We start from the raw sequence: 57,671 nt of genomic DNA, 5'->3' as shown, positions 1-57,671 counted from the left end.
GAAATTGCCGGAAATCGCTGGATGAATGGCGTTATCGCAGATCTACGTAAAGTGTTAAAACTTCACCGCAGAGACTCTCTAACCAGCACAGGTAGACTGCAAAACTCATTAGTGGAGCATCGAGAGATTCTCAGGGCAATATTGAAACGAGATGAACATGCTGCTGAGCTAACCATGCGCAAGCACCTAGAGCGAGGGCTTGAAGCACTTCGTTAAACTTTATAAAGAATATAAAAAACAAAGGCTTAGATAATTAATCTAAGCCTTTTTTGTATGAAGCCTTGCTTACTAGGATTTACTTTTTAACTACAAAGTTTCCAGGTAAAGAAGAAATGTAAGCAGCCATATCTTGCAAGTCAGCATCGCTAAAGTTTTGAACTTGTGAGCCCATTACAGCATTGTTGCGACCAAACTGAGCATTGCCATTACCTACCTTATAAGCCTTTAAAGCGTAGTAAAGGTAATCAGCATACTGGCCAGCTAATTTTGGATAAGCAGGCAGGATTGGAGCATTTAGACCGGCACCATGACAAGAAGCGCAATTAGCCTTCTCAACTAAAGCCTGACCTTTTTCTTTATTGGCAGCGTTTGCTACATTTATCAAACCAATGCTGGATAGCAAAACTGCGGTAATTAGGGCGAATTTCATAAAAGTATCTCTATGTATCTTTATTAATGAATCACTTCAATGGGTTGTTAGGTGAGCTGGCAGTTTGCGCAGCATAGTATTCACCGATATCAGCCATGTCTTGGTCAGACAAGCTGGCAGCAATAGAGCGCATTGTTGGATGCTTCCTTTCGCCTTTTTTGTAAGCGGCTAGTGCGCAAGCAATGTAAGCGGCATTTTGACCGCCAATCATAGGTACCTTGTATACCAATGGGTAGTCTGCGCGATATTCGGGAATTGAGTGGCAACCAACGCACAGCCAAACCTTGCCGTTACCTGCTGCAGCATTACCTTTAACTTCATCAGCCTGAGCAGCAGAGCCAGCAAAAACCAAAGCTGCGGTTACGGCCAATTGAGGAAGAATGGAGAGTTTTTTCATAGAAATCATTATTAATGAGTTTGATTTAGATCAATTTGGGAAGAGTATAGCGGACAGACGCCATTCCCGCCATTCTGGAGGCCAAAATCAGTAGAAACACTGAAAAATTTGGCTCATTTACCTATACTGGAACGCTTAACCCAGCACTAATTAGGTCAGCATATGAGCAAATCCAACCCCTCTACTCAAACCCGCTTCTCAGGTAGCCAAAGCTATGTCGCTACCGAAGATCTCAAATTGGCTGTAAATGCGGCAATCGCACTACAACGCCCTCTTTTGATTAAAGGCGAGCCAGGCACTGGCAAAACGATGTTGGCCGAGGAAGTTGCCGCCGCCCTCAACATGCCGCTCTTACAGTGGCACATTAAATCCACCACCAAAGCTCAACAAGGGCTGTATGAATACGACGCCGTTAGCCGCTTGCGCGATTCGCAATTGGGTGATGAGAAGGTAAAAGACATTCGCAACTACATTGTTAAGGGCGTACTTTGGCAAGCTTTTGAGGCAGATGAACCTACGGTCTTGCTCATTGATGAAATCGATAAAGCAGATATTGAGTTTCCAAATGACTTACTGCGCGAAATTGATCGCATGGAATTTTATGTTTATGAAACGCGTGAACTCATTAAAGCAAAGCATCGCCCGCTAGTCATCATCACTTCCAATAATGAGAAAGAGCTCCCCGATGCATTCTTGCGCCGCTGCTTTTTTCATTACATTACCTTTCCCGATGCAACAACAATGCAAAGCATCGTGGATGTTCACCACCCCAATATCAAACAAGATCTCCTGGATGCAGCTCTCAAGGCCTTTTATCAAATACGCTCATTACCAGGACTTAAGAAAAAGCCCTCTACCTCCGAGTTGATTGATTGGCTTAAGCTTCTATTGGCTGAAGATATCCCGCCAGAGGCCTTGTATAGCAATGATGAGAAGATTTCCGTACCACCACTGCATGGCGCTTTACTCAAGAATGAACAAGATATCCACTTGTTTGAGCGCTTGGTCATGATGAATCGCAATCATCGTTAATGTATTAATCAACATCACCCTGTATTTATGTTGATTCAATTCTTCCTTAACCTGAAAGAGGCTAAAGTGCCTGTTTCAGTACGAGAGTTTTTAACCCTCCTGGAGGCTTTGAAATCAGGCGTTATCAATCCATCGATTGATGAGTTTTATCAGCTGGCTCGCATGACCCTGGTTAAAGATGAACAACACTTTGATCGTTTTGATCAAGTCTTTGGCAGCTACTTCAACGGCATTGAGCAAATCATCGCACTCTCCCCAGATATTCCCTTAGGCTGGCTAGAGAAAAAACTTCAACGCGTACTAAGCGATGAAGAAAAAGCAGCACTCAAAAAATTAGGTGGGCCTGATGCACTGAAAAAGCGTCTTGAGGAGCTCCTAAAAGAACAAAAAGAGTGGCATGGTGGCGGGAACAAATGGATTGGCGCTGGCGGATCCTCCCCGTTTGGTCATAGCGGCTACCATCCTGAAGGTATTCGCATTGGCGGTGAGAGCGCTGGCAATAGAACCGCGATCAAGGTTTGGGAAGCGCGAGAGTTTAAAGACTATGACAGTGATTTAGCACTGGGCACCCGCAACATTAAGGTTGCTTTGCGTCGTTTGCGTCGGTTTGCTAGAGAAGGGTCTACCTTAGAGCTCGACCTAGATCAAACGATTCATTCGACAGCAGCTAACGCAGGAATGCTCGATATCAAAATGCGTCCTGAGCGCCACAATCAGGTGAAAGTGCTGCTACTCATGGATGTTGGTGGTTCAATGGACGATCATATTCAGCGTATTGCTGAATTGTTCTCTGCTGCTAAAGCAGAATTTAAGCATCTTGAGCACTACTATTTTCATAACTGTGTTTATGAAAACCTTTGGCAGAGCAATCGTCGCAGACGCGACCAAGCTACGCCAACCCAAGACATCATCAATAAATATGGCCCAGACTACAAGCTGATATTCGTTGGTGATGCAACCATGTCTCCTTATGAGATTCTGAGTCCGAATGGTTCAGTTGAATACAACAATAAGGAAGCTGGAGCTGTTTGGATCAACCGTTTAATTGACCACTTCCCGCATTTTGCTTGGCTTAATCCAGAACCTGAATCTATCTGGCAATATCGTCAGTCAATTGACATCATGCAAAACCTCATGAAAGATCGCATGTATCCAATGACCTTAAATGGCCTTGAGAGTGCCATGCGTCAACTTTCCAAGTAAGATTCTGATATTCCCTTTTTGAACTTATTTCTTTTTTAAATTAATCCTATTTAGCATGACTACAAACATTAGCGATCGCCTCAAAACCCTTGGAATTGATTTGCCACCACCAGGACCTCCTGCTGCGGCCTATGTCATGGCAGCCACTACCGGGAATACTGTTTTTCTCTCTGGTCATATTGCTAAACGCGATGGCAAACCTTGGGTAGGAAAGCTTGGTAAAGACATGGATACCGATACTGGCAAAGCGGCAGCACGCTCTATTGCAATAGATTTGATCTCCACCTTACAGAGTCACTTGGGCTCTTTGGATAAAGTAAAGCGCATTGTTAAGGTAATGGGTTTGGTGAACTCTGCCGATACATATACGGAGCAGCACCTAGTTGTTAATGGCTGTTCAGAATTACTTTTTGAAGTTTTTGGTGATGCTGGCAAACATGCTCGTAGCGCTTTTGGTGTTGCGCAAATTCCGCTGGGTGCTTGCGTTGAAATTGAATTGATCGCTGAGATTTAATTTAATTACATTAATTTAAATAGTATCAAGCCCTAGTTTTTGGATGTCGGCCTGGGTGTCGACATCCAATAAATAAGCCTGATTATTCGTCTCAAATAGTTTCACTAGCTCTGGATGCTTATCCATAAAGGGCCTGCAGACCATCCCGGGTGTCGCCATGATTTCTTCAATCACTTTTTTCGAAAATAATACTGGGTTACCACGATTTCCGTTCACCATTGGTAAGACGATTTCCTTATTGAATCCTAGTTGATTGAATTGCTCTAACAGAGCCTCAATCTCCGAGACGCCAATATTAGGTTGATCACACAAAGCAACCAATAAAACGTCATAGTCAGATTTGAGCGACTCTAAGCCAAGTCGGACCGAAGATGACTGACCTTCTTGTGGATTTTGGTTTTTTACTATGGCAATAGGGTTACGAGTCTTTTGCCTTATTGAGTTGATTTCCACCTCAATTGCATCTGCATAAAAGCCTGTGACAACCAACGTTTCTACTGGGTTGAATTTTTGAATAGATTGTAGAAAGCGGCTTAATAAGCTTTCACCCTCCTTCTTCAGCAATGCTTTAGGAAATCCACCTAAACGACTCCCCTCACCTGCTGCCAAGAGGAGTACGGCTAGGCGTAATTTTGGGTTTTTGAAGGATTCACCAGAAATTGTCATTAGAGTGATAATAATTAGTTATTCATCAAAGCATTAGCAAAAGAAGAAATAGCATGAACAGTACCGACCTCAGCGTTCTTAAATCTGCCGTGGAATGGCTCCAATCGGGCCAATCTGTGGCGATTGCAACCGTGGTTCAAACCTGGGGCTCCGCTCCACGTCCTGTTGGCTCTTGGCTAGCAATACGCGCTGATGGTCAGGTAGCTGGCTCAGTTTCGGGCGGTTGCGTTGAAGATGATCTGATTCGTCGTGTGCAGACAGAAATTTTGACGCGCAATACCCCTGAAATGGTGGTGTATGGCGTGACCCAACAAGAGGCGGCTCGTTTTGGATTGCCATGTGGTGGCACCCTGCGTTTGCTGGTGGAGCCAAAGCCGGAGTTAGCTGTTTTAGAAAAGCTACTTGAGAATATTTCTTCGCATCAAATTACCCGCCGCTCAGTAAGCTTAAGCACTGGAAAATCGACACTCACCCTAGGTGATCGTAGTGATGAATTTATTTGCACCGATCAAGAAATGCATACGACTTACGGTCCACGCTGGCGCATGGTCATCATTGGCGCCGGCCAACTCTCCCTATATACCGCTGATTTTGCTTTAGCTTCTGACTTTGAAGTCATTGTGATTGATCCTCGCGAAGAATATGCCGAAGGCCTCAATCGTACGGATATTACTTTTTCTAAGGGCATGCCAGACGATGTATTACTTGAGATTGGCGTCGACTCTCACACTGCAGTTGTAGCCCTTACGCATGATCCCAAATTGGATGACATGGCTTTGATGGAGGCTCTTAAGTCACCAGCTTTTTATGTAGGCGCACTAGGCAGCCGCAAGAACACTCAAAAACGCAAAGAGCGTTTATTAGAGTTCGATGTTAGCCAAGAGCAAGTAGAAAAATTACATGGCCCTGTAGGGCTTTATATTGGGGCTCTCACCCCACCAGAGATCGCAGTTTCGATCCTGGCAGAAGTGATTGCCGTCAAATACGGCATTAGCGTTCCGAAGAAAGTCTAAAAGCGGTACTTAGTTCGCTGTGAGCTTGCCGTCTTTTAAGCGTGGCTCTACAAAGTGGCCTTTACGTGCACGGTTGCCTCCAAACGACTTCAAAGTTTTTGCATCCAAACTGAGTTCAGTTGGCTTGCCAGCACGACCTGCACCTGAGTAAGTCGCTCCATCAGGACCTACAGCAATTGCTGAAGCCAAATACTCTTTATCGTCCAAGCCCATCAAGATCACGCCTTTGCCGCCAGTGGGCAAGCGCTTGAGCTCATCTAGAGGGAAGACCAATAACTTGGAAGCCTCGGACAAGCAGGCAACTTGTTTCATGCCGACTTTGACTTTTGCCGCACCTAAAGGTGCATCACCCGGTACCTTGGCATCCATGCTTAAGAATGATTTGCCCGCCTTATTGCGGGTACTCATATCCGATACATTAGCCAAGAATCCAAAGCCTGCTTTAGTAGATAGCAATACCAAATCGTCAGGCTGGCCAGCATAGTAAGCAACCATCTGTGACCCAGCAGCCAAATTAACAAAGCTGGTCAATGGCGAACCATCACCGCGGGCACCAGGCAATTCACTTACAGGAACGGTATAGACGCGACCATCACTGCCAAAGCCTTGAATAACGTCTACCGTTCTCACTTCGAAGGTGGCATATAAAGCATCGCCCGCCTTAAAACTAAATTGAGTTGCATCATGCTCGTGACCTTGGCGAACTCGGACCCAACCCTTTTGAGAAACAATCACTGTTACCGGCTCATCAATCACCTTAGTCTCAGCAACAGCGCGCTTATCTTCCTGAATTAAGGTGCGACGATCATCACCAAAATCCTTCATATCGGATTCGATTTCTTTGATGATGCGTTTACGCAAGACAGTATCGCTCTGCAATAAACCTTCTAGATCTTCACGCTCCGCTTTGAGTTCTTTAAGCTCCTGCTCAATCTTGATACCTTCTAAGCGAGCCAACTGACGCAAACGAATATCCAGAATGTCTTCAGCCTGACGATCTGACAACTTAAATTCTTTTATCAAATCTGCTTTGGGCTCATCGCTATTGCGAATGATCTTAATAACCTTATCAATATTGAGAAGAACGATTAAACGCCCTTCCAAAATATGCATGCGGTCTTTGACTTTGCCTAAGCGATGCTGAGTTCTACGGGTAACCGTGGCAACCCTGAAAGTAATCCACTCGGAAATAATTTCTTTTAAGCCCTTTTGACGCGGACGACCATCATTGCCAATCATCACCAAGTTCATTGGCGCATTGGACTCTAATGAGGTGTGAGCAAGTAATAGGTTTACAAACTCATTGACGTCAATATTCTTGCTCTTAGGCTCAAACACCAAGCGCACTGCTGCGTCCTTGCTAGACTCGTCGCGAACGCCATCAAGCACATTCAGAATGGTTGATTTGAGATTATTCTGCTCAGGAGTTAAGGTCTTTTTACCGACCTTTACCTTTGGATTCGTGATCTCTTCAATCTCTTGCAGTACACGCTGAGAAGAAGTGGCTGGTGGTAATTCATTTACAACAATCTGCCACTGGCCGCGAGCCAACTCTTCGATTGACCAACGTGCGCGTACCTTAATACTGCCGCGTCCTGCCTCATAAATCTGGGCAATTTCTGCAGCAGAGGAAATGATTTGGCCGCCACCTGGATAGTCAGGACCGGGCATGATCTCCAACAACTCTGCAGTAGTCATCTTTGGAGACTTCATTAAAGCAACTGCTGCGGAGGCTACTTCACGCAAGTTATGCGATGGAATCTCGGTAGCCATACCAACAGCAATACCCGAAGCGCCGTTGAGCAATACAAACGGTAGGCGCGCTGGTAATAACTTTGGCTCTTGGAATGAACCATCGTAGTTTGGTGCGAAATCAACCGTACCTTCATCAATTTCACTTAACAGCAGGCTAGCAATTTTAGTAAGGCGTGCTTCTGTGTAACGCATCGCTGCCGCGCCATCACCATCACGAGAACCGAAGTTACCTTGTCCATCAATTAATGGATAACGCAATGAGAAGCTTTGTGCCAAACGAACCAATGCATCGTATGCAGACTGATCCCCGTGAGGATGGAATTTACCCAACACATCACCAACAACACGAGCACTCTTTACCGGCTTCGCATCGGCGCGCAAGCCCATTTCACTCATCGAGAATAGGATTCGGCGCTGTACAGGCTTCTGTCCGTCTGAAACATCTGGAAGCGCACGACCTTTAACCACGCTAATGGCGTAATCCAAATAGGCACGCTCTGCATATACGGCTAAAGTTAGGCTGTCTTTACCGTCTTCGTTTAGATCAATAGTTTTAGGATTGTGGTTACCCACACCACCAGAAGAAGTGGTAACTGCTGGAGCCTCATCTACTTCAACAACATCCATCTCAATTGGATTGGAGAATAGATCCGCCTGATCAGCTGGATTATTTTTTCCAGGAGTCTTTTTAGTTGCCATTAGATATCCGCCTCCACTTCATTGCCGCGCTCTTCAAGCCAATCGCGACGCGCACCAGACTCTGATTTACCCATCAGCATATCCATTGTTTTAAATGTTTCGTCTTCGGTCCAAGTACCTAGTGTTACAGGAAGTAAACGGCGTGTATCTGGATTCAGAGTTGTATCCCATAGTTGCTCTGCGCTCATCTCGCCAAGACCTTTAAAGCGAGAAATCTGCCATGCAGTTTCTTTTACGCCATCTTTGCGCAATTTATCTTCGATCGCCTGCAACTCATTAGCATCCAATGCATAGATCTTTTGCGCCGGCTTCTTGCCGCGTGCTGGAGCATCTACCCTAAATAGAGGTGGCCTAGAGATGTGTACATGACCCAACTCAATCAATTTAGGGAAATGCTTGTAGAACAAAGTTAATAGCAATACTTGAATATGTGCCCCATCAACGTCCGCATCAGAAAGGATGCAAACCTTGCCATAACGCAAGTTTGACAAATCCGGATTGTCATTCGCTCCATGGGGATCAACGCCAATCGCTACAGCAATATCGTGCACTTCATTGTTTGCAAATAAGCGGTCACGCTCTGCTTCCCAAGTATTTAATACCTTGCCGCGTAATGGCAGAATGGCTTGATATTCTTTATTACGACCCATTTTGGCGGAACCACCGGCAGAGTCACCCTCAACCAGGAAGATTTCATTCATGCCGATATCTTGGCTCTCGCAATCCGTTAGCTTGCCTGGCAGAACAGCAACACCAGAGGATTTTTTCTTCTCAACTTTTTGTCCTGCGCGAGTTCTAGCCTGAGCTTGCTTAATAACTAAATCAGCTAACTTACGACCGTAGTCAACGTGCTGGTTTAGCCAAAGCTCAAGAGCAGATTTCACATAACCAGAAACTAAGCGCACTGCATCACGAGAATTGAGGCGCTCTTTAATCTGACCTTGAAATTGTGGATCCAATACTTTGGCAGACAAAATAAAGGATGCGCGTGCAAATACGTCTTCAGGCATGAGCTTCACACCCTTAGGCTGCAATGCGTGCATTTCAATAAAGCCTTTAACAGCATTAAATAAACCTTCACGCAAACCACTCTCATGCGTACCACCTGCAGGAGTTGGAATCAAGTTCACATAACTCTCGCGTACTGGTGGGCCATCTTCAGTCCAGCAAACTACCCAAGCAGCGCCCTCACCTTCAGCAAAGGAATCATCATCGCCTGTACCAGTAGCGTATTGCTCACCTTCGAATGGTGGAATGACTTCTGCGCCATGGCCTGCTTGTGCAATTGCTTCATTCAAATAGCCACGCAAGCCCTGTGCATATTGCCAAGTCTGGGTATCGCCGGTTTTTTCTTGAATCAGCGTTACCTTCACACCTGGCAGCAAAACTGCTTTGGAGCGCAATAAGCGGATGAGCTCAGGCATCGGAATAGCCGAGCTATCAAAGTACTTGCCATCCGGCCAAGCGCGTACGCGAGTACCGTGTGACTTATCTTCCTTTGAAGATGGGCTTAATTTGAGTTTTTCAATCACTTTGCCGTCAGCAAAGGTCAATGTCGACTTTTGGCCATCACGCCAAACGGTGACTTCTAATCTCTTGGATAAGGCATTAGTTACCGAAACACCAACACCATGCAAACCGCCTGAGAATGCGTAAGCCCCACCAGTGCCTTTTTCAAACTTACCACCAGCATGCAACTGGGTAAAAACAATTTCTACTACAGGCAACTTCTCCGTTGGATGCATTCCCACTGGAATTCCACGGCCATCATCTTCCACACTGACACTACCGTCGGTATGCATCGTGACGATGATTTGCTTACCAAACCCCCCTAAAGCCTCATCAGATGCGTTATCGAGCACCTCTTGAATGATGTGGAGGGGATTGTCTGTGCGGGTGTACATTCCAGGCCGCTGACGGACTGGTTCTAATCCTTTTAGGACCTGAATCGACGATTCGCTGTATTCGGAAGTTTTACGGGTAGCCATGCGCGCAAATTGTAGTCATGTCTGAGATCCAGACCGAATTTTTCAGGTATTACCCCGTCATCCATGCCAAAATTGGGGAATGGGAGCCTTAAGTCATATTCGCGTTTTAGACCTCAGCCGAGTCTTGGCTGGCCCTTGGTGCGCTCAGAATCTCGCAGATTTGGGTGCGGATGTCATTAAAGTTGAAAGACCTGGGGTTGGAGACGATACCCGTCATTGGGGCCCTCCATTTGCCAGAGACGCCAATGGCAAGGAAACCGAAGAATCTGCCTATTTTATTTGCATCAATCGTAATAAGCGTTCCATTACCGTTGATATTGCTAAACCTGAGGGCCAAGAACTCATCCGTCAGCTAGCTGCTGAATCGGATGTGGTGATTGAGAACTACAAAGTTGGAGACCTTGCCAAATACGGGCTTGATTATGAAAGCCTCAAAAAGGTGAAGCCCGACCTAGTCTATTGCTCTATCACTGGCTTTGGTCAAACTGGGCCGTATGCTCACCGTCCTGGATACGACTTCATCATTCAGGGTATGGGTGGCTTCATGAGTGTGACTGGTGAGGCCCATGACTTTGAGGGAGCTAGTCCACAAAAATCTGGTGTTGCTATCGCCGATATCTTCACAGGCATGTATGCCAGCACGGCAATACTTGCGGCCATCATCCATCGCGACCATACCGGTGAGGGTCAATACATCGACATGTCCTTGCTAGATACGCAAATAGCCGTAATGGCGAATGTATCAAGCGCCTACCTTACCTCGGGTGAAGTACCCAAACGCTGGGGCAATGCCTCTCCGATTATTGTTCCCTATCAAACCTTTCCCACCTCTGATGGCTGGATGATTGTTGCCGCAGGCAATGATGGTCAATTTAGGCATTTCGTGACGGCAGGCGGTGAAGCGCATTTAGCTGATAACCCGCTTTATGTGTCAAACCCCCTTCGCGTAGAACATCGCAAGCAACTTATTCCTCTCTTAGAGCAAATGACTCGCAAAAAAACTAAGGGCGAATGGATTGCACTATTAGAAAAAGCCAATGTCCCCTGCGGCCCCATCAACAACTTCAAAGAAGTTTTTGAAAATGAGCAAGTGATTCATCGTGGTGTACAAATTGAAGCCCCACACCCCACTGTGGGCAGTATGAAATTAGTAGCCAGCCCAATGCGTTTATCAAAGACGCCTACTGAAGTCCGTATGGCGCCACCAACCTTGGGTCAACATACAGACGAAATCCTGCACGAGCGTCTTAAGCTCGACGATAAGACTATTGAAGTGTTGCGCAGTAAAGGCATCATCTAAATCCCATGACTAAGCCATTCAGCAACGCTGGACTCTCGATGAAGGAAGTCCTCATTTATGGTGGACTGATGGTCACGCTGTCTATGGGCATTCGTCACGGCTTTGGACTATTTAATTTACCAATTACCTCAGCCAATGGCTGGGGACGTGAAACCTTTGCTTTAACAATTGCCCTACAAAACCTGATCTGGGGTGCAGTACAACCTGTTACAGGCGCTTTGGCCGATCGCTATGGCGCATTCAAAATCATGGTTGCCGGTGGCATTCTGTATGCACTAGGTTTAGCGGGCATGGCAGTATCAAGCGATGTCATGAATTTCACCTTAGCCGGTGGTTTATTGATTGGCTTGGCACAAACTGCAACAACCTATAGCGTGGTGTATGGCATTTTAGGTCGTAACGTACCTGCGGAAAAACGTGTTTGGGCAATGGGCATTACTGCAGCAGCCGGTTCATTTGGTCAGTTCCTGATGATTCCAGCCGAACAAGGATTGCTCAGTGCATTTGGCACCCAAGATGCGCTTCTCATGTTGGCCTTAATGGCCAGTCTCATGATTCCAACCGCTTTTATGTTGCGTGAAAAGAATTTTAGTCACTCGCATGCTTTAGGTGATCAAACAATCAAACAGGCTTTAAAAGAAGCGGTTAGCAATCCTAGCTTTCGTTACCTAACTTTAGGCTATTTTGTTTGCGGCTTTCAGGTGGTTTTTATTGCCGTGCACTTAGCACCCTACCTTAAAGACGTTTCTGAGAACTATCCTGCGGTAGGTGCCCCAGTAGTAGCCACAACAGCTCTAGCCTTGATTGGGCTCTTCAATATTTTTGGCACCTACAGCTCAGGAATCCTGGCTCAACACTTTCCAAAGCGCTATTTACTGTCCGCCATTTACATAGGCCGCTCGATTGCCATTACTGCTTTCTTATTGTTGCCACCATCACCAATGAGCACTTACATCTTCGCGGCGATCATGGGTTTCTTATGGCTATCGACTATTCCTCTTACCAACGGTATCGTTGCGCAAATTTTTGGCGTTAAATACTTAACGATGCTTTCAGGTTTGGTATTTTTCTCGCATCAACTAGGCAGTTTCTGTGGCGCATTCCTAGGTGGTTATTTGTTTGACCAAACAGGTTCGTATTTAATCGTTTGGGAAATCGCTATTGGATTGGGTGTCTTCGCCTTTTTAGTCAACCTTCCCGTAAAAGAACGCGCTGTTAAACGAGTTGCTAATGCTTAAGAAAAAACCTTCCGTTTGGAAAATCATTTCCTATGGGTTTGCTTTGTTTGTATTGTTGTTTGTTTTTTCAATGTACTTTGCACCAGATATGATGGTGGCGGTTACCAATCAAGTATGGGCCCTGTGTGGTTGGTAATTCATTAGAATCCGCCTATCACACTTTTAATATTTATACCGCCTCGCCGTAGCACAATGGATAGTGCACATGCCTCCTAAGCGTGGGATACAGGTTCGATTCCTGTCGGCGGGACCAAAAATTCCTCATACTTATCCACAGGCATTGTGGATAAATCCTCAAAAGTTTTCGTAAGTCACAGATTTGTATAGGCTGACCTAGTCTGCCTAAATTGTGTGCAGAAAGTATGCCCCCTTCTTTTGTAATTACTTACAAATATTTAAGCTAACGCAGCTGCAGTTATGTGTTATGGGCGCCAAGTTCCCTTACACTTAGGCCCATGACCAGCCTTTCAACCAGTACGCTAGCTGCCCTTGAGGAAATGCTCCAAAATACGGCGCGCTCTGCTCCGGCAGATTTTTTGCCAATCTATTTATCCCGCGGTGCAATAGGCGAGCAGCTCATTGGACATCTCAATCCAGACTTCACTACCTATTTACAAGAGTCATTACAAAAGGAATCCATTCCACTCATTGCAATTAGTCATGACAAGCTGACAATTCAATTGGGCAAACCAAAAGACTTATCAAACAGTCTTTACCAGTTAGCCAATCGCATGCGCGTAGGTGGATTTATTCCTGGCTGGCGAAACGAAGACTTTGCATGGGTAGATCAAAATGGTCACAAGTACTTTCGCATGGAACGTGCTGCATTTCGCACCTTTGGGTTTCGTAGCATGGCAACTCATATCAACGGCTACACACAAAGTAATACGATTTGGTTGGGTCGTCGCAGTGAAACCAAGCCTACTGATCCAGGCAAGTTAGATAACTTAGCAGCTGGCGGCATTACTGCCGATGAAACACCTTGGGTAAGCGCACGTCGTGAACTTTGGGAAGAGGCTGGCGTACCTGAGCAAATTGCAGAACAGATTGAGCCTGTTGGACGTATTCATATGCGCCGCCCAACCCTTAACCGGGGTTTTCATGATGAGCAGCTCTATATTTACGACCTAGAATTGTCTGATAACTTTGTGCCGATGAATCACGACGGCGAAGTCAGCGGTTTTATAGAAATTTCCCTAGCAGAGGCTGCCGCAAGGATTTTGGCGGATGAATTCACCTCTGACGCGGCTTTTGTAACAGCAGACTTCATATTGCGTCGCAACAAATAAGGGATTCGCCCTTATTTGCCTCTTATGACACCTGCTTGATGGTAGTCATGCATTGATCCCCCAATTCGTGGTTAAATCCTTATTAAGGATGAAACAGGGGTGCCCTTCAGAGGTTTTAGTCTAAGGTGCTGAGAAAGACCCTTTAACCCGATCCAGGTAATGCTGGCGTGGGGAGTTACATCAGACCGACACCCGGTTTCGTCCATCTAAAACAGCTAGGAGATGGACATGAGTACAGGCAATTCCACAACAAAAAACGCTAAACACGAGATTCCCAGTTTAAAAAGCTTGGAGCGCGACTTTGGGCAAAAGTTTGCCTATCCAGCTTCAACTAAAACTTACCTCCAAGGTTCACGTCCTGATATCAAAGCGCCAATCCGCATGATTGAGCAGCTACCTACACGAGTAGGTGAAGAATTATTAGCCAATCCCCCTGTTCCTGTTTACGACACCTCTGGACCATACAGCGATCCGGATGTTGTGATCAATCTTGAAAAAGGTTTACCAAGACTACGTGACGCGTGGATTGCTGAACGCAATGACACCATTCAATTGGCTGGCCCTAGTTCTGAATATGGCGTTGCTCGCTCTCAAGATGAAGCCACTCAAAATTTACGCTTCTCTCATATCAGTGCGCCGCGCGTTGCCAAACCTGGTCATAACGTCAGTCAAATGTACTACGCACGCAAAGGCATTGTTACCCCAGAAATGGAATATGTAGCACTGCGTGAATCAATGGGTCTTGAGCAACTCCGTAAGGACCCGGCTTATAAGCAACTTCTTAAGCAACATCCCGGCAAAAGCTATGGTGCCAATCTTCCAGACATCGTCACCGGTGAATTTGTCCGCTCAGAAATTGCTGCTGGCCGTGCGATTATTCCAGCCAACATTAATCACCCTGAACTAGAGCCAATGATTATTGGCCGTAACTTCCGTGTGAAGATCAACGGCAACTTGGGCAACTCTGCTGTTACCTCTTCCATCAATGAAGAAGTAGAAAAGATGGTTTGGTCCATTCGCTGGGGTGCAGATACCATCATGGATCTTTCAACCGGCAAACACATTCATGAAACCCGTGAGTGGATTATTCGTAACTCTCCAGTGCCGATTGGTACCGTTCCTATCTATCAGGCATTAGATAAAACTGGTGGTATTGCAGAAGACCTCACTTGGGAAATGTTCCGCGACACCTTGATTGAGCAAGCTGAACAAGGTGTGGATTACTTCACCATTCATGCGGGCGTATTACTGCGTTATGTTCCGTTAACAGCTGATCGTATTACCGGCATTGTGTCTCGTGGCGGTTCGATCATGGCTAAATGGTGCTTGGCTCATCATAAAGAGAACTTCCTCTATACGAAGTTTGATGAGATCTGCGAAATCATGAAAGCCTATGACGTCTCATTTAGCTTGGGTGATGGCTTACGTCCTGGCTGTATTGCTGACTCCAATGATGCTGCACAGTTTGGTGAGCTTCATACCTTAGGCGAGTTAACTGCTAAAGCATGGAAGCATGATGTGCAAGTCATGATCGAAGGTCCTGGTCACGTACCAATGCAGCGCATTGAAGAAAATATGACTGAAGAGCTCAAGCACTGCTTAGAAGCCCCCTTCTATACGCTTGGGCCATTGATTACGGATATTGCTCCTGGTTACGACCACATCACCAGCGGTATTGGCGCAGCCCAAATTGGTTGGTACGGCACAGCCATGCTTTGCTATGTCACGCCTAAAGAGCATTTAGGCTTGCCAGATAAGGAAGACGTCCGCGAAGGCATCATCACCTACAAGATTGCTGCTCATGGCGCTGATTTGGCCAAGGGCTTACCTGGCGCTCAAGTGCGCGATAACGCATTGTCTAAAGCACGCTTTGAATTCCGCTGGGAAGATCAGTTCAATCTTGGCTTGGATCCTGAGCGTGCGCGTGAATATCACGATGCTACTTTGCCGGCTGAAGGCGCAAAGATTGCTCACTTCTGCTCAATGTGCGGTCCAAAGTTCTGCTCCATGAAGATCACACAAGAAGTACGTGACTATGCGGCAACTTTAGATGCCGATGGCAATCCAAAAGCCAAAGTCATTCCGATTACCGAAGTAGCGGATGCATCCAAAGGCATGGAAGAGATGTCTGCGGAGTTCCGCAAACGCGGTAGTGAGATTTACCAGTAATCGTCAAGTTATTTATGGCAAATAGCTTGAACCTCTCTAACAGCAAGTATGCAATTGTTGGGGGCGGCCTAATGGGTCGCTTGCTAGCGCTTGCGCTTGCTAAAAGTGGGGCACAAGTTGATCTATTTGAAAAAGGCGGCTCAGACGCAGCTCATGCTGCAGCTCGTATTGCAGCTGCGATGTTGGCTCCTCTTGCTGAATCAGCTATTACCGAAGATTCTGTTGTGCGCATGGGCTTATATAGCTTGCCTCGCTGGAAAGAGTTGATTTCAGAACTATCTGAGTCGGTTTTCTTCCAGCAAGATGGCACTTTGATTCTTTGGCATCGACAAGATGCTAGTGATGCTGAGCGCTTTACCGCTCACCTCGAGAAAAACTGTCGTGCGAACTCTGAGCTGAGCTCACCGCAAAAGTTAAGTAATGAAACTTTGCGTGAGTTGGAGCCTAGTGTTGCTGATCGCTTTAATCAGGGGCTGTACTTACCCAACGAAGGACAGCTGGATAATCGTCAGCTATTAGATGCACTTGCTATTGAGCTTAAGCTATTGAAGGTGAATTGCCAGTGGCACACAGAAGTGGATCCACAAGAGTTGCGCAAGCAATCTGACTATCAAGCAGTAATTGATTGTCGTGGTACTGGTGCCAAAGAAACTTGGTCCACTGGTGACAAACCCAATACCTTGCGTGGTGTTCGCGGTGAAGTGATTCGACTCTATACTCCAGAGGTAAAGCTGCGCCGTCCAACAAGATTAATTCATCCACGCTACCCAATCTATATTGCCCCGAAAGAAAATGACGTCTATGTAGTAGGCGCCACTGAAATTGAGTCCGATGATCTATCTGAGATGAGTGTACGCTCAGCGATGGAGTTACTTAGTGCGGTCTATACCGTTCATAGTGGTTTTGCGGAAGCACGTATCTTGGAAATGGCAACACAATGCCGCCCTACTTTAAAAAATAATCTACCGGAAATACGGATGAATAAAGATAAAGGGCTGGTAGATTTGATATTGATCAATGGCCTATATCGCCATGGTTTTATGATTGCACCTGCTGTTTTAGATTGCGCCTTGCAGATACTTGAGCAAGGAAGCAGTAAGACTGCATTGGAACTAGGTTTGAGCGTTACGCACAACAGTAATCAAGCAGAGGCTGTATGCGCATAATCGTCAATCAAGTCGAATATGAAATGCCAAGCCATAGTTTGGTCAGCGATGCACTAGCATTGATTGATGCCAAGCCACCCTACGCTGTTGCTGTGAATCTGAATTTTGTACCCAAGACAAAGCATGCAGAGTTTGTCTTAAATGAGAATGACCAAATTGAAGTGATCGCCCCAGTTACTGGTGGTTGATGTAATAACAAACTGAAATTGATATGAACGCTCCCTTACCTAGTAATCTCAATACTGCCGATACCCTTGTTCTGTATGGTGAGAGTTTTGCTAGCCGTTTGTTACTGGGCACCTCACGATACCCCTCTCCACAGGTTTTAGAAAACGCCGTGCAAGCATCTAATCCTGCCATGATTACTGTGAGCCTACGTCGTCAAGGCACTTCAACTGCTGAAGCACATAGTGGCTTTTGGGATTTACTCAAAAAGATGGCTGTACCTGTATTACCTAACACTGCTGGCTGTCATAGTCCACAAGAGGCAATAACAACAGCGCAAATGGCACGTGAAGTTTTTGAAACTGATTGGATCAAATTAGAACTTATTGGTGATGACTACACCTTGCAGCCTGATGTTTTGCGTTTGGCACAAACTGCTGAGACTTTAATTAAAGATGGTTTCAAAGTTCTACCGTATTGCACTGAAGATCTCATTTTGTGTCAACGCCTTGTGGATGTCGGTTGCCAAGCAGTAATGCCATGGGCTGCTCCCATTGGCACTGGCCAGGGACCATTAAACCCATATGCCATGAAACTCTTGCGCGATCGCTTAAAAGTACCGCTCTTAGTTGATGCTGGCTTAGGACTTCCCTCTCATGCATGTACAGTCATGGAATGGGGTTTTGATGGAGTGCTACTCAATACTGCTGTTGCATTAGCCGATGATCCTGTAGTCATGGCTAAATCCTTTGCTATGGCCGTAGATGCTGGTCGTGCTGCCTACTTATCTGGCGCCATGAAACCACAAGAGTCTGCTCAGGCGAGCACGCCTTTGGTTGGTACTCCTTTTTGGCACCAATCGTAATTACCTAGTTACTTCAAGTTAAGTACACTGAACAAATGAGCCTGATTCGTGACCTTGCAGATCAAATCGTTGCAGCGCATCGCAATGATGACATATGCATTCCGATTCCAGTCTTTAGCTTAAATACACCGCCGCCACAAATTGATAATGAAGCGGCAGTTGATCATTACGAACTAGCTGGTGCTTTGGCTGCTATTGAAATGGGGTTTATTGAATCGGATGCCAAAACTCTTGGCAAAGCTTGGTCACGTATGACTTTGCAAGATGGTGGCTTTAACCCCTTTAAATGGCCTAATAGACCAGAACACTTTGATTTGCTGCCATGGACTCGTAATATGAACCCTAATGCGTTCAAAGAGTGTCCAAAACGCTTAGGATTGTATGGTGTGATGCCTGATGCTGATTGGGTAAAACGCATGGTTGATGCAGAGATTCCGACGGTGCAATTGCGTTTTAAATCAGAAGACAAGTCCAAGATTAGAAAACAAATCAAAGAATCTGTTGCTGCAGTGAAAGATAGCAAAACACTGCTATTTATTAACGACTATTGGCAAGAAGCAATTGATGCCGGTGCATATGGCGTGCATTTAGGTCAAGAAGACATGGAAGTCGCTGACTTAGATGAGATTCGTGCGGCAGGTTTGCGCTTAGGCTTAAGCACACATGGATATGCAGAGCTTGCATATGCCGATCGTATTTGCCCAAGCTATATTGCCATGGGTGCAGTTTTTCCGACTAACTTAAAGAAGATGCCTACTGCCCCCCAAGGGCTTGGTCGTCTTTACCAATACGCCAAACTCATGAGCCACTACCCCCTGGTAGCTATTGGCGGCATTGATCAAGATAGCATTCGTGCAGTCGCTAAGAGCGGCGTTGGTTCAGTGGCTGTAGTGAGAGCCATTACCCAAGCTAAGGATCCAAAGGCTGCGGTGAAACACTTGCAAGAGTTAATGCAAGCTTAAGAAAAAAATAGCTTTAACAAAATTTTTTAGTACTTATCTTTTTCATCCAGTAGCGCGGTTGGATAAAAGTCGTGCATATGCCATAAAGGTCCAGGACCTTCACCAATACTTAAGAAACGACCTGCCTCTAGGCCTGCCTCCACATAGGCAATTGCTTTAGCAACTGCGTGACTCAGGTCATGACCATCAGCAAGGTATGTCGCTATGGCAGAGGCCAATGAGCATCCCGTACCGTGAGTATTTATAGTATTGACACGGTAGTGTTTAAATTCTTTTGTCTGCACTACTTCCAAACCATCCTCGATGGTGCGCCACATTAGGTAATCCGTAATTTGAGTGTGCGTGCTATCAAGATGCCCACCTTTTATCAATACCGCTTGCGGTCCCATGTCGAGCAATTCTTCAGCCGCCAGTTTGAAATCATTAGCCCCGCGAATCTCACGACCCAGTAATAGTGATGCCTCATCTAAATTTGGCGTAATCAATGTTGCAATTGGAAATAATTCAGAGATCATGGCCTGCGCAGTATCGTCACCACCCAAGCTAGCTCCCGAAGTAGCTCGCAATACGGGATCAAGAACAATGCGTTTTACGCCGTGTTTGCGCAAAGATTTGGCAACCGTTTTCACTATTTCTGGGCTGGCTAACATGCCAATTTTGACAATATCAGTCCCAATGTCCAATAAAACAGCGTCAATCTGGGCCTCAACCACATCCAGATCTATATCTTGAATGCGCGTCACTCCCAAGGTATTTTGGGCGGTAATGGCTGTGATCACCGACATACCAAAGCCACCCAAGGCAGTAATGACCTTGAGATCGGCCTGGAGCCCCGCCCCGCCGCCACTATCGGACCCAGCAATAGTCAGTACTTTGGGGATCTGTACAGAAGTAGGAAGTAGTGATTTCATCTTGCTATAATATCGGCTTATTCCTCGATAGCTCAGTCGGTAGAGCGCCGGACTGTTAATCCGTAGGTCCCTGGTTCGAGCCCAGGTCGAGGAGCCAAGAAGTTCTTTAAAAGCAAGCCCTTACAGCTTGCTTTTAATTTAACTTCTTAATTACACGGTTATTACACGAATAATGTGTATGCTGCTGGTTGTTTGATAAGAAAATTACCTATATAATGTCAAAATGCGCATCCCAGCCCCTACCAGCATAGTTCTAAAACCAGAACAGCTTAGGCTTGTGAAACGTCCTGACAGTAAAAAATGGCAAGTGCATTACAAGATAGATGGCATAAAAAAGTGGTTTAGAAAGACCGTAGATACCGCTGAAATCAAGGAAGCTAAACGCCTTGCTGAGCGCTTGTGGATGAAAGCTACTTTTGATCATGAAGAAGGTCGCCCCGTCATCAGTAAAAGGTTCAAACCGGTCGCAGAGGTAGTGCTGGCAAGGCTTGAAGAGCAAATCAAGGCTGGAACAGCCAAACCAAGCACCCGTGACTACACTGCAGCTATTCGGATTTATCTTATCCCTTTTTATGGAAATTACAACGTAGATTCCATAAAGCCCTCCACTGTCTCTGAATTTCATGAATGGCGCCGTAACTTAGTAGGCAGAGAACTCTCAGGTAGCGCCCAAAATAACCATAACGCCGCATTTAATCTTGTTATTGATGAGGCTATAGAGCGTGGCTATACAACGGAATATCAACGCCCTGCCACTAAAAATACCGGTGGCGACAGTGACAGACGTGCCGAGTTTAGTCAGGAAGAATTGGAAACACTTATTCAGTTCTCCAATAAATTTATCGAAGATGGGCGCACAAAACGCACCAAGATGATTCGGGAATTATTGGGTATCTATATTGCGTTTATGGCCAGTACAGGCATGCGCCCTGGCACAGAATCCGAATTCATTGAATGGCGCCATATAGATGTAGAAATGCGCGATGGACAACCCATCTTGCATATTCGATTACAAAGAGGCAAACGAGGTCCACGCAATTTTGTAGCGCACTATAGCTGCTGGCTTTTACTAGAACGTTTGCGTCAGTTAAGTCCTGATTTAGCCAAGATGACGTTAGAGCAAGTGCTTAAGAAAAGAATTGCTAAACGCTTATTTCGTCTATCAGATGGCACCGTTCCTGATAACTTAAACAAGCCCTTTAGACAGATGTTAGAGGACTGCGGGCTTCTCAATTGCCCCGTAACCAATAAAGAACGTAGTCTTTATAGCCTTCGCCACTACTACGCTACGCAAAGGCTACTTGAAGGCATTCCCATCCATGATTTAGCAGAGCAAATGGGCACCTCGGTCAAAATGATTACCGATCACTACAGCCACTTAACGCCACTGATGAAAGCCAAACAATTTGCTGGCGTGGTTGATGGTGTAGCTGGTGGCGAAGCGGCCCAGATCCGCGAGATTATGCAAGCCCAGTCTGTTGTGAATAACAATATCCTTAGTCTTGTGCAAATGAGCACAGGACTATCTATGCCATTACTGGTGCAAAACTCAGAACTTACCAAAGAATTTGAGTCTCGTCTTAAAGCAAAAGCCAAAAGCGCCTAAGTAAAAAATATGAATACACAGCAAATCTATTCTCACGGCCAAAAGATCAGGAGTCATAATGAGCACTGAACTGACTCTTTACTTTGAGCAATACGCCCAAAATGCTTTAGATCAACTGATGAAAGACTTGGTAGCCAAGAGCTTTTATGAGCGTATTTTGACCAGGCTGCAAAATAAAGAAGATTTAAGCGTGGAATTGCCTATTATCAAAAAGGTAGGCATCAAGAACGCTACTACGGTGGTGAAAGCTGCTTTAACCGATTATCAAAAAGACAGTGGAACAGCCTGGAATTTACCCTCTAAGCTCCAAGAAGCGGCCAAAACTAAGGTATCGCAAGTAAAGCTGCACCAAGAACACCTACCCCGCTTTGACGTATTACATCAATTTGCGACCGATGCAGGCAACGTGAAGGTCCATATCACCACTGCTGGGCAAAACATCAAGGTGGAGCTGAATGCTGGCAGAAACAAAATGGCCGCACAAGCAGCCATTTATGAATTAGAGAAACAGGTGTCCTTTGCCAATCTTTCTCAAACCTAAATCAACCACTAAGTATTTGAGGCAAGCGCCTTAAATTGATACAAGTTGGTGAATTTTTTTTGCAATAAATATTCAATATCTTCAAAAAATTCATTTGCGGCATGATCCAGGTAATTATCTATATCAAACACCATATCATCAAAGTAATCACTCTTTGTGCAGATTTCACTCAAATCACTCATTTTTCGATCAATGTCGTTGCAGACATGAAAAAACTCTTCTCGCAAGTCAAGCTGGCTATACCCATCTGAAAGTAGCCTCCCTTCCTCAATCCAGGATTTAAGAGTATTTTGATCTAAATCTAATGCATATAAAGCCCGATCAGCCAGTCTAGCAGCCAAAGCATCACCACTTTCTTCTTCGTAAGCCACTAGTTGATACTCAGAGTATTCATGCTCAATTGCAACAGCAATTTCAATCGCCACTGCTTCAGGTGAATCTGGTTTTATAGTAACTGGAAAACGCTCATCTTTTTCGCACACAATATAGATTGTCATAATAGCCCCACATAAGAATTTGAATGATTAGTTTTCTTTGGAAAACGGCGCTGAGAAATAAATCCCAGCGCCTTTATTGCCTTGCCCATTTAGGAATTACTCTTCCGTTTCCTGGGGTTCATCCATCTCAATGACTTGATTCGGTTTGTAGCTATACGGACTTGCCAACTCCTTGCGCATAGTGTCACGTACGCTTTGCGGAAGGCTCTCATCCATCATGAGCTTTTTCTTTTGATTGCGAATGCCCCGCTCTAATGCGTGTAAATCATTTGGCATACCTTTGCCCAAGAATCGAATAATCGTATCTTCAAAGGTTTTGCCTAAATCATTTGCCGTAATAATGCGGTATTGATCGCCCCCATCGTAATGGGCCATGAAAAAGCAAAATGAAGAGGTTTCAGCGGCAGTATCTTTTTCTTCATTAAATACCAGCAGATCACCATCATAAGTTAATGGTGTTTTAGAGCCATAGCCCAGTAATTCGAAATATTCACGAATCAGCGCTAAGCGCTCTTTGGAGGTTTTGCTACCCTCCTTTTTGGCTATCGATTTTGCTTCTGTGTCTTGAATCTGTGAGACACCGCCGCGGCGTGCAATATAAGCTGGTAATTCCTCAGCAGAGAGGTTCTCTTGGCGGGCCACTTCTAACACTTTGCTATAGCGCGAGGCACTCATTTTGTCGGTACGTACTACATAGCGCACTAATGCAGAAATAGGACTGGCATTCTTATTAATCTTGATCTCAAACTTATCTTTGAGGTTCTTGCGCATCAAATCGAGAATCTGATCTTTAGCCACGTTATCCTCGATGCGTAGCGCTAAACTATAGATTGAAGCTAAAAGCTCATATAAGGCTTTATGCCCCCTAGCGACGACTTCAGTCTCATATTTAACACCCAGCTGATATAAGGTCTCGCTTTCACCTAAGAATTTCTCCGCCTCGGTGATTTTGGCTGCGCTATCAGATGGCCGTAGTTGATTATCTTTTTTGGTGGCGGCTGGCACCATAAAGGCAGATAAATCAAGCTCCTCATAGTCAGCTTCGCTTTCAAAAACGACATTACCTTTTTCACCCAAAGCTACCGCTTGATTAGCTAGGTGTTTTTTTAATGCTCCATTAGTTAATTGCATGATGTTTCCTTTCAGGTAGTTGGCGACTAGGAATGTCACCGAGAAATCAGGCTAAACACCAATGGGATTAAGTGACAAAGCGCAGTTAGATGGCTTAATAATTTATTGCTAATTTTTATAGCTATCTTGGAGGCGCTGATATGCAATCGTTGCCAGAAAATAATGCTGCACTTGCAGCAAATGCAATGCGAAGCACATTGTTTTTCTGGTGGATTGCGTACCTTAGACAAAGCAAAGATTACTGGTGGGTTTGCCAAGAAAAAGGCAATTGCCAAGACCCCAGGCTACATGCGGTTTGGCAGGATTTTGGTGATTTGTTTAGCTATGCAACGCTAGATGATTGGTTTGATAGTAAAGGCAAGGCTTTATTTGAAGTGATGAATCAAGCCATTGATCACAATCCAAATAATGGCCATTCTTTACAACTAATCACCAAAGAAAATCTACCAGGCATTTCTTTGGCGAATAACTTGGCATTAATCTGCGTACCAATTGAGATGGATTTAAAGAAAGCGCAGCGGGCTTTTCTTGAGGTTTTAAAACAAATACGAAAAGAGCGAGCCCAAGCGTATCTTCATAGCGACCCTCTCTTTGCCCCGCCCTACCAGCTTGCGTCCATTGACCTTAAGAGTAAAAAGGCTTTAGTTAATGGCTTTCGGGTGCACTTGCTAGGGCACTATCTTGATGGCATTGATTCAGAGCACATCATGAAAAAATGGGGTTGTTATGAAATGGGCTTTCACCTGGGCATTGCTAAGCAACAGCACCCCAAGTCGATTGATTCTTTAGCTACCGCCAAAAAGAAACAAAACTGTTTGCGAGCATTGGTTTGTCAGAACAAGGCATTAGCTAGAGCACTCATTGATAACGTGGAGATCGGCAAGTTTCCCTGCCGCGATCAAGTCAAACCCTTAGAGCGCTGGAGTCTACAACAAAATAAACGCAAGCTAGAGGCTATTGCTGATGGTGCTTGGCATCAAGCGAATTGGCTCAGCACTGAATTTGCATTTTTAAATCCAGCACAAAGCCGTCTTTTGTCTGTTGATTATCAATCGCCTAAAGAGGAAGTCATCTCCATATTAGAAGCCTTTAATAAGATGCCAATGCCCTTCTTATTGCCTAAACGAGCTCCACGGCGTTGCGCATCATCTCTGGATTAAGGTCGATATATTTTTGGGTAACGGCAATACTCTTATGGCCTGCCAGCCCTGCTAATACTCGCACCGAGATTCCCTTATTTGCAAGGCCAGAAATGAACGTCCTGCGACCACTGTGGCTCGAAGCGCCGGCGATGCCCGCATCACGGTAAAGCCAAAAGAACCATTGACACAGACTATTGGCTGAAAAGCCTAAGCGTGTGGATGTATGAAAAAACGGAATGTCAGCAAATCGTGCATGGCGTGTCTTTAAGTAATTAGCTAGTTCAACCCGCAGCTTTTGCGAGATAAAGACCGTTCTAGGTTGCCCGCCCTTGGTTTGATCTGCACCTAAGCGAATTTCATTGCGAATCGTGCCATCACTATTAACTACATCACCCATTTTTAATGCCGCGATTTCGGAGACGCGAAGCCCCGAGTAAAAGCTCGTAAGCACCATGGCGCGATCACGCTCGGGATAGCGTTTGGTTTTTACAAATTCGAGCACTTGTTCTAGTTCTTGGGGTGTTAAGGTTTTTGCTTGTGACATGGTGTTTTTCCTTTTTGGTTAATAAAAACGTACACATAGTGTGTTTTCTATAGTTTGTTGTCATTCATGCAAAAGGTCGACCTCAATTTGTAATGAGACGTTTTGAGAAGCCCAAATATTGTTATCTTGACTCCTGGTTTTTATGACTCTTTTAAGCATTCCATGATCTTCCAAGAATCAAGCACTTACAAACATGGGTAAAGATTTGTTGTATTTTCTTATGTACGCTTTTGCTACTGTATTTAGCGATTTTTTGACAAAGAATCGTGAGATCTACACAACGGATTGCGGTGATTTTTTGATGATTACACAAAACCCCCTCAAAAACCGTCTATGCGCGGCGCAATGTATTCTCAGCTACCCATGCTTATGAGGCGCAAAAAGCGCTTGTTACAGCGCTTTTTTGACAGGGTTTTGTGTCCGAATAGTTCTCGGGCTGACTAGCTTTGCTTTACTGCCAAACCGTTAAATCCACATTTGCCGCAATAAACACTGGCTTTTTAGGGCCTGCGTTTTTACAATGCTGGGTATCTAACGTCCATTCATCGCTAATACCCCGCTCTGGATCATCAATACTTAAATAGACTTCTTGGCTATCTTGCCCATAAACGCAAAAGCCATTGGCACTGGTTTTGACTCTGGCTACAGGATCCCAGTGATACAGCCAAGACATAAACACATTGGGCGCTTTAGCTAAATCGGTTTGATCCACTTTTTTGAGCACCTCAATTTGAGCATCGGATTTTGCGGAAAATTCCCAGTCGCGGTAGCTATAAAAATCAACTAAATACTTTTGCCGTGGATTGTGGAGTTCAACTGAACCTGTGTATGGTGCCCGTCTAAATAAGCCCTTGCCGTAGGTGCTGCCGAACTTCTCATTAATAAAACCTCTAATTGCTACTTCTCTCATGATGTTCTCCTTAATGTGATGAGATGCGAGCTGCCCAGTTACCTAGTTGCTTCATTGCTTGAGTTACTCAGGTAGCTTCCCAAAAGACGTTGCTTGGGTTGCTGTTGCTAGAGATCTCAAAAGAGAAGTTGCTACGCCTTGTTGCTAGTCAGAACTATTCATTTGTAACAACAAGTAACTCATTAGCAACATCTTTTATCTCTAGCGACTTTTGAACTTAGAAACTAGCAACTCGCAAAAGTATTTAGCAATTGATAAGAAATAGCGTTATTTTTCAGCCCAAAATTAGCCTGTAATAACCCACTCTTTGCGCCAGAATTGCTGATTTCGAACAAATTGACCCAAAAATTTCGGTTGTCCAAACCGAAATCTCGGCTATACATTAAGTGTGCTCACCATTTTTTAAGGAGAACTTATGGGCACACCAAACGCATTAAAGAGCTTGAAGTTTGTTGATACAGCAAGGTCGCAATCTATGCCGCCTGTACAACAACGTCGTAATAAATTAAGCAATCAGTTATGGCAGCAAATCCAATTAGCTAAAAGCCAATTAGAGCGTACCCCGTTTGTAGTGAAGCGCAGGGTTACGGTTAAAGATAGTGAAGGCAACTACAAAAGCATTGAGCGCCCTAAGCGCATCAAGCCCTGGTGGTTTATGGCAGACAATGGTTCACTCTGCTTATCCATTTTTTACGGCAGCAAACGCTTAGAACTCGTTCCCGGTAAATCCTCTATCGCCACCAAGAATATGAATGACCTTATAAAGGTTCTGGAAATCCTAAAGATTGAGGCAGAAGCGGGAAGCTTTGATGATGTGGTTGAAGCAGCTAGTGGCGCACTGAAGATGAACTTTAGGGTTGGATCTAGCAAATGAATGCAAAAGAGCTTAATTCATCATTGCGTCAATTTACAGGTACCGAGCACTACTACCGCTTACACAAAGAAGTAGTTTTAACGGATGGGGCCAAGTATCTTGCTGATGAAGCTAAGTGCTATTGGCTGATGGATGCTATTGCTTCTTACCTACGCTTTTTTCAGCCCAAAGAGTGCTTTGCTTGCTGTAAGTTAAAAGTGACTAATGAGAGCGCTGTGCTGACTATTAATGATGGCAATGGCACTATCTTAGCCACACAGAATATCGAATACACCGACTTTCCATTACCTGAAATTGATTTGTACGGTATTTGGTCAGAAGAGTTCTGGGTGATCATGCTAACGAGCGAATATTGATGCACTTTTGATAAGAATGCTAAATATTTTTATGAAGAGATATAAGGCAACAGTTCATGCCGGTGGCATGTGGGTAGAGACCATTCTGTATGCCCAGAATCAAGCGCAAGCAATTGCGCTATTTAAAGCCATCTTTGGTGCCCCCAACGTGCCTTATATCCCTACGCAGATTGGCTAAGGATTAACTAATGAGATTAAATGAAATTGCCCCACAGAAGCCTTTGAACCCAGAGCAAGCTAGGCTTAAGTCAATGAAAGATCGCGTAAAGCGAGATCAAGAAGCAGTTAAGGCTGAACGTGCTAGGCAGAAGATCAAGGCCGGACAGCAAGATTTAATCAAAAGGAATTTGGTCGATACGACTAAACTATGAAGTGAAAACAGTCATCGATAACCATTCGGATTCATTGACTGCCACCGCCAAGCATCAAGCATCATTGTTTCAAGATTACGATTAGCTTTCCAACCCAGTTCAAGCTCGGCCTTAGCTGGGTCAGCGTAACAGATGGCAATATCACCTGGCCGACGGGAAGCATAATGAAAGGGGACGGATTTACCACTTGCAGCCTCAAAAGCGCGAATCAATTCAAGCACGCTATATCCATGACCCGTACCTAGGTTCCACACGTTAACACCGGTATATATTTGCAATGCCTGTAAGGCACGCAAATGGCCTTCCGCTAAGTCCATTACATGAATATAGTCACGTACACCAGTGCCGTCGTGGGTGGGATAATCATTGCCAAACACCTTGAGTTCCAACAGCTTTCCTATAGCTACCTGGGTTATGAAGGGTGGCAAGTTATTAGGAGTACCTTTAGGATCTTCACCTATAAGACCACTTTCATGCGCTCCTGCTGGGTTGAAGTAGCGCAAGATAGCTATACGCCAGCGTGAATCAGAGGTGGCCAAATCTCGTAACATGCGTTCCACAACCAGTTTACTGCTGCCATAAGGGTTAGAGGGTTGGCCCAATGGGTAAGTTTCAGAGATGGGCATCAATTCCTGCTCACCATACACAGTAGCTGACGAGCTAAACACGAATTCGAATACCCCTATATCAGCACAAGCCTGCAGCAACACTTGGCTTCCATGCACATTATTATCGTAATAGCGGAGTGGTTGACCCACACTTTCACTTACAGACTTCAAGCCAGCAAAATGAAGTACCGCATCAACTGAATATTCGGACAATGTCCGCTCAAGTAATACACGATCGCGAATATCCCCTTCTACAAAAATTGCCGACCGCCCAGCTAACTGCGACACCCGATTTAGGGATTTGGCAGAACTGTTAGATAGATTATCAAGGACGACTACATGATATCCAGCTTCCAGCAAAAGCAGAGCGGTGTGAGAACCAATATAACCAGCGCCGCCAGTAACAAGGTAAGTCTTCAAAACTTACTCGCTAAAATAAAGCAGCATATCATCATGTTTTTCGATAAACTCATGCAGTATTGTCTTTTCAAAAGCTTGAGCTAAGGGAACGGGTGGAATAAAGCCCGTCTCGTTTATGGCTGTATTATAGGCAGAATCAGCGCAAAACTTTTTAACCCGAATTGAGCTAACTGCTAATCTCTTACCGGTTACAGCTGCAACTAAGTCAAACCCTTTTCCAATAGCAAAACCTATAAAATAAGGTAGTCGAAAACCAATTTTTTCAGATCGCCCAAGGATTCGCCTCACAGAGGCAACAAATTCATTCATTGAAAAATCGGGCTTGTCAATGTAGTTGTAGGTGTGGATTCCTGGTCCAAATCTAATGCTGTGTTCGATAAAGGCTGCTACGTTCTCTACATACGCTATCGACTTGCGGTTTTTACCTGATCCAATCATCATGAAGTTGCCTGAGACAATTTGCCTAAGAAGATTGTAAACATTGCCACGATTACCTTCGCCAAATATCACTGTTGGGCGAATAATTACCAATGAGCGAGAGAGGGGATCCTCAGATTGCCATTGTTTAAAAACCATTTCAGCCTCAAACTTGGTTCTCCCATAGTCATTGAAAGGTGCGATCTTTCCACCCTCATCGGTATCAACTGGCGCGAACCCATAGACTGCAACCGAACTAGTAAAGATGATGGTGGAAACCATTTTTTTTCGCGCTACCTCGCAAATGTTCTTTGCACCTTGAACATTAACATCATCGTAAAGACTCAATGGCCTGACATCGTCACGATGCTCTGCAGCGAGATTGACGATAACAGAACCTTTTGGAATGGCTGCTAGCTGATTTAAATTGCGAACATCTGCCAGAGTGGTTAAATTAGAATGGGTCAAGCTAATATCTTTGTCAAGATTACTAGTGCAATACATGTAGTTACGCTGCAACAGCAGATTTATAAGGCGAGTTCCAACAAAACCGCTACCGCCTATTACGCAAATGTTCTTCATAATAAATAAATTAGTAAATTTTCCTAATACCTTTGACCTTGGAAAAAACTTTTTTAAAAGTAAAGATCCAACCTCCACTCCCAAATACATCATTGTAGGCACGCGATGATTCTCTCCAGCCTTTAACATAGCTTCTCAAGCTCTTAGTACTTGCCCCCCCAAGGCTCATTAATGTCAATGGGCGCTTGATATACCGTCCACGGGCACCAAGCTTATTTATTAGTATTAACTGCTGCTTTAAGTCCGCAGAAATTCGGTAACTAGGGTCAAATGCAGGTATCAAGGAGTCGAGAAGATGTCGCCTCACCCAGAATGCCGGGTGCGGAATCTGTGTATCACAAAAACCCCCTGCCGGGATAATCCCAGTTCGCCAGTGACGAACTACCTTGCCAGAATTATTCAACATCAGAATGTCGCCATATACATAGTCGACCGCACCCTCAGCGAAATTGCACGCCACCTCTGAAAGAACATTTTCATCTGCATAGACATCATCAGAATTTAAAAAGCCCACCAGCTCGCCGGTAGCAATTGCAAGCCCCTTGTTCATTGCGTCGTAAATTCCCTTATCAGGCTCTGAAACTACTCTAGCTAAGTGCTGTCCATTAAGTTGGATAATTGCTAAGGTTTCATCCTTTGAGCCGCCATCAATGACAATATGTTCATAATTACAATATTTTTGGCTTTTCACAGAACGTAGAGTATTGGCAATTGTCTCGGCACTGTTAAAGCTGACAGTAATTATGGAAATTTTCGGCGCCTTCATGCGATATTTAAAATGAATTATTAAGAAGCTTTTGGCTTTGTTATTTTCTAAGAAATGAATAATTTAAGGCTAACCACTCATGTAAGTTATTTATATCTTCAAAAGAAGACATGCCATTAGAGTTAAATGCAGATTTTGGCAACCAATATATTGACCACTTTGGAACAGGTGTAAAAACAAAAACTGGTTTTAGAAAAAATTCGCTTAGATGGGCAGGCAAACTATCTGCACTAATTACCAAATCTGCTGATTTTATCGAGTCAATCAGTGAAGAAAATTTTCGAGGAATTATTTCCACATTTACATGTTCAGGGGTTTTATAAGCCTCCCCTTCGAGCAATACAACCTTAGGATTAAAATTGAAGCTTAATAATTTTTCATATATTTTTTTGATTAAGCTTGATGAAATAACCCTCTCGATTGATCTGGCACCAGGTACAATAATAGCGGTATTACCCTTAGGTTGACTAGGAATCTCAATTAAATTGTCATAGCCCATTCCTTTAAATAATTTATCGTATGCAAAATAAATATTACTAGATTCAGGTAATTGAATTAATTTATGTCCAGCGCCAATCATACGCTCTCTAAAGCCCAATTTGTCAAATATTAGTTTTGATGAATTTGAGATCTTACTGATCTCAGAATGGAGTTGTTGTAGGCTTTTGAGGGCACACAACAGACCTTGCTCTTTGATATTGTAAATAGCTGGCACATCATTTAAGCCGGGAGCACCAACAAAAATTACACGCTCTTCAACACCCAAATCAACGGCAAAATTTGTGACATGTCGGCCAGCAATCAATTCAATATTTGAGCGACCCACTAATGTCTTAACCTTCCTAAGAGCATTGATAGCAATTATAAAATCACCAAATCCCTTCAGCGTTACCAAAGTATTGCCCATATCGCTACAATTAATTCCTCTCCACCAAACAAATAAACTTCAAAAACATTTTTGAGGTAATTTTTGCAAATTAAGAGTCTAAGTTACCGACTTCACTAAATTTCTAGGTAAGTCAGCATTTTTTTATAAAATTTTCATACCACTTAAAAGCTTAATAAAAGACTTTTCCTAAGATAATCTTAATCGATAGACAAACCCAGCTGCCCCAAGGCGGTCTGAGGGTGATGGCGCTCAGCCGGATCTATCCTGCTGGTGATATTTAATACGCAAAACTAATTATTTAAAAAGCTGCTACCTTTTCAAGCTTACATTCAATATCAGCAAGACAAATCTTTCACTCCGCGAATAAAACCCTGGAAGATTCCCATAAGCCTGCTCCAATATAAACGCATTAATCTAGATCGATGTAAATTCATTACAACTCCGCCAAACGAGCGAACTAAGACCAAACCAAGATAACCCATTATGCGCCATTCCCCATCCCGAATAATCAGACCATTTAGATACCCAAAACCAAGCCCATATTTGTAATACTTTGCTATGTCTGTCTGTTGATAAATTGGCACTGGATGAAAAACCTGTATAGTGCCAACATAATCCACTCTCCCTCCGTTTTTTAAAATTCGATAAATTAATTCTGTTTCTTCACCACTGCCGAGAGGTGTCCCAGCTCCCAGTTTTTCGTTGAAATTAAGGCCAACGGCATTAAATGCATCCTTTCGCACAAAAATACCAACTGAAATCGGAAGTTCAAATAGATTCCGATAGCCTACTTGGATGGTTATACCCGCCGGCCTACCACCATATGAACGTTTCGCAACAGGGTCATAAACATGTGTGCAAATCGCCGATGCGGCAGGATGCGTATGAAAGTAGTTGGCAATACTCTCCAAAACTTGCGGCGGGTACCAACAGTCATCATCAGGAAAACCAACTATATCTCCGGTGACATGACAAAGGCCGAGGTTCCTCGCACTAGAAAGCGACAGCTTTCCGCGCCTTAATTCTATGTGGTCAAGCGACTCAATTGAATTGATTGAACTCGGTGGATCAAAACTTCCTTGATTGATAAAAATGAGCTCTATTTTTGCGCTTGTTGATGCAGCGGCAACCTCAATACTAGAATAGAAACGCGCTAAATCTGCATGCCTATCCGAGCCGGTGAGTATTAGTGATATATGCATAAATTTAGAGGATGATCAGAAAAGTTTTATGGATTAAGATCGGATTCAAATTAATCCATCCCCCATAAAGCCAGAGAAAATTTTTTAAACAGCGCTCAATCTACGTTTTCATGCTTATTGAGTTTACCTACATCTAATCGCTTTATTGATATCCCGGAGAATTTAAACATCATTATTAGCAACACAACAAAATAGAATTCAACCCCTCTAAGCCACACTACACCAATACCAGTAAAATTATTTGTTGCCATAGGCAGGAGAAATGCATTGGCAATTCTATTTGCTGGGATACTTGATCTTATCTCAATATACGATCCTAGGGCCCCATAAAGAAACACAATAGGCAGAGTCATAATGCCGTAATCCATATAAAGATGTCCATAAAAATACTGGGCAGGATTCCATATATAATCATAATTTTTAATTGGTTGTGGAAAGAATGAAATTCTATCAAGTATAAAAAATATAGGATTAAATAGGGTCTGTGATCCCAAAGTTAATGGGGACTCATTATCGATCAGTAGCTGTAGATTTTCTAGGCCTAGGCGGGAATATAAAAACAAAGCGCCAAAAAAACCATCATCGTACCTGTCAATTCTTAACGCAGTTACAGAGATAAATATTATAAATATTATAAATAAAAAAATTTTGATTAGTAATTTTGTAGAATTTGAAAATTTATTTTTTATCATTAAAGTTCCAATGATTAAATAAATTATACTTAGCCTATCAATAGTAAATAATACTTTAAAAATAATTGCAAAAATTGAAGTAATGAAAATTAATAGATTCAATTTTTTTAATTTAAAATTCTGCCTTATTGCAATTACATATATACCAAAAATTGCCAATGGCATATATGTCGCCATTTTTAAAAACCCTGGTGCCCCTCCATCTACAGAAGCAACTTCCACCCCTCTAACTATAATTTCACCAGACATCAAAGACATAAGGTATTCCTCAGTGTTAACAACGTAAGATACTGTATACACAGAAGAAAATATCCCACACAACAACAATACCAAAAGAACAGACTGATGAAAAAAAGAAGGTTCAGTAATTTGATAAGAAGTCGTTTGGATGATTAAATTATTACTATTCGCATAATTTCTGTGCAATCTATACCCAGCTAAATATAATACAAATAGAAGGATATGTAAGATCACTGCATAACTTATCGAATGATTCAAACCTAAATTAGGGTATTCAAAAAAATAACCGCCAATTACAATTATATTCATTAATATTGCACATAATAGAATTGGATTACTTTCCCAAGTAACTGAATGTTTTTTTATTATCATTTAATAGTCTTATTATAAATATGATTGAGATTCAATTCTCCTAAGGGCAGCGCCAAAAGGAATTAAAAAAACATTCGACATTTTTGCGAATATAATGATAAGACTATTGTACCCATCAAGAAATTGAAAATGCAAGAATCGTGCCATAAAATCGCACTTCAAAATTCTCCGTCTTCACAAAACTAAGCCATTCACCAAAAACAGATTTAAGTTTAAAACTTAAAATTCTAAAAAACAGTTTCGTCAAAATAGAAATTGTTTCTAATTATATAAAATTAATACCCTAACCCATAAAGGTAATAGCATCATATAGACTCACATTTTGGATTAACAAGTATAAATACAATATATAACGACGGCTACGCCTGTGTTACCTTTGGTATAAAATGCGCCCATGACATTGCCCGTAGCCTACTTTCCGAACAAGCAATCCATTGATAATCTTCTGGTAGGTGGTTGAGTAAGTTAATAGAGGCTGGGTTGCGCCCATTATTTCGTAAGAATTTTACCTCATGAGTAGCATTGGAGTTTTGAATTAGAACATCAACCATATGAGTATTTGGATCTAAAAAGTCATGCAGCTCTACTATTATGTTAAATCTTGAGAAAACAGAGAAAAATTCAGGATTCATCAGTTCAAATTCTCCGCCTTCTATATCAATTAAGATAACGCCCGTAGAATTTTTTGCCTCAACCCAATCCTGGCTAACAGTGTTATTATCAAACTTACCACCAATCTTAATAAAGGGATCAACATCATTAAGCACTGCATTGATGCTTATTTCGCGCCTACCTTCTGCAGATAATTCATAAACGTAAACACTCGAAAAACTCAAGCATTTAGCAACTCCAACCGCATAAAACCCATTAGCTCCGCCAATATCAATAAAAACACCATTTGGCGAAGATAGCAGCGCAATCAAATCAACAATTTCGCGCTCATAAGTCCCCAAAATTTGGGTTGTCAAATCATTTGAGTTGCCCCAGTTGCGATCTTCGCTTAATTTTAAGCCTCGAAACGGACCATCAATTACCGTACATTTCGTTTCGGATTTTATATACTTGCAAACTTTGTCTTTGATGTGTTGCAAAGTTCGAGCCTCCGTAGTCAACTTGAGTTTTTTAATACGTTCAAGCATTGACATCCTCTATAAATGATTACAAAATATTACCTGTTTTATAGCATATAATTTGGTGACCAAAGAATAAATTCAGAAATCACATGCTAAATTAATATTAAAAATTTTCATAATCTTAATTTAAGATTTTTGAAAATAGCTATCAGAATATATTTGTTAATTGCTAGGAAAAATTTAATATGATTTTTTTTAGAATTCGGTAGATATATATGCCTAATTGCATGGTAATAAATCATAGAGTATGGGTTTGAATTTATCGTTTTAACATAATTAGCCGTCAAACCACTTGGCTCATAATTTTTTATAATTGACACTATATTAAAGTATGTAATCTTTAAATTTTGAGTAAAAACAAGAAACAAAGCATCTTCTGGACAAAATTTTTCAAGAAATAAGGGAGTGGGAAACCTGTAATTACGAACACCCGTATTTGGAATAAATATTAATTTATCGGTATTACAGAATTTTTTTCCGTCGACAGAAAACATATCATAAACACCGCATGGAATTTGCTCAACCACCCCACTGCCCGACTCGCTCTCAAATACTAAAATCTTTCCTTTAGATGAAGGCTTCTTCAGAATTTTTAAGACATGAGAGAAGTTATTTATAGACAATTGATCATCGTCATCAATAAAAGCGCAGTAGTCAAAAGAAGATGGCAAAGACTCCAGGAGAACATTAAGAGCTGAAGTCTTCCCGATATTTTCAATTGAACCAAAGATATTTAATGTAAATCCAAGATCAAATTTATCGTCAATAACGCCCCTTACGTACTCAAGCTCAGCTTGACCATTACAATAGACATTAACTACAATCTCGACATCATCCCATGATTTTGGGATTGATTTAATCAAATTTATGAACTGTGACTTTCTATTATAAGTTACAACTAAAAAATAAATTTTCATTTTCTGTCAAGATATTTTAATTCTAATTTGCTCATTATAGAATTGACGGGATATTCAGCATTCGGATCAACCGAAAAATTTCTCCAGCATTCATTGTAGCAATGCAGAAAATGGGCACTGGGTGGAATTTTAACATGTGGCTCCAGTAATATTTTAGGAATTTTCCAAAATGGAAATGGATTAGAAAATACTGGCTTTTTTAAAATAAATCCATGGTGTGGATTCATTTTTACTAGACCACTAAGAAGTTTGGGCCCTAATTCAGACCATTCAATTAAATCTTTTCTATAAACTTCTGAGTATGCACGCGCTAAATCAATTATATTCCCAGCCTCAGGATTTGGCAAACATATTATATTGTTATTTATAACTGTATTATTTTTATTTAGAATTAATTTTAATTTTCTAAATTTATCATATTCTTGTACTAAAAATGCTTTACTCAAATCTAATTGATTACAATCTTTAAGACTTATTACATCAGTATCAGCCCAAATTCCACCACATTTCATTAAAACAGTATATCGAAAAAGATCTGAGAAGCTTGCATATGAATCCTTCTTATTTTTAAATATTTTTTTATAATCCAAAATTTCATTAGCGTCTCTGATTTCTATATCACAAAAATTAATGTCATTCTTTGAATATGTCCACAATATAGGATTAAATTTGTTAATTTTAAAACTTGATAGAGATAATTTACCAATTTTGTTTAAATCTCCATTAACCCACAAAAAATGGACAGTATTATTTTTCATTTTATTACTAATAATTTTCTCATCCCCTTACCAATCAATAAAAAAACTATCACCCCATATAGACTTTTAGATAGTATAGCATATTGAGGGCTTATAAAATTGGAGCTAATAAATAAAAATAATAGTGCTACTACAGAAGCAATTATACTTACAATTGCTGCATATTTAATGTCCCCAATCCCTATTGTCATAAAATATCCGGGTATGGAGATTGTTTGTGTAAAGGCTATAAAGATTGCGGGTAATAGATAAGGCATTATTTCATAAAAATTATTTTTACCTAACCATAATTTAAAAATAAAATTTGATGAAATAAAAAATAATAAATAAATAAATATTGAAATTAAAACAACAATTTTTAAATCTTTAATATAATGAACATAGAGTGTGCGTCTACTATTTTCAGAAACATATCTCGAAACTGCATTAATTTGCACACTAAGGCCTGCTGAAAATACCGCTTGAATTTGATTTGGTATTTGAGAAGCTAGGGAATAGAATGCCAGAATATCCGTGCCAAAAAAATGTGAAATCAATAGCTTATCAAGAGAGTTGTATAAGGCACCGCCAAGATTTTGAATTGTTGCCCATCCCGACCCTTTAATTATTGCACTATTTTTCGAAAATTTATGACTTATTATAAATTTAAAATTTATTTCATTCATATAATATCTAAATACTAACTTAACTGAAGAACCAAATAAATATCCAATAGCAATACCATTAACTGTATTAAAATAATTAATAGATATTATTATCGATAAAAATTGTATAATTCTAGCAAATGCTTCAATATGCACTAATAATTTGATTAATAATTTACCTCTCAATATACCAGAAAAAATAGAATCTAAACTTTCTACTATAATAATCGCTATATATAAAAAAAACATTATATTAACATTTTGAAATGTTAATATAATTAGAGTTGAAATGGAAGTGAAGATAGAAATTATTAATGTTAATTTAATTGCATCTAATTGAGAGTTTAATTGCTGATATAAATTTTTTTGATAATTATTTGATATATATTGACTAATAGACAACGATATACCAGAAACAAATGAAACTGATAGAGATAATAAAGCGATTATTAAAGCCCACTCTCCGTAAATACCTAGTCCCAACTTCTTGATTATAATTGGTGCAATAGCCAAACTTAGTAGTGGATTAATTAAATATTCTATAATAGCCCATGGACCGAGTTTTTTAACGGCAGATCTTAAGTCCATTTTGATTTTGAAGAAACCTTAGAAAAATATACATGATTAGTGGGTTATTAATTACCAATTATTCCACTATATTGCTTTAAAAAATTATTAGTTAATAATTATTTCCTATAATATTTTTACTCACGAATATCCATATCCCCATATTAAGATACCGTAGGTAGCGGTACGAAAAAACTAATTAGCTAAAATATTTTTAGCAAAAATTTGGCCTACTGCAACAAACCCCCTCAATATAGATTATTTTACCTTTCAATCGGTGCCGCCTGTCCAGAATCCTCAAAATGCTTTTTACGCCAAGTGGGGTATTCGTGGACCATGTCGGCGTTTTTGACGTACTTTAGTACGCTTTGAGGCAAACCCCAGCCACCTCTTTGCATCACCTGCAAAAGCGATGCCCCTGTTCTCAAAAGCTCTTGCGCTGCCCCCACCCTGGTTGAGTGACTAGTTAGCTCTGCAACAAGCGCCTCATCAAATCCTGCTTTTCTGGCTAGGCGCTTATAGGTACGGTTGATTGCCCCCGGTCCATAGGCTTCATTCATCACTTGGCCACCACGCCTGACCCCTCTCAATATAGGGCCTTCCTTGATGTTTGATGCCTCCAGCCAGTCCCTCACATCCATCCATACTTCTGGCGGCAGATAAATCCATCGCCCTCTTCTTAAAGTATCCATCTTGCTACTGCGCTGATGCAGCAATACAGAGCCGTCTTCATTGCGCTTAATATCCTCTGCCAATAGCTCCACTAATTCATGACGTCGACATAGGCTGGCATAGCCCAACTGTAACAGCGCCCTATCGCGCTTTCCAATCATGTCATTACCTGTTGCATTCATTAAATCAGCAAATAAATTTCTATTTAGGCCATAGGCCTGCTTGTTTTGTCGCCCATTTTTTCTAGCCATACGGCGTAGCGCTAATTGGACATCGACATCGTGAACGGGATTTGGTAGGCGGCAGAATTTATGCATCGACGCAATTGCACTTACCTTGCGCTTTATGAAATTAACGCTAGACCCCCTATTGACATTCTCATCTATGAAGGAGGCAACTGCTTCATAACTGGCTGGAAGTGATTTCATAGAACGTTCGTCACAAAAACGAACGAATTCCAAAAAATCTGCTTTGTAGGCTCGTATCGTATTTGGTGAATAAGCCCCATCAATTTTTTTAAAAATTTGCTCAACTAGCCCATAGGGATTCTGACGACCATCCTCTATAGAAATAACATTTGATATTTGCTTTACATTCATTGGCTATCCCTTGGCACTAGACAAGCTGATACTTTTTAACCCATAAATGAGTCTTCAAATATCATTTAATTCATTTAAATCAACCGCTTACATAGTGCTACCAGAATAAACTGCTGTCAACCAAGGAAAAAACTGAAATTAAAGTGTAGAGCAGCTGAACGCAAAAAGAAAATACATAAGAAAAGAGCGGTATTCTTATGTCATATAAGAACAAGAATATGAGGCCTCGCCTCTCTTTGCCTCAAACTATCGGATAGAGCCGTTAAATCTCCTACTAAATTTCAGTCCTTATGAGGAGTTGCATGATATTTGCCTCGGTAACTTTCCCGTTTTGACTGCTAAGCAATTCTTTATATTCTTGGTATCTTAGCTCGACATATTTAAACGCTCCGTCAATAGTATTGACCTTACTATCCTCAGATGCAAGCTTACCAATTGTTTTAAGAACAATATCAAGATAATCATGAGTATTCTTAATTAGAATTCCTGTGTAGAGCGGTGTATCTCCAGCATGAACAATTAAGTTTCTTGTTCTATAAATTCTACGGATTTGCCAATCAACCCGTTGCCAGTGGGCATTCAACATTTTTAAAATTTTGCTTGGCGAAGCTAGCTCTTCTGAAAAATAATAAGCGCGATTACGAAGCAAATGAAAGTCCCTCAGATCACTAAAAAGACGATTTTTCCTATCTTTAAAGTCATCTAAAATCAGAAGTCTTAACATCCGATCTCTATCATTATCTCCTTCGACTCCTTCAATCGCGGAATTAAAAAATCGTCTATTCCAAATTGAAAAGTCAGCCACCAGTCTATCAGTTAAGGATTCGACATATGTGAGCGATAAAAATGGCAACACCGAGTCAATAATGTTATTAATTTTTGCCTTTGCTACCTGAGCAGCCTTGCTTGGCACAATGGTTTCCAATGCAACCCAAAGATTTAATAATTGATTTTCAGGTGAATCACTTCTTAAAGCAAGCGAGTGCAATTCAGCGGAGCGATTAAACTTTTCGAAGCTGTTTCTCTCCAAGGAAAAGTTTTTAATAAAACCGCTTAACTTTATCGCAACATCCTCTCTTTTTGAGTCGGCACACATTAACATTGGGTTATGTGATGCTGGCACAATTCGATTTTTCCCCGTCTCCAAATTGATCAAAAGTGCACTGCGATTCCATGCTGCCACCTCTTTATGATGGAATAAGCTATACAGCGTAGCAATTTGCTCTATTCTTCTTTCGGCAGAACTTCTTGCGGAGAATACGTCCATGGCCTGTATATCTTTAAGCACTAAAAAAATTTCATCTTTACCCAAAACAAATGACCGAATCTTTACGAGATCCACTACGTCTTTGGGTAGAGCTTTTAAAGCCTGCACATGAAAAACCTCACATGAATCATTGATCTCATCGAACAAGGCGTTGACTTTAAATATCGCGATATATTCTTGGGGTTTTGCAGAGACTATATCTATAAACCCTTGCAAGCCCTTCGGGCAAGATATTTTATTTGGGCTCAAATGAAAATACATTCTTGCCGTCGGGTAAAGAAAGTCTGTGCTGTACCCTAGGTTTATTAGCGTTGTTGTATAACTTCTGGTTAGCGCCCTAATTCTATTTTTTTGATTTGGATTGGTGATGGCATCCAACAATAACTGCTCGGTCTTAGCCTTATATTTTGATGGCTTAATTTGCCCAAAAATTAATTCAAGAATTGTTGCAATTTCCAAGATTGGGATTGCCGGATTATTAAATTTTCTTGAAATCGTATGAATATCTAAGGATAGCAAGGCTTTGGCAACTTCATCCTTACTTAAATTTTGAAGCAGCTCATCCAAGACATGGGAAAGATTTGACTTATCAATAAACCCTTCTTCAATATTTTTCACCAACTTCAGTGCTTCGACACAAAGCATTGGCGTGTTCATAGCCGAGGGCTTATAAGTATCTAGGCTGTAATTAAAAAGTAGCTCTTCAAAAAGTTGGGAGAAGAAAATAAGCCCTTCGGAGCCAACTAGGTCAGGCCAGTTTTTCAGTGTTCTAAATTTCATTCATGCCCTATTTTCAATACAACTCATTTTAGTAATGCTTGGAAAGGCGTCTATAGATCTTATTAAAGCACTCAACAATGCTGAAAATTTTTTGCATTTGATCGCCAACTATAAAGATGAAGCAATTCCGAAATAAGACCTAGAAGCTGATTTTGAATTGCACATCAATTCCACTCTTCTTATGTTTAACTATATTCTTGCCGCTATTGAGAAGCAATGAAGTTAAAATGGACACACCTGCAAAGGCACATAAAATATAGCTCTCATGGCTATGTAATGGTTTCAAAAACCAATTAGTAACATTATGTTACAAAATGTCAATTACACGTTTTATTACACAATTAATATAAAACGCTATAAGCTACTGTTTTATATAATAATTTGACGAGCCTGGGTTTCTGTTAATCCGTAGGTCCCTGGTTCGAGCCCAGGTCGAGGAGCCAAATAAGTAAAGCCCCTAGAGCAATCTGGGGGCTTTTTTATTGCTTAAAGTGGCCAGTAGAGCCCTATTAGACGCCATCGATATGTTGAGCAAAATTAAGTCTAAGCGCACTAAAATAGAGCCCATGACTAAGACTCCCGAACTCCTTGCCCCTGCTGGCAGCCTCAACATGTTGCGCACCGCATTTGATTTTGGTGCGGATGCCATTTATGCTGGACAACCTCGTTATTCACTGCGGGTTCGCAATAACGACTTTGGCAAGATTGAGGTTCTCAAGCAAGGCATCGATACTGCCCATGACATGGGTAAAAAGTTTTATTTAGTTTCTAATTTATTGCCACACGGAGCAAAGACGCGAACCTACATTCGCGATATGTCTCCTGTAGTTGCCCTGGGTCCGGATGCTTTAATCATGTCAGACCCTGGGTTGATCATGATGGCACGTGAAGCTTGGCCAGATATGCCTATTCATTTATCAGTTCAAGCCAATACGGTTAATGGTGCTTCTGCAAAGTTCTGGCGTTCTGTTGGTATTAGTCGCGTCATTTTGTCGCGTGAACTCTCCTTTGATGAAATCGAAGAAGTTCGTCAAGACTGTCCTGAAATGGAGCTTGAGGTTTTTGTGCATGGCGCGCTCTGCATTGCTTATTCAGGACGCTGCTTACTGTCAGGCTATATGTCTCATCGTGACTCCAATCAAGGCGCCTGTACTAATGCCTGCCGATGGGACTACAAGGTCAAACCTGGACAACAAAATGGCAGCGGTGATGTAGTTCTTCTTCAGGAAGCCCGCCGTCCGGACGATTTGATGCCCATGGAAGAAGATGAGCATGGCACTTACATCATGAACTCCAAGGATCTTCGAGCCGTTGAGCATATCGAGCGCCTAACTAAAATGGGCGTTGATTCTTTCAAGATCGAAGGCCGCACCAAATCACCTTATTACGTTTCACGTACCGTTCAAGCCTACCGAGCAGCAATCAATGACGCCGTAGCAGGCAGACCATTTAATACAGCTTTATTAGGTCAGCTAGAAGGCTTGGCTAACCGAGGCTACACCGATGGCTTTTATGAGCGTCACCACGATAAAGAGTATCAACTCTATATGCGCGGCCATTCCCTATCAGGACGCAGCCTTTATGTTGGAGAGACTCTTGATATCGATTCTGCTTCGGGACGTGTCAAGGTTGACGTTAAGAACCGCTTTTCCGTTGGTGACAAATTAGAGGTCATTGAGCCTAACGGCAATACTGATGTTGTCTTGACTGAAATGTGGAATATGAATGGCGAACCAATTGATGTTGCACCTGGCTCAGGCCACTTTGTTTGGCTCAAGATTCCGATGAACAGTAAGCATGCCTTTATTGCACGCTATACACAGGAGCCTGCTCCAGTGGAAACTGCGGGCTCTTGCGCCACTTGCGGCGAGTGATCGTCCTATATTTCTTTGATTGATTATTCTTAATGACGAACAATACCGTTAGTAAACCTAACCATCTGAGCTTAAAAGATAAGCTCAAGGATGAAGCCAAAAAAGCTTTTGCCCTAACCCTTTATTTCGGAGCTTGGTTTTGTGCAATTGCTTTTGTTGCGGCGACCGCTCTTGAGGAGCGCCCTATCCCGTTATCGATCTTCGGCTTTGCATTAATCAAGGCAGGAATCTCCGCTAAATTTATGCTGATTGCACAAGCGGCCTATCCGATCAAAATCAATAAAGAACATGGAATTGTGAACTCTCTTTTGTTCGAATCTTTTGTTTATTTAATTTTCGTACTTGCCTTGAACTTCCTAGAGGCAGGAGTAGATGGGTTATTTCATGGCAAGGCATTTATCGCTTCCATGGCAGCATTCGGTAATGGCGAGCCTTTAAGAATTTTTGCAATGTCCATTCTCTACTGGCTTATTGTTTGGCCCTATTTAATTTTTATTGGTGTGAACCAAGCAATAGGCAATACAGCCACACTGGCAATTCTGTTTGGTTCTAAAAAGTAATTGATCTATTTGTATTGCGTGAGAATTTTTTGGCTATGCCTATTGGTATTTACTTTTCAGAAGGCTCAAGCTCAAGAAATTGAAGCTCGTGCATATTCCAATGCGCCAATTGGCATCAATTTTGTTACAGGCGGCATTGCTCAGGCCAAAAGTGGTTCTTATACGCTGACTACTGAAGCGGTAAATCTAACTCGCATCATCGACGTCTTTGGGCAGTCTGGACGAATCAGCCTCCTGGTGCCGTATGCTCAACTCTCTGGGACAGGCACACTTGGACCTCAAAATATAAACGCATCTGCTGAAGGATTATCCGATCCTGTTGTGAAAGTCTCAGCCAATCTTTATGGAGCACCAGCACTCTCCTTAGATGAATTTAAAAATTATCAACAAGATCTTATTATCGGCACCAGCCTAGCCGCATCTATTCCATGGGGTAAGTACAACAGCGAACAAATGCTCAACGTAGGTGCTAATCGTTCGCTGATTCAGCCTGCTATCGGAGCATCGCAAGCAATTGGTCCATGGCGCTTGGAATTAGCGGGTATGGCTACGATCTATACAAGTAACACTAGCTTTCTGGGAAGCAATACGCTCTCCCAAAACCCGATATATTCGTCTGAAGCCCACGTCATTTATTACTTTCAAAATATGGCATATATATCTGCTGATGCCACCTACTTTACCGGCGGTCAAAAATATGTCAATGGCACAGCAATCACTGGTTCTCTGGAAAATTGGCGATTTGGAAGCACCATGTCTTACCCTATCAATAAACACAATTCAATCCGCCTAACTGGTAGTAAGGGTGTTTATTCCAATACCAATACCGACTACACCGCACTGGGGCTCTCTTGGCAATATCGCTGGGGTGGCGGCCTGTAGGTAAATAAGGTCTTGAATCGCTACAATGAACCCAAAAGAACACTAAAAAGAGAATTGAGACATTCATGAGTAATAAACCAAAAGACCCTGCAGAGAGCGGTTTACGCAAAGGCTTAACTAGCTATGGCGATAAAGGATTTTCTTTATTCCTGCGCAAAGCTTTTATCAAGGGTGCCGGCTATACCAATAGTGCATTAGATCGCCCTGTTATTGGCATCATTAATACTGGTAGCGCATACAACCCTTGTCACGGCAATATGCCGCAACTGCTTGAAGCAGTAAAACGTGGCGTTATGTTAGCTGGTGGTTTGCCAATGGAATTTCCAACAATCTCCATTCATGAAAGTTTTGCGGCTCCTACCAGCATGTATTTACGCAATTTGATGTCGATGGACACCGAAGAAATGTTGCGTGCACAGCCGATGGATGCCGTTGTCATGATTGGTGGTTGCGATAAAACTGTACCTGCACAAATGATGGGTGCCGCTTCCGCAGGACTGCCAGCAATCCAACTGATTACGGGATCAATGTTGACTGGCTCACATCGTAGTGAACGTGTTGGCGCCTGTACTGATTGCCGCCGTTATTGGGGTAAGTTCCGCGCTGGTGAAATTGATGAAGTAGAAAAAGATGAAGTGAACGATCAGCTTGTCGCCAGCGTAGGTACATGCTCTGTCATGGGTACCGCCAGCACTATGGCTTGCATATCTGAAGCGCTTGGCATGACTGTTCCTGGCGGCGCCACCCCTCCAGCTGTTACGGCTGATCGTATCCGCGTTGCTGAAGAAACTGGTACTTGTGCGGTGAAGATGGCCAAAGAAGGTTTAACCATAGACAAAGTACTCACTGCAGATGCTTTTGAAAATGCTATGCGTGTATTGCTAGCGATTGGAGGATCAACGAACGGTATTGTTCACCTTGCCGCCATTGCTGGACGCATGGGATTAGAGATCGACTTAGATGCTCTCGATAAGATGGGCGACGAGACTCCGGTTCTGGTTGATTTAAAACCCTCTGGCGATCATTACATGGAAAACTTCCATGACGCAGGCGGCATGACTACCCTACTTCGCGAACTTAGGCCTTTGCTGAAGTTAAATGCCATGACCGTATCGGGTAGAACTCTAGGCGAAGAAATTGATGCTGCACCGCCGAGCTTCAAACAAGATGTAGTTCGCCCCTTTGATAAGCCTATCTATCCACGTGGCAGCATTGCCGTATTGCACGGCAACCTTGCTCCTGGCGGCGCGATTATTAAACAATCAGCAGCAAATGAAAAACTGATGGAGCATGAAGGTCGAGCCGTAGTATTTGAGGATGCCGCTGATTTAGCTAACCGCATTGATAGTCCAGAATTAGATGTCACGGCTGAAGATATTTTAGTGCTCAAGAATATTGGGCCAAAAGGTGCTCCTGGTATGCCTGAGGCTGGTTATATTCCGATCCCAATGAAATTGGCACGTGCAGGCGTGAAAGACATTGTGCGTATTTCTGATGGACGCATGAGCGGTACCGCTTTTGGCACGATTGTGTTGCACGTCACACCTGAATCTGCGATTGGCGGGCCTCTAGCTCAAGTACGTAATGGCGATCGCATTCGCTTAAGTGTTAAAAATCGTGAGATAAGCCTTTTAATTTCTGATGAAAAATTAGCTCAGCGCATGAAAGATAACCCCATCACCCCACCAACAGCTGAGCGAGGATATAAAAAGCTTTTTTTGGATACCGTTACTCAAGCAGACCAAGGTGTTGACTTTGATTTCTTGAGGGCAGCCAAGATGGTTGGCAAGACTCCTCAGTCTAAGTAAAGGTTAAAGACTGTGATGAATGCAAATCTTTTGCGTAAGGGCATGAATATATGGCCCCCATTCTTGGGTGCAGGCATTGCCGTAGAAAGTATTTCTAAAGATTTTCGTCATGCCAAAGTGCGCTTAAAGCATGGTCTTTTAAATCGCAATATCCTGGGAGTTCACTTTGGCGGAAGTCTATTTGCGATGACTGACCCCTTCTTTATGATGATGGTGTCTCAGAATATTGGTAAAGGCTACATTGTTTGGGATCAAGCAGCCAAAATTGAATTTCTTAAGCCTGGCAAGGGGCCCGTGCATGCCTCCTTTGAACTGACTCAATCACAAATTGACGAGATTATTAGTGCCGCAGAGTCTGGTAATAAGGTGTTAAAGGACTTTGTAGTGGATGTTAAGGATCGCGAAGAAGATGTCGTTGCGCGTATTACAAAGACTCTGTACATCCGCAAGAAGATCAAGAAAAGCTAAGGTGTATTTTTAGCTTTTTGTTACTTATTTAATTGCTATAAGCAGGCGCATCAAGTCTGCGCATCTCACCCTCAATCCAAGCCTCTACCTCCAACTGCAACTGCTCTTCAGTTTTACCCTGAACGGAAATGACCGGCCCAATTGAAAGCGTAATCAAACCAGGGTGCTTAAGAAAGGTTTTTCTTGGCCAAATGGCACCTGAGTTTTGTGCGACTGGCAGAATATCGGTTTGCGTACTAATGGCAAGACGTACGCCACCTTTGCGATAAGGCTTAAACGATCCTCGAGGAGTGCGAGTACCTTCTGGAAAAATCGCAATCCATCTACCCTCTTTTAGTACCACCTTACCCTGAGCTGCAACAGCTTCTCTGGCATTTTCTCGATCGCCACGATTGATATGAATCATACGCAATGAAGCTAATGCCCATCCAAAGAATGGCACATACAAAAGCTCCCTTTTAAATACAAAACAGAGTTCCTTTGGAAATATCGATAGATAAACAAACGTCTCCCAGGCTGATTGGTGCTTACCCAGAATAATTAATGGCTTATTAGGATCTTGGGGAATATGTTCCAACCCCTTGATTTGGGAGTGGATGCCACAAAGCAAAAATAAGGCTCGCTGAATTAAACGGCACCAGGCCACACCCATGTTGTAGCGAGTACGAATTCCAGTAAATGGAATGACCAAAATAATCGCAGTCGCAAAAATGGTGACTGATGTAAAGCCGAATAGGTAAAACAGTAGTGAGCGTAGCCAAAGAATCACGATGAGCAGTTAATTAGGCAAGACAGTTGAGGGAAATATAATTTCCTCATTATATTAGGCAAATTTTAGGAGGCTAAGCGCTTCTTTGCCGCCTGATACTCACTCTCGAGTTGATCCATGATCTGAGCAACCGTGGGTACCCCGTCTATAAGACCTACGCCCTGACCTGCACCCCAAATATCTTTCCAAGCTTTAGCGCTAGAACCATCTTTACCCGCTTGCGAGAGTTTGGCAAACGCTTGCGGATCACCATCTGGAAGATTGGCTGGATCTAGGCCGGCATTAATGATGCTCTGCTTAATATAGTTGCCATGAATGCCTGTGAAATGATCCGTATAGACAATATCGGCGGCTTGTGCAGTCACAATGGCTTGTTTATATTGCTCGCTCGCATGCGCTTCTTGACTGGCAATAAAGCGAGTCCCCATATAAGCAAAATCAGCACCCATTGCCTGTGAGGCCAATACTGCATCACCCGTTGAGATTGCCCCAGAAAGAATCAGTGGGCCCTGGAATATCTTTCTTACTTCCCCTACCAGTGCAAATGGAGACAATGCACCGGCATGGCCTCCTGCTCCAGCAGCGACCAATATCAAACCGTCCACACCCGCCTCTAAAGCCTTTTCAGCATGGCGAATATTAACAACATCATGCAAGACAATGCCGCCATAGCTATGTACGGCATCAATAATCTCCTTAACAGGAGCCCTCAGGCTAGTGATGTAAATCGGAATGCGGTGCTTTACACAGGAATACATATCCTGTTCTAGTCGTGCATTGGAAACGTGAACGATTTGGTTAACCGCTAATGGCCCAACCTTAGAATTTGGATTGGATTTCTGAAAATCCGCCAACTCACTCTGGATTTGAGTTAACCAATCATCCAGCATCTCTTGTGGTCTGGCATTTAAGGCTGGGAACGATCCCACAATACCTGCCTTGCATTGCGCAAGGACGAGCTCTGGATAGCTCACAGTGAACATCGGTGCCGAGATGACCGGCAATCGAAGCCCTTGCAATATTTTAGGGATATGACTCATAGATCCCTGAGCTCACGTCTTAAAATTTTTCCAACATTGGTCTTCGGTAAATCGTTACGGAAGACAATGTGCTTGGGGCGCTTGTAGTTGGTGAGATTTTCTTTGCAATACGCCAAGATAGTCTCCTCCGATAAATCAGGGTCCTGCTTAACGATAAACGCCTTTACTGCCTCACCAGAATCCTCGTCTGGTACACCAATGACAGCGCATTCCAATACACCCGGAATGAGCGATAGCACTTCTTCCACTTCATTTGGATACACATTAAATCCAGAGACAAGCACCATGTCTTTCTTGCGATCCACAATCTTGGTTAGGCCATCTGCATTCATGATGCCGATATCGCCCGATCTAAAGAAGCCGTCAGCCGTCATCACATTCTTAGTTTCTTCGGGCTTATTCCAATAGCCAGCCATCACTTGTGGGCCCCGAATACAAATCTCGCCTGGAGTACCAAACGGCACTTCTATGCCATCATTACCCAAAATAACGACCTCAGTACCAGGGACTGGCAAGCCAATGAATCCGGTGAAACTCTCGATCAATGCAGAATTAACGCAAGCGACTGGAGAGGTCTCTGATAGACCATAACCCTCAGCAATAGGAGCACCAGTCATTTTCTGCCACTGATCAGCAACCACTTTTTGCATTGCCATACCGCCGCCGATGGTTGCCAAAATATTAGGGAACTTTACTGAAGCAAATTCTGGCTTATGCATCAAGGCATTAAATAAAGTGTTTACTCCAGGGAAGATGTTGATATCTGGATGCTTCTTCAATAACTTAATGAAGCCATCAAAGTCACGTGGATTGGGCACCAAAATTAAAAGGCCGCCCTTGCGCATTCCCATAAGCGCACATGCTGTTAAAGCAAAGATGTGATAGAGCGGTAATGCGCACAAAAAGACTAGCTGGTCTACCTGCTTACGTTTCAATCCTGGCTCTAACCATAAGTCCGTCTGAATAACGTTGGACAGAATATTTTTATGCAGCAGAATGGCGCCTTTAGACAACCCAGTGGTACCACCGGTGTATTGAAGGAAAGCAATGTCATTAAGAGTTGTATTAGGTCTATTCCATTTATGGCGACTACCCTCACTTAAAGCCTGAATAAACAAAATGTGACCAGGCAATTGCCATGCGGGTACTAACTTCTTAACATTGCGCACCACGAAGTTAACGATTGCACCTTTAACGCCAATCATCTCACCCATTGATGTGACGATAGTTTTCTTCAAGGGTACGTTTGCAGCAATTTGCTGATAAACGTGTGCAAAATTTTCAAGAACGATTAGGGCTGAAGCACCACTATCTTTTAATTGGTACTCCAGCTCACGCGCCGTATAAAGCGGATTGACATTAACCACAACAAAACCAGCGCGCAATACACCTAAGATCGCAATCTGAAATTGCATCACGTTAGGTAGCATGATGGCAACTCGAGACCCTGGCTCTAAGCCTAAACTTTGTAAGTAGGTGGCAAAATGTCTGGAGTGCTGATCAAGCTCGCTATAAGTTAAAAACTTACCCAGATACTCACATGCTCGGCGATTTGGATAGCGCTCAAAGCATTCTTCGAACATGTCCAACAATGAATCATATTCTGAGATGTCAACATCATGAGGAACGCCCTCAGGATAGTTTTTTAACCAAGGTTTTGTGGGATTAACCATGTAGTTATTTCCTGTCTCGATATATTTTTATTTGTAGTCAGATTATTAAATCTGCATGACTCATTCTAAGCACTGCTAGCAATTAAATCCAAAAGAAAAAGCCCTCCAAGAGCAGAGGGCTTTAACTGAACAATTTGCAACGATTAGAAACGGTAGCCTACACCGATGAGAATTTCAGCAGCATTTGCGCTAACTGGTTGAGAGATAGCAACGCCATTGCTTGAGGTCGTAGACGCAGTTGTTTGACCGAAAGAGGCGTACTTAACCTCGCCGAGCATATAGAGTGAATTGGTAACCATTTGCTTGTAGCCAAGACCTACGGTGTAACCCGTTAGGTTAACGGTGTTGTAAGCAATGACCGGGCTAGATAAACCAACAGTTGTACCTGCATACCCTAACATCATATAGGCCATCTTATCCTTATCAAAGGCATAACCAGGATTTACGGTAATGGAATAAACATTCTTCAGCTGATAGGAAGCTACCGTGCTAGACAGAGTTCTACCACTCAATGGCCCAAGAGCAGGATTTACTGGAGCATTGACATTAAGTTGACCTGTAGCCGATGAACTTGCTCCTGGAGCATATGAGGCGCCAAGCCCAACTAACCATGACTTATCGACAGCAAAGTTATAGCCAAGAGCAAGAACAGCTACACCGGTATTTAAGTTATTAACATTTGATGCAGTTGTGTTTGCCGTTACTGGGAGGCCGGGCACTCTTGCGGTACCATTATTAATGGTAGGGGTTACAGTGGCATATCCAACGCCAACTTGACCGTAAGCACCTTCCCATGGATTTGTTTTGGCCGACTGTGCATGAGCACTAGTAGCAAATGCAGCTGCCAAAGCCAAAACCAATGCACTAATCTTTACTGTTTTCATATATCTTCCTATTTTTGATTCTTCTAATTAATCTGAAACAACTGGATGAATCTTAATTAGTTTTAATTTGATTTGTATCTCGGGTTTTCCCTTTATTTATTTTGCGATGCAACAAATAAATTAGTCCTACGGGCAGTAAGCATTCTGTAGTGCTTATTTGACGTGGGTTGTGGGTTGTAGGATATTGCTGTAATATAAACGAACGATCGTATTATTTTTACAACAATGAAGGCAATTATTGATACCCATGCTTGATACAAGGTCTACCTCTGCGGCTTTATCTACTGAGTCCAAAAAGGGTTTAACTACAAAATCAACGATTTTGCAGGCCGCCCTCAATATAGCCAGCAAATCGGGGCTTGATGGAATTACGATTGGTCACTTAGCCGACTTGGTTGGCATGAGCAAGAGCGGTGTCTTTGCCCATTTCGGCTCCCGCGAAGAACTGCAGATTGAAGTGATACGCAAGTACTACCAATACTTTGCTGATAGCGTATTTGCGCCAGCACTCACCAAACCTAAGGGCCTGCCGCGTTTACGTCAAATGATTGATTCATGGCTGAAGATCGGTGTTGGTGAGAATACTTCCAGCTGCTTCTTTATTGCGGGCGCTGCTGAGTTTGACGATCGTCCTGGAATTGTACGTGATGAATTGGTACACAGCGTTGAAGACTGGCGCTCCGCCCTGCTTCGTGCCATCAATGAATCCATTGCAGAAGGACACCTCAAGAAAACCGTTGTTCCCCAAGAAATGCTCTTTCATCTCTACAGCATTGTGTTGGGAGCGCATCACGATTCAAGATTTCTGCAAAACCCAAAGAGCTTGGCACTAGCAAATAAGCTCATTAAGAATATTTTTCTCAATCACCAAGCAATCACCAAATAACTTTCATTTTTATCAAATCTGGAACTAATATGCCTCAATACAACCCACCACTCCGCGACATTCAATTTATAATTCATGAGCTACTAGATGCTGGTAAGGAGTTTTCTAACCTACCAGCCTATCAAGATGTTGATAAAGACACAATGAATCAAATCATCGAGGAAGCCGGTAAGTTCGCTAGCGAAATTGCTTTTCCTTTGAATCAGATTGGCGATAAGGAAGGATGTACACGCCATGATGATGGATCGGTCACAACACCCACTGGCTTTAAGCAAGCCTACGAGCAATATGTTGCCGGTGGTTGGCCCGCCCTATCTTGCGATCCCCAGTATGGTGGGCAAGGATTGCCGCAATTACTCAATACCGTTCTTTATGAAACCCTGAACTCTGCAAATCAATCTTGGACGATGTATCCAGGCCTATCGCATGGTGCCTACGAGTGCTTGCATGCCCATGGTACTGACGAACAGAAAAAAACCTATCTTGAGAAATTAGTATCTGGTCAATGGACTGGAACAATGTGTTTAACTGAACCACATTGCGGCACTGATCTGGGCTTACTTAAAACCAAAGCTGAACCTCAAGCTGATGGTACTTACGCTATTACCGGAACAAAGATCTTTATTTCCAGCGGAGATCATGATCTTGCTGAGAACATTGTTCATCTTGTTCTTGCACGGTTACCGGACTCACCTATCGGCAGCAAGGGCATCTCCTTGTTTGCGGTACCGAAGTTTCAGATTGGGTCAGATGGTTCTGTTGGCAAGGCTAATGCTGTTTCCTGTGGATCTCTTGAACACAAGATGGGTATCCATGGTAATGCCACTTGCGTCATGAACTTTGACGGCGCCATTGGCACCCTGGTGGGAGAACCTCACAAAGGTTTAAATGCTATGTTCGTCATGATGAATGCGGCTCGCCTTGGTGTAGGCATGCAAAGTCTTGGATTAACCGAAGTAGCTTATCAAAACTCAGTTGTCTATGCAAAAGAGCGTTTACAGATGCGCAGCCTCACCGGAGCGAAAGCGCCCGAAAAGGCGGCAGATCCGATTATTGTTCATCCAGATGTACGCAGAATGCTATTGACTCAAAGAGCTTATGCAGAAGCTGGTAGAGCATTCTCCTACTGGGTAGCTCTCATGATCGATATCGAACTCAATCATCCAGACGAGAGCGTTCGCAAAGAAACAGGTGAGATGGTTGCCTTGCTCACTCCAATTATTAAAGCGTTCTTGACTGATAACGCTTTTGAAGCCACCAATGAAGGCATGCAGGTTTTTGGCGGCCATGGTTACATTGCCGAATGGGGTATGGAGCAGTATGTGCGTGACGCTCGCATCAATATGATCTATGAAGGCACCAATACGATTCAATCACTGGATCTTTTGGGTCGCAAAGTACTTGGTGATATGGGTAAAAAACTTACCAAATTTGGAAAGATTATCGAAAAGTTCATTGAGGATGAAGGCGTCCGCAAAGAAATGCAGGAGTTTATTGACCCCCTTTCTGATATCGCCGTTAAGGTTGAAAAACTCACCAAAGAGATTGGCATGAAAGCCATGATGAATCACGAAGAAGTAGGCGCCGCTGCTGTTCCCTATTTACGTGTAGTGGGTCATCTGATTTACTCCTATTTATTTGCACGCATGGCCAAAATTGCACTTGCCAATAAATCTAGCAACGATCCTTTTTATCAAGCGAAATTGGCCACTGCTCGCTTTTACTTTGACAAACTCCTGCCTGAGACTGCGATGCTGATTCGTCAAGCACGCGCCGGCTCCAAATCATTGATGGCAATGCCAGCTGATTTCTTCTGAAAGATGAACTATGAGTGAAAACAAGATTATTAAAAAAGTAGCCATCCTGGGTGCTGGCGTCATGGGTGCACAGATTGCTGCTCAATGTATTAACGTCGGGTTACCAGTTGTCTTATTTGACCTACCAGGAAAATCTGATGATGGCAAACCAGTTCATAAAAATGTGATAGCCCTTAAGGCCATTGAGAATCTTAAGAAACTCAAGCCTGCCCCTTTAGGGCTTGCGAGCGATGCCAATTTGATTCAGGCGGCTAACTATGAAGATGACTTGGGGTTGTTAGCTGAATGTGATCTCATTATTGAAGCGATTGCAGAGCGTTTGGATTGGAAGCATGCTCTCTATGAGAAAGTCGCCCCGCATATTCCTGCGCATGCGCTCTTTGCTACCAATACCTCTGGTCTACCGATTGGTGAGCTTGCTAAAGGCTTCTCAGGCGACCTAAAGAAACGCTTCTGCGGTGTTCACTTCTTTAACCCACCGCGCTACATGCATTTACTCGAGCTCATTCCTGCTGCCGATACTGATCCAACCGTTTTGGATGCGCTAGAGACATTTATGACCTCCACCATGGGTAAAGGCGTGGTCAGAGCTAAAGACACGCCAAACTTTATTGGTAATCGCGTAGGCGTGTTCTCAATTCTGGCGGTCTTTGCTGAAGCGCAAAAATTTGGTCTGGGGTTTGATGCGGTGGATGCAATCACTGGCAGTAAACTCGGTCGCGCAAAATCAGCTACCTTTAGAACTAGCGACGTTGTTGGCTTAGATACCATGGCTCATGTGATCAAAACCATGGAAAACTCCTTACAAGAGGATCCCTTCTCCACTCTATTTAAAATTCCAGAGGTAGTAACCCAGCTTATTGCCAAAGGCGCTTTAGGTCAAAAGACAAAGGCAGGCTTTTATCGTAAAGATGGCAAGAATGTTCTTGTCTTGGATGCCGCTTCCGGTGAATACAAACCTTCTACCGCAACCATTGAGCCTCTAATTGAGCGCATTCTGAAAAAGCCAATTGCTGAGCGCCTTGAGTTACTTCGTGATACAGATGAACCTCAAGCGCAATTTTTATGGGCGATTTATCGTGATATCTTCCACTATTGCGCGATCCACTTAGCTGACATTTCTCAATCAGCTCGTGAAATTGACTTTGCGATGCGTTGGGGTTATGGCTGGGACAAAGGCCCTTTTGAAGACTGGCAAGCAGCTGGCGTAACGCAAGTTGCCAACTGGATCAAGGAAGATATTGATGGCGGCAAAACACTCAGCAAAGAACCCTTACCTGCATGGCTATTTAGTGGCCCTGTAGCTGAGAAACAGGCATTTCATACGCCAGAAGGGTCTTGGTCTGCTTCTGAGAATAAATACGTACCTCGCTCAAACTTACCTGTATATCAAAAGCAAGTATTTAGAGCGCCCCTCTTGGGTGATGGATCTCCTGATCCCAAAACTGCTGGCACCACCATCTACGAAAACCCAGAACTGCGTGCCTGGATTGACCAAGCTCAACCTGATGTATTGATCGTTTCATTTAGATCAAAGATGAATACTATCAGCCCTGATGTACTCAATGGCATTCAGAAAGCAGTTGAAATTGCAGAAGCTAACTACGAGGGCCTAGTAATCTGGCAACCTAGCTCACTTAAGCTTGGTACCCCTGGCGGTCCATTCTCTGCTGGTGCAAACTTAGAAGTAGCAATACCAATGGCTATGGAAGGCGGCCCCGCTGGAGTTGAGCCGTTTGTAAAGCTATTCCAAGATACGATGATGCGCGTGAAGTACTCGCAGGTTCCTGTCATTTGCGCAGTATCCGGCATTGCACTAGGTGGTGGCTGTGAATTAGTAATGCAATCTGCTCGTAGGGTTGCAGCAATCGAAAGCTATATTGGCCTAGTTGAAGTCGGCGTTGGCTTATTGCCAGCCGGTGGCGGACTCAAAGAAGCGGCTATTCGTGCGGCACAAGGTGTAGCACTTGCTGGTAATACCAACTACTTAGATTTCACAAAAGCTTCTTTTGAAAATGCTGCGATGGCAAAAGTTTCATCATCTGCTCAAGATGCTTTGAAGATGGCTTACCTACAAAAAGGTGACATCATTGTTCCCAATGTTTATGAGTTGTTGTCGCTTGCGCAAAATCAAGTCAAAGCCATGCGCTATGCAGGCTATAGACCCCCTATTCCGGCTCTTATTCCGGTAGGCGGACGTTCAGTAGCTTCAACAGTGATGGGTCAAGTAATCAATATGCGTGATGGCGGTTTTATATCTGAGCATGATGCATTTATCGCCAAGAAGATTATTGACATCATTAGTGGTGGCGATGTCGATGCTGGAACTCTTGTGACTGAAGAGTGGTTGCTCAAGCTAGAACGTCAAGCATTTGTTGAGCTTATTGGTCATCCAAAGACCATGGAACGCATTATGGGCATTTTGCAAAACGGCAAGCCGGTTCGTAACTAATTTACTGAGATATCACTATGAAAAATATCCAAGACGCATATATCGTTGCAGCCACCCGCAGTGCCGTAGGTAGATCCGGACGAGGGGCATTAAAAAATACTCGACCAGATGATTTACTTGGCAATGCTCTACAACATATCTTGACGCAAGTACCTACTTTAGACCCCAAAGCAATTGAAGATGCCATTATTGGTTGCGCCATGCCAGAAGCTCAACAAGGCTTGAATGTTGCTCGAATTGGACTTCTCCTCGGCGGTCTGCCCAATACTGTTGGTGGCATTACCGTCAATCGCTTCTGCTCTTCTGGCCTAAATGCAATTGCTATGGCTGCAGATCGCATTCGGGTTGGCGAAGCTGATGTCATGATTGCGGGTGGCGTAGAGTCAATGAGCATGGTTCCTATGGGAGGCAATACGCCATCTATGTCACCAGAGATCTTTGTGGGGGATGAAAACATTGGCATAGCATATGGCATGGGCTTAACTGCTGAGAAAGTTGCGCAGCAATGGAAGATCAGTAGAGAAGATCAAGATGCCTTTGCTTTTCAATCGCATCAAAAAGCGATGGCCGCTCAAGCTGCTGGCGAGTTTAATTCTGAAATCTTCCCAGTTAAAGTGGCTCATCGCTCAATGAACCTAGATAAAGGTCAAGTTGATGTTCAATGGCGTGAGTTTTTGAAGGATGAAGGTCCGCGCGTTGATACCTCACTCGAAGGATTGGCAAAACTCAAATCTCCATTTGCCGCAAGGGGAAGCGTTACAGCCGGCAATAGCTCTCAAACCTCTGATGGAGTTGGCGCACTGATTCTAGCTAGCGAGAAAGCCATTAAAACCTTTGGACTCACACCTTTAGCTCGATTTGTAAGCTTTGCTGTTAAAGGTGTAGCGCCAGAAATCATGGGTATTGGACCTAAAGAGGCAATTCCTACTGCTTTAAAACTTGCAGGTTTAAATCTACAGGATATGGACTGGATAGAATTGAATGAGGCTTTTGCAGCTCAGTCTTTAGCAGTCATTCGCGATCTTGGTTTAGATCAAACCAAAGTCAATCCGCTAGGAAGTGCCATTGCCCTTGGTCATC

The 57,671-nt window shown here is 43.0% G+C and carries 56 protein-coding genes, 2 tRNA genes and 1 riboswitch (1 of these 59 cut by a window edge); of the genes, 32 read left to right on the top strand and 26 right to left on the bottom strand.

All coding sequences use genetic code 11. From position 1 onward, the window contains the following. On the top strand, positions 1 to 216 hold the final stretch of the coding sequence (locus tag JaK3_RS07150) for a GntR family transcriptional regulator (RefSeq protein ID WP_068322762.1). The gene continues 423 nt to the left of window position 1, outside the view; the window shows 216 of its 639 coding nt (coding positions 424-639); its start codon lies off the left edge, out of view; it ends in the stop codon at positions 214 to 216. A gap of 79 nt (positions 217 to 295) precedes the next feature. Here JaK3_RS07150 and JaK3_RS07145 read toward each other — a convergent pair whose 3' ends face one another. Together JaK3_RS07145 and JaK3_RS07140 are read right to left on the bottom strand one after the other, a co-directional pair. Next, positions 296 to 649, bottom strand: a complete 354-nt coding sequence (locus JaK3_RS07145) for a c-type cytochrome (protein ID WP_068322759.1) — start codon at positions 647 to 649, stop codon at positions 296 to 298. 31 nt (positions 650 to 680) lie between these two features. Continuing rightward, entirely contained in the window at positions 681 to 1,046 is a 366-nt protein-coding gene (locus JaK3_RS07140) for a c-type cytochrome (RefSeq protein ID WP_068323680.1), read from the bottom strand. A 162-nt stretch (positions 1,047 to 1,208) separates the two neighbouring features. On the opposite strand from JaK3_RS07140, the gene JaK3_RS07135 reads away from it, so the two are divergent. Genes JaK3_RS07135 through JaK3_RS07125 form a run of 3 tightly spaced genes read left to right on the top strand, consistent with a single transcriptional unit; the run spans position 1,209 to position 3,795 of the window. Continuing rightward, the gene (locus JaK3_RS07135) at positions 1,209 to 2,078 is read left to right on the top strand and encodes an AAA family ATPase (protein WP_068322756.1); all 870 of its coding nucleotides are present in this window, start codon (positions 1,209 to 1,211) and stop codon (positions 2,076 to 2,078) included. A 27-nt stretch (positions 2,079 to 2,105) separates the two neighbouring features. Further along, complete coding sequence (locus JaK3_RS07130; protein WP_068322753.1) at positions 2,106 to 3,281, top strand: vWA domain-containing protein; 1,176 nt, start codon at positions 2,106 to 2,108, stop codon at positions 3,279 to 3,281. 55 nt (positions 3,282 to 3,336) lie between these two features. Beyond that, a complete protein-coding gene (locus JaK3_RS07125; RefSeq protein WP_068322750.1) occupies positions 3,337 to 3,795 on the top strand; it encodes a RidA family protein in 459 nt (152 codons plus the stop codon). Positions 3,796 to 3,810: 15 nt separating this feature from the next. On the opposite strand, the gene JaK3_RS07120 is transcribed toward JaK3_RS07125, so the two are convergent. Further along, positions 3,811 to 4,461 (bottom strand): nucleotidyltransferase family protein, encoded by a 651-nt coding sequence (locus JaK3_RS07120; RefSeq protein WP_068322746.1) that lies wholly within the window; start codon positions 4,459 to 4,461, stop codon positions 3,811 to 3,813. Positions 4,462 to 4,514: 53 nt separating this feature from the next. On the opposite strand from JaK3_RS07120, the gene JaK3_RS07115 reads away from it, so the two are divergent. Continuing rightward, positions 4,515 to 5,474 carry an XdhC family protein gene (locus JaK3_RS07115; RefSeq protein WP_068322744.1) on the top strand — a complete coding sequence of 320 codons (960 nt, stop codon included), beginning with the start codon at positions 4,515 to 4,517 and terminating at the stop codon, positions 5,472 to 5,474. A 9-nt stretch (positions 5,475 to 5,483) separates the two neighbouring features. On the opposite strand, the gene parC is transcribed toward JaK3_RS07115, so the two are convergent. Then, positions 5,484 to 7,856: a DNA topoisomerase IV subunit A gene (gene parC, locus JaK3_RS07110; RefSeq protein WP_240480925.1), complete on the bottom strand. Its 2,373-nt coding sequence runs from the start codon at positions 7,854 to 7,856 to the stop codon at positions 5,484 to 5,486. A gap of 71 nt (positions 7,857 to 7,927) precedes the next feature. Further along, positions 7,928 to 9,916 (bottom strand): DNA topoisomerase IV subunit B, encoded by a 1,989-nt coding sequence (locus tag JaK3_RS07105; RefSeq protein WP_068322740.1) that lies wholly within the window; start codon positions 9,914 to 9,916, stop codon positions 7,928 to 7,930. A gap of 79 nt (positions 9,917 to 9,995) precedes the next feature. On the opposite strand from JaK3_RS07105, the gene JaK3_RS07100 reads away from it, so the two are divergent. The 10 genes from JaK3_RS07100 to thiE all read left to right on the top strand — a co-directional run bounded on the left by JaK3_RS07100 (position 9,996) and on the right by thiE (position 19,070). After that, on the top strand, positions 9,996 to 11,216 hold the full coding sequence (locus JaK3_RS07100; protein WP_068322737.1) for a CaiB/BaiF CoA transferase family protein: 1,221 nt from the start codon (positions 9,996 to 9,998) through the stop codon (positions 11,214 to 11,216). A gap of 5 nt (positions 11,217 to 11,221) precedes the next feature. Further along, complete coding sequence (locus JaK3_RS07095; RefSeq protein WP_068322732.1) at positions 11,222 to 12,454, top strand: MFS transporter; 1,233 nt, start codon at positions 11,222 to 11,224, stop codon at positions 12,452 to 12,454. After that, positions 12,447 to 12,590, top strand: coding sequence for a hypothetical protein (locus tag JaK3_RS10680; protein WP_161484707.1), 144 nt, complete (start codon positions 12,447 to 12,449; stop codon positions 12,588 to 12,590). The genes JaK3_RS07095 and JaK3_RS10680 overlap by 8 nt, the downstream gene beginning before the upstream one ends. Positions 12,591 to 12,632: 42 nt before the next feature. After that, a tRNA-Arg gene (locus tag JaK3_RS07090) sits at positions 12,633 to 12,707 on the top strand. A gap of 202 nt (positions 12,708 to 12,909) precedes the next feature. Then, the gene (locus JaK3_RS07085) at positions 12,910 to 13,743 is read left to right on the top strand and encodes an NUDIX hydrolase (RefSeq protein ID WP_068322729.1); all 834 of its coding nucleotides are present in this window, start codon (positions 12,910 to 12,912) and stop codon (positions 13,741 to 13,743) included. An 85-nt stretch (positions 13,744 to 13,828) separates the two neighbouring features. Further along, a riboswitch (TPP riboswitch) is annotated at positions 13,829 to 13,934 on the top strand. 37 nt (positions 13,935 to 13,971) lie between these two features. Beyond that, complete coding sequence (gene thiC / locus JaK3_RS07080; protein ID WP_068322726.1) at positions 13,972 to 15,912, top strand: phosphomethylpyrimidine synthase ThiC; 1,941 nt, start codon at positions 13,972 to 13,974, stop codon at positions 15,910 to 15,912. A 14-nt stretch (positions 15,913 to 15,926) separates the two neighbouring features. After that, positions 15,927 to 17,078, top strand: coding sequence for an FAD-dependent oxidoreductase (locus JaK3_RS07075; protein WP_068322724.1), 1,152 nt, complete (start codon positions 15,927 to 15,929; stop codon positions 17,076 to 17,078). Continuing rightward, the gene (gene thiS, locus JaK3_RS07070; RefSeq protein WP_068322721.1) at positions 17,069 to 17,266 is read left to right on the top strand and encodes a sulfur carrier protein ThiS; all 198 of its coding nucleotides are present in this window, start codon (positions 17,069 to 17,071) and stop codon (positions 17,264 to 17,266) included. Before JaK3_RS07075 ends, thiS begins: the two co-directional genes overlap by 10 nt. Positions 17,267 to 17,289: 23 nt before the next feature. Then, positions 17,290 to 18,108: a thiazole synthase gene (locus JaK3_RS07065; RefSeq protein ID WP_068322718.1), complete on the top strand. Its 819-nt coding sequence runs from the start codon at positions 17,290 to 17,292 to the stop codon at positions 18,106 to 18,108. Positions 18,109 to 18,143: 35 nt separating this feature from the next. Then, positions 18,144 to 19,070 (top strand): thiamine phosphate synthase, encoded by a 927-nt coding sequence (gene thiE / locus JaK3_RS07060; protein ID WP_068322715.1) that lies wholly within the window; start codon positions 18,144 to 18,146, stop codon positions 19,068 to 19,070. Between the two features lie 26 nt (positions 19,071 to 19,096). Here thiE and thiD read toward each other — a convergent pair whose 3' ends face one another. Beyond that, entirely contained in the window at positions 19,097 to 19,981 is an 885-nt protein-coding gene (thiD, locus tag JaK3_RS07055; RefSeq protein WP_068322712.1) for a bifunctional hydroxymethylpyrimidine kinase/phosphomethylpyrimidine kinase, read from the bottom strand. A gap of 21 nt (positions 19,982 to 20,002) precedes the next feature. Here thiD and JaK3_RS07050 point away from each other — a divergent pair. The 3 genes from JaK3_RS07050 to JaK3_RS07040 all read left to right on the top strand — a co-directional run bounded on the left by JaK3_RS07050 (position 20,003) and on the right by JaK3_RS07040 (position 22,128). Next, a tRNA-Asn gene (locus JaK3_RS07050) sits at positions 20,003 to 20,078 on the top strand. 180 nt (positions 20,079 to 20,258) lie between these two features. Beyond that, complete coding sequence (locus tag JaK3_RS07045; protein ID WP_161484706.1) at positions 20,259 to 21,587, top strand: tyrosine-type recombinase/integrase; 1,329 nt, start codon at positions 20,259 to 20,261, stop codon at positions 21,585 to 21,587. A gap of 58 nt (positions 21,588 to 21,645) precedes the next feature. After that, entirely contained in the window at positions 21,646 to 22,128 is a 483-nt protein-coding gene (locus JaK3_RS07040) for a hypothetical protein (RefSeq protein ID WP_068322706.1), read from the top strand. Positions 22,129 to 22,136: 8 nt separating this feature from the next. Here the strand turns inward: JaK3_RS07040 and JaK3_RS07035 are convergent, their stop codons facing one another. Next, a complete protein-coding gene (locus JaK3_RS07035) occupies positions 22,137 to 22,625 on the bottom strand; it encodes a hypothetical protein (RefSeq protein WP_068322701.1) in 489 nt (162 codons plus the stop codon). 96 nt (positions 22,626 to 22,721) lie between these two features. Then, on the bottom strand, positions 22,722 to 23,756 hold the full coding sequence (locus JaK3_RS07030; RefSeq protein WP_068322698.1) for a hypothetical protein: 1,035 nt from the start codon (positions 23,754 to 23,756) through the stop codon (positions 22,722 to 22,724). A gap of 140 nt (positions 23,757 to 23,896) precedes the next feature. On the opposite strand from JaK3_RS07030, the gene JaK3_RS07025 reads away from it, so the two are divergent. Next, entirely contained in the window at positions 23,897 to 24,916 is a 1,020-nt protein-coding gene (locus JaK3_RS07025; RefSeq protein ID WP_068322695.1) for a hypothetical protein, read from the top strand. Here JaK3_RS07025 and JaK3_RS07020 read toward each other — a convergent pair. Together JaK3_RS07020 and JaK3_RS10860 are read right to left on the bottom strand one after the other, a co-directional pair. Next, a complete protein-coding gene (locus JaK3_RS07020; protein ID WP_068322693.1) occupies positions 24,876 to 25,442 on the bottom strand; it encodes a tyrosine-type recombinase/integrase in 567 nt (188 codons plus the stop codon). The genes JaK3_RS07025 and JaK3_RS07020 overlap by 41 nt on opposite strands. 451 nt (positions 25,443 to 25,893) lie before the next feature. Next, positions 25,894 to 26,352: a hypothetical protein gene (locus JaK3_RS10860; RefSeq protein ID WP_068322691.1), complete on the bottom strand. Its 459-nt coding sequence runs from the start codon at positions 26,350 to 26,352 to the stop codon at positions 25,894 to 25,896. A 415-nt stretch (positions 26,353 to 26,767) separates the two neighbouring features. On the opposite strand from JaK3_RS10860, the gene JaK3_RS07010 reads away from it, so the two are divergent. Genes JaK3_RS07010 through JaK3_RS07000 form a run of 4 tightly spaced genes read left to right on the top strand, consistent with a single transcriptional unit; the run spans position 26,768 to position 27,953 of the window. Continuing rightward, positions 26,768 to 27,226, top strand: coding sequence for a DUF6641 family protein (locus tag JaK3_RS07010; protein ID WP_068322688.1), 459 nt, complete (start codon positions 26,768 to 26,770; stop codon positions 27,224 to 27,226). Further along, complete coding sequence (locus JaK3_RS07005) at positions 27,223 to 27,582, top strand: DUF6876 family protein (protein ID WP_068322685.1); 360 nt, start codon at positions 27,223 to 27,225, stop codon at positions 27,580 to 27,582. Before JaK3_RS07010 ends, JaK3_RS07005 begins: the two co-directional genes overlap by 4 nt. A 31-nt stretch (positions 27,583 to 27,613) precedes the next feature. Then, on the top strand, positions 27,614 to 27,760 hold the full coding sequence (locus JaK3_RS10745; RefSeq protein ID WP_167345993.1) for a hypothetical protein: 147 nt from the start codon (positions 27,614 to 27,616) through the stop codon (positions 27,758 to 27,760). A gap of 10 nt (positions 27,761 to 27,770) precedes the next feature. Further along, complete coding sequence (locus tag JaK3_RS07000; protein ID WP_068322682.1) at positions 27,771 to 27,953, top strand: hypothetical protein; 183 nt, start codon at positions 27,771 to 27,773, stop codon at positions 27,951 to 27,953. A gap of 11 nt (positions 27,954 to 27,964) precedes the next feature. Here JaK3_RS07000 and galE read toward each other — a convergent pair whose 3' ends face one another. The 12 genes from galE to JaK3_RS06940 all read right to left on the bottom strand — a co-directional run bounded on the left by galE (position 27,965) and on the right by JaK3_RS06940 (position 41,478). Next, entirely contained in the window at positions 27,965 to 28,981 is a 1,017-nt protein-coding gene (gene galE / locus JaK3_RS06995) for a UDP-glucose 4-epimerase GalE (protein WP_068322678.1), read from the bottom strand. A gap of 3 nt (positions 28,982 to 28,984) precedes the next feature. Beyond that, positions 28,985 to 30,073 (bottom strand): NAD-dependent epimerase/dehydratase family protein, encoded by a 1,089-nt coding sequence (locus JaK3_RS06990; RefSeq protein WP_205627518.1) that lies wholly within the window; start codon positions 30,071 to 30,073, stop codon positions 28,985 to 28,987. Continuing rightward, entirely contained in the window at positions 29,991 to 30,746 is a 756-nt protein-coding gene (locus JaK3_RS06985; RefSeq protein WP_068322672.1) for a glycosyltransferase family 2 protein, read from the bottom strand. Before JaK3_RS06985 ends, JaK3_RS06990 begins: the two co-directional genes overlap by 83 nt. 40 nt (positions 30,747 to 30,786) lie before the next feature. Continuing rightward, positions 30,787 to 31,653 carry a glycosyltransferase family 9 protein gene (locus tag JaK3_RS06980; RefSeq protein WP_068322669.1) on the bottom strand — a complete coding sequence of 289 codons (867 nt, stop codon included), beginning with the start codon at positions 31,651 to 31,653 and terminating at the stop codon, positions 30,787 to 30,789. 317 nt (positions 31,654 to 31,970) lie between these two features. After that, positions 31,971 to 32,837: a glycosyltransferase family 2 protein gene (locus JaK3_RS06975; protein WP_068322666.1), complete on the bottom strand. Its 867-nt coding sequence runs from the start codon at positions 32,835 to 32,837 to the stop codon at positions 31,971 to 31,973. A 95-nt stretch (positions 32,838 to 32,932) separates the two neighbouring features. Then, positions 32,933 to 34,078 carry a hypothetical protein gene (locus JaK3_RS06970; RefSeq protein ID WP_150114238.1) on the bottom strand — a complete coding sequence of 382 codons (1,146 nt, stop codon included), beginning with the start codon at positions 34,076 to 34,078 and terminating at the stop codon, positions 32,933 to 32,935. 422 nt (positions 34,079 to 34,500) lie between these two features. Continuing rightward, positions 34,501 to 35,280, bottom strand: coding sequence for an FkbM family methyltransferase (locus JaK3_RS06965; RefSeq protein WP_068322660.1), 780 nt, complete (start codon positions 35,278 to 35,280; stop codon positions 34,501 to 34,503). A 107-nt stretch (positions 35,281 to 35,387) separates the two neighbouring features. Beyond that, positions 35,388 to 36,191: a glycosyltransferase family 2 protein gene (locus tag JaK3_RS06960; RefSeq protein WP_068322658.1), complete on the bottom strand. Its 804-nt coding sequence runs from the start codon at positions 36,189 to 36,191 to the stop codon at positions 35,388 to 35,390. Next, positions 36,188 to 36,949, bottom strand: coding sequence for a glycosyltransferase (locus JaK3_RS06955; protein WP_068322655.1), 762 nt, complete (start codon positions 36,947 to 36,949; stop codon positions 36,188 to 36,190). Before JaK3_RS06955 ends, JaK3_RS06960 begins: the two co-directional genes overlap by 4 nt. Further along, the gene (locus tag JaK3_RS06950; protein ID WP_068322650.1) at positions 36,946 to 38,181 is read right to left on the bottom strand and encodes an oligosaccharide flippase family protein; all 1,236 of its coding nucleotides are present in this window, start codon (positions 38,179 to 38,181) and stop codon (positions 36,946 to 36,948) included. Before JaK3_RS06950 ends, JaK3_RS06955 begins: the two co-directional genes overlap by 4 nt. A 242-nt stretch (positions 38,182 to 38,423) precedes the next feature. Further along, positions 38,424 to 39,431 carry a tyrosine-type recombinase/integrase gene (locus tag JaK3_RS06945; protein ID WP_068322647.1) on the bottom strand — a complete coding sequence of 336 codons (1,008 nt, stop codon included), beginning with the start codon at positions 39,429 to 39,431 and terminating at the stop codon, positions 38,424 to 38,426. Between the two features lie 274 nt (positions 39,432 to 39,705). Then, positions 39,706 to 41,478 (bottom strand): hypothetical protein, encoded by a 1,773-nt coding sequence (locus tag JaK3_RS06940; protein WP_068322644.1) that lies wholly within the window; start codon positions 41,476 to 41,478, stop codon positions 39,706 to 39,708. A 566-nt stretch (positions 41,479 to 42,044) separates the two neighbouring features. On the opposite strand from JaK3_RS06940, the gene JaK3_RS06935 reads away from it, so the two are divergent. From JaK3_RS06935 to JaK3_RS06915, 5 genes are all read left to right on the top strand, one after another. Beyond that, positions 42,045 to 43,352 carry a peptidase U32 family protein gene (locus tag JaK3_RS06935; protein WP_068323676.1) on the top strand — a complete coding sequence of 436 codons (1,308 nt, stop codon included), beginning with the start codon at positions 42,045 to 42,047 and terminating at the stop codon, positions 43,350 to 43,352. Between the two features lie 32 nt (positions 43,353 to 43,384). Beyond that, positions 43,385 to 43,912: a hypothetical protein gene (locus tag JaK3_RS06930; protein ID WP_068322641.1), complete on the top strand. Its 528-nt coding sequence runs from the start codon at positions 43,385 to 43,387 to the stop codon at positions 43,910 to 43,912. Positions 43,913 to 43,954: 42 nt separating this feature from the next. Then, the gene (locus JaK3_RS06925; RefSeq protein ID WP_205627517.1) at positions 43,955 to 44,794 is read left to right on the top strand and encodes a transporter; all 840 of its coding nucleotides are present in this window, start codon (positions 43,955 to 43,957) and stop codon (positions 44,792 to 44,794) included. Between the two features lie 65 nt (positions 44,795 to 44,859). Next, complete coding sequence (locus tag JaK3_RS06920) at positions 44,860 to 46,602, top strand: IlvD/Edd family dehydratase (RefSeq protein ID WP_068322635.1); 1,743 nt, start codon at positions 44,860 to 44,862, stop codon at positions 46,600 to 46,602. A gap of 15 nt (positions 46,603 to 46,617) precedes the next feature. Next, positions 46,618 to 47,070, top strand: coding sequence for a DUF4442 domain-containing protein (locus JaK3_RS06915; RefSeq protein ID WP_068322632.1), 453 nt, complete (start codon positions 46,618 to 46,620; stop codon positions 47,068 to 47,070). A gap of 28 nt (positions 47,071 to 47,098) precedes the next feature. Here JaK3_RS06915 and JaK3_RS06910 read toward each other — a convergent pair whose 3' ends face one another. From JaK3_RS06910 to JaK3_RS06895, 4 genes are all read right to left on the bottom strand, one after another. Further along, complete coding sequence (locus tag JaK3_RS06910) at positions 47,099 to 47,836, bottom strand: lysophospholipid acyltransferase family protein (protein ID WP_068323673.1); 738 nt, start codon at positions 47,834 to 47,836, stop codon at positions 47,099 to 47,101. Positions 47,837 to 47,904: 68 nt separating this feature from the next. Further along, positions 47,905 to 48,879 carry an NAD(P)H-dependent flavin oxidoreductase gene (locus JaK3_RS06905; RefSeq protein ID WP_068322629.1) on the bottom strand — a complete coding sequence of 325 codons (975 nt, stop codon included), beginning with the start codon at positions 48,877 to 48,879 and terminating at the stop codon, positions 47,905 to 47,907. Next, entirely contained in the window at positions 48,876 to 50,552 is a 1,677-nt protein-coding gene (locus JaK3_RS06900; protein ID WP_068322625.1) for a long-chain-fatty-acid--CoA ligase, read from the bottom strand. The genes JaK3_RS06905 and JaK3_RS06900 overlap by 4 nt, the downstream gene beginning before the upstream one ends. Positions 50,553 to 50,695: 143 nt before the next feature. After that, complete coding sequence (locus JaK3_RS06895; protein WP_068322622.1) at positions 50,696 to 51,436, bottom strand: outer membrane protein; 741 nt, start codon at positions 51,434 to 51,436, stop codon at positions 50,696 to 50,698. Between the two features lie 247 nt (positions 51,437 to 51,683). Here JaK3_RS06895 and JaK3_RS06890 point away from each other — a divergent pair, with 247 nt between their 5' ends. The 4 genes from JaK3_RS06890 to JaK3_RS06875 form a co-directional block, all read left to right on the top strand. Beyond that, positions 51,684 to 52,322 (top strand): TetR/AcrR family transcriptional regulator, encoded by a 639-nt coding sequence (locus tag JaK3_RS06890; RefSeq protein ID WP_068322619.1) that lies wholly within the window; start codon positions 51,684 to 51,686, stop codon positions 52,320 to 52,322. A 29-nt stretch (positions 52,323 to 52,351) separates the two neighbouring features. Next, positions 52,352 to 54,139: an acyl-CoA dehydrogenase C-terminal domain-containing protein gene (locus tag JaK3_RS06885; RefSeq protein WP_068322616.1), complete on the top strand. Its 1,788-nt coding sequence runs from the start codon at positions 52,352 to 52,354 to the stop codon at positions 54,137 to 54,139. A 10-nt stretch (positions 54,140 to 54,149) separates the two neighbouring features. Next, complete coding sequence (locus JaK3_RS06880; protein WP_068322613.1) at positions 54,150 to 56,591, top strand: 3-hydroxyacyl-CoA dehydrogenase/enoyl-CoA hydratase family protein; 2,442 nt, start codon at positions 54,150 to 54,152, stop codon at positions 56,589 to 56,591. A gap of 17 nt (positions 56,592 to 56,608) precedes the next feature. Next, positions 56,609 to 57,671: acetyl-CoA C-acyltransferase (locus tag JaK3_RS06875; protein ID WP_068323670.1), on the top strand; the 1,063-nt coding region annotated here is incomplete at its 3' end.

Source organism: Polynucleobacter yangtzensis, assembly GCF_001595965.1.
Taxonomy (GTDB): Bacteria; Pseudomonadota; Gammaproteobacteria; order Burkholderiales; family Burkholderiaceae; genus Polynucleobacter; species Polynucleobacter yangtzensis.
Note: the sequence above shows the minus strand (reverse complement) of the source record. Positions and strands in the feature narration are given on the sequence as shown.

Excerpts from the sequence above, each read along its gene's own strand:
- JaK3_RS07145 (WP_068322759.1), bottom strand. The coding sequence starts at position 649 with ATGAAATTCGCCCTAATTACCGCAGTTTTGCTATCCAGCATTGGTTTG.
- JaK3_RS07140 (WP_068323680.1), bottom strand. The coding sequence starts at position 1,046 with ATGAAAAAACTCTCCATTCTTCCTCAATTGGCCGTAACCGCAGCTTTG.
- JaK3_RS07135 (WP_068322756.1), top strand. The coding sequence starts at position 1,209 with ATGAGCAAATCCAACCCCTCTACTCAAACCCGCTTCTCAGGTAGCCAA.
- JaK3_RS07130 (WP_068322753.1), top strand. The coding sequence starts at position 2,106 with ATGTTGATTCAATTCTTCCTTAACCTGAAAGAGGCTAAAGTGCCTGTT.
- JaK3_RS07125 (WP_068322750.1), top strand. The coding sequence starts at position 3,337 with ATGACTACAAACATTAGCGATCGCCTCAAAACCCTTGGAATTGATTTG.
- JaK3_RS07120 (WP_068322746.1), bottom strand. The coding sequence starts at position 4,461 with ATGACAATTTCTGGTGAATCCTTCAAAAACCCAAAATTACGCCTAGCC.
- JaK3_RS07115 (WP_068322744.1), top strand. The coding sequence starts at position 4,515 with ATGAACAGTACCGACCTCAGCGTTCTTAAATCTGCCGTGGAATGGCTC.
- parC (WP_240480925.1), bottom strand. The coding sequence starts at position 7,856 with ATGGATGTTGTTGAAGTAGATGAGGCTCCAGCAGTTACCACTTCTTCT.
- JaK3_RS07105 (WP_068322740.1), bottom strand. The coding sequence starts at position 9,916 with ATGGCTACCCGTAAAACTTCCGAATACAGCGAATCGTCGATTCAGGTC.
- JaK3_RS07100 (WP_068322737.1), top strand. The coding sequence starts at position 9,996 with ATGGGAGCCTTAAGTCATATTCGCGTTTTAGACCTCAGCCGAGTCTTG.
- JaK3_RS07095 (WP_068322732.1), top strand. The coding sequence starts at position 11,222 with ATGACTAAGCCATTCAGCAACGCTGGACTCTCGATGAAGGAAGTCCTC.
- JaK3_RS10680 (WP_161484707.1), top strand. The coding sequence starts at position 12,447 with ATGCTTAAGAAAAAACCTTCCGTTTGGAAAATCATTTCCTATGGGTTT.
- JaK3_RS07085 (WP_068322729.1), top strand. The coding sequence starts at position 12,910 with ATGACCAGCCTTTCAACCAGTACGCTAGCTGCCCTTGAGGAAATGCTC.
- thiC (WP_068322726.1), top strand. The coding sequence starts at position 13,972 with ATGAGTACAGGCAATTCCACAACAAAAAACGCTAAACACGAGATTCCC.
- JaK3_RS07075 (WP_068322724.1), top strand. The coding sequence starts at position 15,927 with ATGGCAAATAGCTTGAACCTCTCTAACAGCAAGTATGCAATTGTTGGG.
- thiS (WP_068322721.1), top strand. The coding sequence starts at position 17,069 with ATGCGCATAATCGTCAATCAAGTCGAATATGAAATGCCAAGCCATAGT.
- JaK3_RS07065 (WP_068322718.1), top strand. The coding sequence starts at position 17,290 with ATGAACGCTCCCTTACCTAGTAATCTCAATACTGCCGATACCCTTGTT.
- thiE (WP_068322715.1), top strand. The coding sequence starts at position 18,144 with ATGAGCCTGATTCGTGACCTTGCAGATCAAATCGTTGCAGCGCATCGC.
- thiD (WP_068322712.1), bottom strand. The coding sequence starts at position 19,981 with ATGAAATCACTACTTCCTACTTCTGTACAGATCCCCAAAGTACTGACT.
- JaK3_RS07040 (WP_068322706.1), top strand. The coding sequence starts at position 21,646 with ATGAGCACTGAACTGACTCTTTACTTTGAGCAATACGCCCAAAATGCT.
- JaK3_RS07035 (WP_068322701.1), bottom strand. The coding sequence starts at position 22,625 with ATGACAATCTATATTGTGTGCGAAAAAGATGAGCGTTTTCCAGTTACT.
- JaK3_RS07030 (WP_068322698.1), bottom strand. The coding sequence starts at position 23,756 with ATGCAATTAACTAATGGAGCATTAAAAAAACACCTAGCTAATCAAGCG.
- JaK3_RS07025 (WP_068322695.1), top strand. The coding sequence starts at position 23,897 with ATGCAATCGTTGCCAGAAAATAATGCTGCACTTGCAGCAAATGCAATG.
- JaK3_RS07020 (WP_068322693.1), bottom strand. The coding sequence starts at position 25,442 with ATGTCACAAGCAAAAACCTTAACACCCCAAGAACTAGAACAAGTGCTC.
- JaK3_RS10860 (WP_068322691.1), bottom strand. The coding sequence starts at position 26,352 with ATGAGAGAAGTAGCAATTAGAGGTTTTATTAATGAGAAGTTCGGCAGC.
- JaK3_RS07010 (WP_068322688.1), top strand. The coding sequence starts at position 26,768 with ATGGGCACACCAAACGCATTAAAGAGCTTGAAGTTTGTTGATACAGCA.
- JaK3_RS07005 (WP_068322685.1), top strand. The coding sequence starts at position 27,223 with ATGAATGCAAAAGAGCTTAATTCATCATTGCGTCAATTTACAGGTACC.
- JaK3_RS10745 (WP_167345993.1), top strand. The coding sequence starts at position 27,614 with ATGAAGAGATATAAGGCAACAGTTCATGCCGGTGGCATGTGGGTAGAG.
- JaK3_RS07000 (WP_068322682.1), top strand. The coding sequence starts at position 27,771 with ATGAGATTAAATGAAATTGCCCCACAGAAGCCTTTGAACCCAGAGCAA.
- JaK3_RS06990 (WP_205627518.1), bottom strand. The coding sequence starts at position 30,073 with ATGATGTATTTGGGAGTGGAGGTTGGATCTTTACTTTTAAAAAAGTTT.
- JaK3_RS06985 (WP_068322672.1), bottom strand. The coding sequence starts at position 30,746 with ATGAAGGCGCCGAAAATTTCCATAATTACTGTCAGCTTTAACAGTGCC.
- JaK3_RS06980 (WP_068322669.1), bottom strand. The coding sequence starts at position 31,653 with ATGGGCAATACTTTGGTAACGCTGAAGGGATTTGGTGATTTTATAATT.
- JaK3_RS06975 (WP_068322666.1), bottom strand. The coding sequence starts at position 32,837 with ATGCATATATCACTAATACTCACCGGCTCGGATAGGCATGCAGATTTA.
- JaK3_RS06970 (WP_150114238.1), bottom strand. The coding sequence starts at position 34,078 with ATGAATATAATTGTAATTGGCGGTTATTTTTTTGAATACCCTAATTTA.
- JaK3_RS06965 (WP_068322660.1), bottom strand. The coding sequence starts at position 35,280 with ATGCTTGAACGTATTAAAAAACTCAAGTTGACTACGGAGGCTCGAACT.
- JaK3_RS06960 (WP_068322658.1), bottom strand. The coding sequence starts at position 36,191 with ATGAAAATTTATTTTTTAGTTGTAACTTATAATAGAAAGTCACAGTTC.
- JaK3_RS06955 (WP_068322655.1), bottom strand. The coding sequence starts at position 36,949 with ATGAAAAATAATACTGTCCATTTTTTGTGGGTTAATGGAGATTTAAAC.
- JaK3_RS06950 (WP_068322650.1), bottom strand. The coding sequence starts at position 38,181 with ATGGACTTAAGATCTGCCGTTAAAAAACTCGGTCCATGGGCTATTATA.
- JaK3_RS06945 (WP_068322647.1), bottom strand. The coding sequence starts at position 39,431 with ATGAATGTAAAGCAAATATCAAATGTTATTTCTATAGAGGATGGTCGT.
- JaK3_RS06940 (WP_068322644.1), bottom strand. The coding sequence starts at position 41,478 with ATGAAATTTAGAACACTGAAAAACTGGCCTGACCTAGTTGGCTCCGAA.
- JaK3_RS06935 (WP_068323676.1), top strand. The coding sequence starts at position 42,045 with ATGACTAAGACTCCCGAACTCCTTGCCCCTGCTGGCAGCCTCAACATG.
- JaK3_RS06930 (WP_068322641.1), top strand. The coding sequence starts at position 43,385 with ATGACGAACAATACCGTTAGTAAACCTAACCATCTGAGCTTAAAAGAT.
- JaK3_RS06920 (WP_068322635.1), top strand. The coding sequence starts at position 44,860 with ATGAGTAATAAACCAAAAGACCCTGCAGAGAGCGGTTTACGCAAAGGC.
- JaK3_RS06915 (WP_068322632.1), top strand. The coding sequence starts at position 46,618 with ATGAATGCAAATCTTTTGCGTAAGGGCATGAATATATGGCCCCCATTC.
- JaK3_RS06905 (WP_068322629.1), bottom strand. The coding sequence starts at position 48,879 with ATGAGTCATATCCCTAAAATATTGCAAGGGCTTCGATTGCCGGTCATC.
- JaK3_RS06900 (WP_068322625.1), bottom strand. The coding sequence starts at position 50,552 with ATGGTTAATCCCACAAAACCTTGGTTAAAAAACTATCCTGAGGGCGTT.
- JaK3_RS06895 (WP_068322622.1), bottom strand. The coding sequence starts at position 51,436 with ATGAAAACAGTAAAGATTAGTGCATTGGTTTTGGCTTTGGCAGCTGCA.
- JaK3_RS06890 (WP_068322619.1), top strand. The coding sequence starts at position 51,684 with ATGCTTGATACAAGGTCTACCTCTGCGGCTTTATCTACTGAGTCCAAA.
- JaK3_RS06885 (WP_068322616.1), top strand. The coding sequence starts at position 52,352 with ATGCCTCAATACAACCCACCACTCCGCGACATTCAATTTATAATTCAT.
- JaK3_RS06880 (WP_068322613.1), top strand. The coding sequence starts at position 54,150 with ATGAGTGAAAACAAGATTATTAAAAAAGTAGCCATCCTGGGTGCTGGC.